Here is a 57,671-nt window from a genome sequence, read left to right on the forward strand (position 1 = left end):
TTATCCGACGCAAAACCGCTTCGCACTTTTGCTGGAAATGCTGTAATCAACAGCCTGTGAGTACCCTCACCCAATCTTGAGTTCATCACACTGCTCAACAATATTAGCTTTATTGAAAGAAACGAAATCGCAAGATTCCGGTCCCTACATATAGTTATAACCTATTGGAATAAAACAATGATTGGCTGTATTCCCCCGATTCTTCTGCTCATGCTCGGCGCCATGCTTGGCTGGCTGATCGGCGGCAATTATGGTGCGGTCTGGGGAAGCTCAATCGGCGTAATCATCGGCATCGTCCTGATGATTATCATCGTCTTTTCGCTCATCAAAGCCCGGGGCCGCTAAAGCATGTGTCGGAAAAGTTGGGACCGTCTTCGCCGGGATTTCTATACACTCGACTGGTTTTTTTTCTCGCTACGATCCGACAACGAAGCGTCAAAAACAAAGAAATGGAACGAGCTGAGTGGACACAATTAATCGCGACACACTTTAACGAAAAAAACCGTGAAACAGATGATGTTCCACGGTCTCAAATACCAAGTGTCTGACGAAATAGTATCAGCTCTGCAGACGACGGCAAATCTCGTCCAGCTGCTCGAGCGAGCTGTAGCGAATTTTGACATCGCCACCACGTTCGCGATGATTGATCTCAACCTTCATTCCAGTGACATCGGACAGCAGCTTTTCAAGCGCTTTAGTGTCAGCATCTTTCTCGATGGGCACACTCTTGCCCGGCTTCGGCTCGGCACCGTTGCGTGCCTGAGACAAGGCCTCAACCTGACGCACTGACAGCCCCTCTTTCACAACCCGCTCAGCCAGAGCGGTCGGGTCTTCCATTGTGATCAGGCTACGGGCATGACCAGCCGACAAAGCGCCATCAGAGATAAAATCCTGTACGCGTTGCGGCAGTTTCAAAAGACGCAGCGTATTAGCCACATGGCTGCGGCTCTTGCCGATAACCTGGGCCAGATCGTTCTGCGTATAATCGTGATTGTCGATAAGCTGTTGATATCCCATAGCTTCTTCGACTGCGTTGAGGTCAGCGCGCTGTACGTTTTCAACGATTGCAATCTCAAGCGCCACGCGATCATCAACATCGCGGATGATGACCGGGATGCTGTCGACGCCCGCGCGCTGCGATGCGCGCCAACGACGTTCACCAGCAATCAGCTCAAAGCGATCCGGCTCGCCTGGTGCCGGACGAACCACGATTGGCTGAACGACACCATGTTCCTTGATCGACTGCGCCAGATCTTCGAGTTCGACTTCCGAAAACATGCGACGCGGATTGCGCGGATTGCGTGTTACGAACTCAATCGGAACATTACGCTCGCTTGAAATCGGCACCTTGCGTTCTTCCGCCGGGCGGTCGATTTCACCGATCAGGGCGGCCAAGCCGCGGCCAAGGCGCTTTTTTGAAGGATCGTCGTTCATCGTCGGCAGTTCCTGCAATTGTTACGTAGTCGAATCGATAAAGTACCGTTATCCGATACTCGCTTATTATCATGCGGCCTGAAGCTGCCGCTCACGCTGAATAACTTCGGAAGCAAGCTGTAGATAGGCCTGACTGCCTGCACATTTCAGGTCATACAGAATAGCTGGCTTGCCATGCGATGGCGCTTCCGAAACACGTACATTGCGTGGAATAACAGTACGATAGACCTTCTCACCCATGAAAGCGCGAACGTCTTCAACAACCTGAGAAGCGAGGTTGTTGCGGCTATCGAACATGGTGAGCACTATGCCCTGAATGGTCAGTTCAGGATTAATCGTCGACCGAACCTGATTGACCGTCTGGAGCAACTGGCTGAGACCTTCGAGCGCGAAGAACTCACACTGCAACGGAACCATCACGGAATCTGCTGCTGCCATCGCATTGAGCGTCAGAAGATTGAGCGATGGCGGGCAATCCACCAGCACATAAGAAAACTTTTCTGCAACAGCTGAATCGAAACGCAGCGCATCACGCAAGCGGCGCGTACGATCGGGCGCCTGCGCGATTTCCATTTCGATACCGAGCAAATCGAGTGTTGACGGAACGATGTACAGATTTGGAACATCGCTCTGCATGGCGGCTTCATTCACGGAAGCTTCCTGCGTCAGCACGTCATAAGACGATAATGGACGGTTCTGCCGGTCAATACCAAGCCCGGTACTTGCGTTACCCTGCGGATCGAGATCGACAATCAGCACAGTTTCGCCAATGGCGGCCAATGCGGTAGCCAGATTAATGGCAGTCGTTGTCTTGCCAACGCCGCCCTTCTGGTTCGCAATGGTTATGATCCTGGATCTCTTGTTCATACCGTCGCCCTGCTGCTTTCTGCTCTGAGATAACGAATTAGTCTGCAATGCGTCGAAGATTGCTGATTTCGAGTATCACCGAAGCTTTATCGATAGCACTTTCATGTTGTACCAGATCGAAACGCCAGCCGACACGGCTTTCATCGATTTCTCTCTGGTAATCCCGACCTTTTTGAAAAAGAGCCTTTGAACCCGTGGTAAGCCAAGGTTCAGCGAGCTCGAAAAGATCGGTCAACGAGGCGAGTGCGCGGGCGGTTACGACATCCGGCACGTCGATTTTATCCCACATTGCTTCAATGCGGGCAGAATGAATACGTGCTGGCACAGCCAGATGGCCTGCAGCTGTACGAAGAAATGCAGCTTTTTTTCCCGCACTTTCGACCAGATCAATCGAAGCACTCTGAACTTCCTTCAGAAAGCATGCGGTTACGATACCGGGAAAGCCGCCGCCAGATCCGAGATCAAGCCATCGCTTAGCGTCAGGAGCGAGCGGAAATATCTGCGAACTGTCGAGAATATGGCGGCTCCACAGGTCCGCAAGGGTAGAAGGTGACGCCAGATTAATGGCCGAAGACCACTTGCGAAACAGCTCTTCAAAGGCAATCAGCCGCTCATTTGTTTCACGTGAAACACCCGGAACAATAGTTTTCAAGCTTGAATAACGGCTATCCACAGTCATGCTACGCTTTTCCCGGCGTTTAGTTCAGCAGCAGCACGCTCACGCGCGCTATGCTTCTTAATATGCGTGATAAGCAGAGCAAGGGCTGCAGGTGTAATACCTTCAACGCGCTGCGCTTCTGCAATTGTCTCCGGCATACGCTGTTTGAGCTTAAACTTGAGCTCGTTAGAAAGACCGGAAATCGCATCAAAGTCCAACGACGCAGGAATGAAGAGACGCTCTTCCCGCTCCATCACAGCAATATCGCTCTGCTGGCGATCCATATAGACCGAGTATTGAGCTTCGATTTCCAGCGCTTCCCGCGTGATCGAATCAATGGTGTTCAGCTCTGGCCAGATAGCCTGTAGCTTCTGTAGATCAATATCCGGATAGGACAGGAGATCATAAGCCGAGCGACGCACACCATCCTGATTAAGATGAAGCTCATAACGACTTGCCTGGTTTGGTGTAATCGTGAGTTCCTTCGTCAAATCGCGCGCTGCCGACAATGCGTCTTGACGTGCTGCAAACTTCTCGCGGCGCTCGGACCCAAGAATGCCGAGCTGATCAGCCAGAGGTGTGAGCCTTTGATCAGCATTGTCAGCACGCAAAGACAGGCGGAATTCGGCGCGTGAGGTGAACATGCGATAAGGCTCGCTTACACCACGCGATGTCAAATCGTCGACCATAACACCTATATAGGCTTCCGTGCGCTGAATAATAACTGGCTCGCTACCCCCTGCCCGCTTTGCAGCATTAAGACCAGCGAGGAGTCCTTGTGCGCCTGCTTCTTCATAACCGGTCGTGCCGTTAATCTGGCCAGCAAGGAACAGACCAGTCACGCGGCGCGTTTCCAGACTGCGTTTCAATTCGCGCGGATCGATGAAGTCATATTCAATTGCGTAGCCAGGCTGCAGCATAATTGCCTTTTCAAGACCGGGAATAGTCTTGAGATAAGCGAGCTGTACTTCTTCTGGCAGAGATGTCGAAATGCCGTTTGGATAGACGGTATCATCGTCCAGCCCTTCCGGCTCCAGAAATATCTGGTGCCCATCACGATCACCAAATTTAACGATCTTGTCTTCAACGGATGGGCAATAGCGCGGACCGACCCCTTCGATAGAACCGGAATACATTGCAGACCGATGAAGATTGGCACGAATAATTGCATGCGTTTCAGGCGTCGTGCGCGTGATACCACAATCAATCTGTGGAGTGGTGATCTTGTCGGTCATCAATGAGAATGGGACCGGGTCTTCATCTGCCGATTGCATATCGAGGCTCTGCCAGTCAATCGTTCGACCGTCGAGGCGCGGTGGCGTCCCCGTCTTCAGGCGACCGACAGCAAAACCTAAACCTCGCAAAGTATCCGACAATCCGAGCGCCGGGTTCTCACCCATACGGCCGGCCGGGATTTTCTTCTCACCAATATGAATAAGGCCGTTCAGGAATGTCCCGGTTGTCAGGACCACAGCCGCACAAGTCAGCGCGCGACCGTCACCGAGAATAACCCCGGTGATAGCTCCGTCCGTTACGCGAATATCTGAAGCGCCGCCCTCAACAACCGTCAGATCATCCTGCGCCGAAATAAGCTCCTGCATCGCAAGCCGATAAAGCTTGCGGTCAGCCTGTGTGCGCGGACCACGAACGGCTGGTCCTTTACGACGATTGAGCAAGCGGAACTGAATGCCCGCCTTATCTGCAACACGACCCATCAAGCCGTCGAGCGCGTCGATCTCGCGAACAAGATGGCCTTTGCCCAGACCACCAATCGCAGGATTGCAGGACATCACGCCAATCGTATCGAAGCGATGCGTTACGAGAGCAGTGCGCGCGCCTGCACGCGCGGACGCTGCCGCAGCTTCGCAGCCTGCATGTCCACCACCAATGACGATAACATCAAAAGCTGTCGCTTCGGCAGAACCTATGTTGTTCATACTGATGCTTCCGAATCCAATCTAGGCATTCCCAGCAAAAGTGCCATGCAGCTTTGCGTTGGATAATGCGTAAGGCAAAGAGGGAGAGCGTATCAGAAAATGTCGCCAATCGGAATCGCTCTGGAAAGCAGTCTCTTTGACATGTTTATGCTTTCAACGGAAGGGGTAACCCGACTGAGGTGCGATCAACTCTTTGATAAATTTGATACGAAACTCGACTCACGGATGCGAACGGGAGTCAATAAGCCTATGCAGATTCCACAGATGTTTCACGTGAAACATTTCTTGGGGTCGCAAACCCTGCTCCAACTGTTTCACGTGAATCACTCATTTTCCGATGCAGAATTGCGAGAAAATCACATCCAATATTTCTTCAACGTCGACATCGCCGGTAATGCGTCCGAGATATTGCGATGCGCGGCGCATGTTTTCAGCGCGCAATTCCAGCGGCAGATCATCTCGCTCTGCCGCTATTGAGATTTCGAAGATTGTTGATTGCAGCAGATTGATATGTCTCTGGCGCGTTGGTACTGCGTCATTGATCAAGCCTATCCGTTCCTCGGCAAAGGATTGCAGAGCTTTCAGTAATTGATCGAGGCCATCAGCCGTCTTGGTGGAAATTTCAAACTGCCAGTAAGCAGAACCAGCAGCATTGCCAAGGTCAGCTTTGGTTCCCACGGTCCAGATATCCGCACTACCCTCTTCCAAAGTTACTGCAATCGGATTCTGCATATCCTCAAGCATCAGAACCAGATCAGCCTCGGCCGCGCGTTCGCGGGCTCGCTCAATCCCGATACGCTCGACCTGACTGGTCGTCTCGCGCAATCCCGCTGTGTCCGTCACATAGACCGGGATGCCGCCGAGGTTGAGTTTAACTTCGAGCAGATCGCGTGTTGTACCCGCCTCTTCCGAGATAATTGCGATCTCCCGACCGGCAAGGAAGTTGAGCAGGCTCGACTTGCCGGCATTGGGTGCGCCAGCAATGACGACGTGCAAACCATCCCGCAACATCGCAGCTCGTTTGCCGCTTTCAATATGGCGGGTAATTTCACTCCACAGAGACTTGAGTTGTTCCCATACCTGCCCCGAAACGGAACCAGGCACATCACTTTCATCTGCGAAGTCGAGTTCAGCCTCAATCAATGCGCGGGAGCGAATAAGCTTCTGACGCCACTCTGTATAAAGCTGACGCTGCGCTCCGGACGCGACCTGCAATGCAAGGCGACGCTGGCCTTCTGTTTCCGCCGCAATCAGATCGGCCAGACCTTCAGCAATCGTTAGATCCATCTTGCCATTAGTGAATGCACGACGGGTAAATTCACCCGCTTCCGCAATTCGGGAATTCGGGAACGTGTTGAGTTCTTCCAGGAGCTTTTCGACCACTGCAATGCCGCCATGCAGATGAAACTCCGCGCAATCCTCGCCGGTAAAGCTGTTCGGGCCCGGGAAAAAAAGTGCCAAGCCCTTATCAATTGCGTCGCCATTGCGCGTTTGAAAAGTCTTATACGCAGCGTATCTCGGTTCAATGGCCTTTCCAAGAATCGTTTCGATAACGAATCGAACTTGTGGGCCGGATATGCGTACCACCGCCACACCGGAAGGCAGGCGTCCACTCGACAAGGCGAAAATCGTGTCCTGAAGATGTTGCGGCTCGCTCATTTGATTTCCCGTTCTATATAGATGACTACGTGATATTCATTCGTGTCAGGAAAGAAAAGGCTTATGACTGATATCAGCAGCAACAGGCTCGGCAGAGAGCCAAGCGCTTATCTTCGTCAACATGCCGATAATCCGGTTCACTGGCAGCCATGGAGCAAACAAGCGCTGGATGCTGCACGCGAACTGAACCGCCCTATCCTGCTTTCCGTCGGTTATGCGGCATGTCACTGGTGCCATGTAATGGCGCATGAGTCTTTCGAGAACCCGGAAATCGCGGAAGTCATGAACGCGCTTTTCGTAAATGTAAAAGTCGACCGCGAAGAACGACCGGATATCGACCAAATTTATATGGCCGCTTTAAGCGCCATGGGACAGCAGGGCGGCTGGCCGCTCACCATGTTCCTGCGCCCCGACGGTAAGCCTTTCTGGGGTGGAACTTATTTCCCGCCGAAGGCGCGGCATAACATGCCCGGCTTCGTTGATGTGCTCAACGCCGTCAACAATCTCTGGCAGGGAAATAAAGAAAAAATTAACCATAATGCCGAGGCTGTATTCAACCATCTGGAAGCCCAGTTGGCTGCTCAAAGCGAAGCGCGCGCCAATGAAGTGACACGCTTTAACGAAGTCGCAGACCGTATCTATGCCATGTTTGATCCGGTACGTGGCGGCATAGATAATGCGCCCAAGTTCCCCAATGCACCCTTCATGGATGCCTTATGGCTGTCCTGGCTCTATAATCGCGAGGTTTCACATCGCGACGCGTTTCTGCTTTCTCTCAGAACAATGTTGCAAGGTGGCATTTACGATCATCTGGGCGGCGGGCTTTGCCGCTATAGCGTCGATGCCGATTGGCTGGTGCCGCATTTCGAAAAGATGCTGTATGACAATGCGCAGGTCATTCGCCATGCGACCTACGCCTATGCGGAAACGCAAGATGATTTGTTCTGCATCCGAATCGAAGAGGTTATCGATTGGCTGATGCTTGAAATGCGCCTGCCCGACGGAAGTTTTGCATCCAGTCTCGATGCTGATAGCGAGGGTGAGGAAGGCAAATTTTATATCTTCACCGGTAGCGAGATTGATGCCGTCCTCGGTGATCAGGCTGAAAGCTTCAAATCCTGGTATGGCGTGAAGCCCGCAGGCAATTTCGAAGGCAGCAACATTCTCAATCGTCTTCACGCTGTCGGCGAACCGGCAATGCTCCCGCCGGATATAGAAGCTTCGAGACAGAAGTTGTTGGCTTATCGCAGCCAACGCATCCGCCCCGGACGTGACGAAAAGGCACTGACAGACTGGAACGCACTGGCAATTCGCGCACTGGCTGAAGCGGGGCGCAGTTTTCAAAGGCAGGACTGGATTGAATATGCCGTCACCGCTTATCGTTCGATAGGGTCATCTTTTCAGAATGGTCGCATGGCGCATTGCCGGATGGATGACGTGTTACTCTACCCTGCCCTCTCCACCGATTACGCAGCGATGATTAATGCTGCCCTGTCACTCTTTGAAGCGACAGGAGATCGAACATTCATCGTTGATGCTGTGGCACTTAAAGATGCACTTGATGCGGCCAATCGCGATGCATCAGGCAACTATCGGCTTTCAGCGCTCGATGCGGAAGATGTCATTCTCCATGCCTATGGCGATTATGACGAAGCAATCCCCAGTGCTACAAGCCAGATCATCGAAGCTTTCACGCGCCTGTTTCTCGTGACCGGTGATCTGCATCTTTATAATCAGAATGAGCGTCTGGTGGAACAAGCCATGGGCCGCGCTCTTGTCCAGCAATATGGTCAGATCGGCATTTTGAACGCTGCCCGCTTTGCAGCCGAACCATTGTCTTTGGTGATTGCCGAGGAAAGCTGTGAAGGCGAACTAAGCTTGATCGCTCAACACAATCCTGATCCGCGGCGGGTCGATAAGTTCGTTCCGTTTGAAGCCGGCAAAGCGATTGAACTTCCAACAGGGGGCACCGCACATGCTGATAAACCTTCAGCGTGGCTCTGTAAGGGGCAAGTGTGCCTTGCACCGGTAGAGACCCCGGCTGCACTCGAAATCCTCCTCAGAGGCCATTCTTGAGGTATTATAGCATTTCCAGCAAAAGTGCGAAGCGGTTTTGCGCCGGATAATGCGTAAAAACAGATAGTTGCAGCGGTTTCAACGATTTAATCCTAACTGGAACCGCTGTATTGATTAAGCAAAAACGCCGCGCTGATTTCTCAACGCGGCGTTTTCTATTAATTGAAATCTTTGGATTACGTGTTCATCGAGTCGAAGAACTCGCCATTGCTCTTTGTCTGCTTGAGCTTGTCGATGAGGAATTCGATCGCGTCGGTTGTTCCCATCGGTGCAAGAATACGGCGCAGAACGAAAATCTTCTGAAGATCGGCGCGTGGGACGAGCAGGTCTTCCTTACGCGTACCGGACTTGAGAATATCCATGGCCGGGAAGATACGCTTGTCTGCAACCTTGCGGTCGAGAACGATTTCCGAGTTACCCGTGCCCTTGAATTCTTCAAAGATCACTTCATCCATGCGCGAGCCGGTGTCGATCAGCGCCGTTGCGATGATGGTGAGCGAGCCACCTTCTTCGATGTTACGGGCTGCACCGAAGAAGCGCTTCGGACGCTGCAATGCGTTTGCATCCACACCACCGGTCAGAACCTTACCCGATGACGGCACAACAGTGTTGTAGGCGCGTCCCAGACGGGTGATGGAGTCGAGAAGGATCACAACGTCACGGCCATGTTCGACCAGACGCTTGGCCTTTTCAATAACCATTTCGGCAACCTGAACGTGGCGCGATGCCGGTTCATCGAAGGTCGAAGAAACAACTTCACCCTTCACCGAACGCTGCATGTCAGTCACTTCTTCCGGACGTTCGTCGATGAGAAGAACGATCAGATAGCATTCAGGATGATTTGCAGTGATCGAATGAGCGATGTTCTGCAACAGGACCGTTTTACCGGTACGTGGCGGAGCGACGATCAGACCGCGCTGGCCCTTGCCGAGTGGTGCCACGAGATCGATAACGCGCGACGACAGATCCTTCGAAGTCGGAACTTCAAGTTCCATCTTGAAGCGCTCATTCGGATAGAGCGGTGTCAGGTTATCGAAATGAACCTTGTGGCGGATCTTTTCAGGATCTTCAAAGTTGATCGTGTTGACCTTGAGAAGCGCGAAATAACGTTCGCCTTCCTTTGGACCACGGATCGGGCCTTCTACCGTATCGCCGGTCTTCAGCGAGAAGCGGCGAAGCTGGGAAGGAGAAATATAAATATCGTCAGGACCCGGGAGATAATTGGCGTCGGCAGAGCGCAGGAAGCCAAATCCGTCCTGCAGCACTTCAACAACGCCCTCGCCGATAATTTCGACGTCTTGAGCAGCAAGGCTTTTGAGGATCGCGAACATCAGTTCCTGCTTGCGCATGGCGCTCGCATTTTCGACCTCAAGCGTTTCGGCAAATGCCAGCAGCTCGACCGGGGTTTTATTTTTAAGTTCTTGTAGTTTCATTTCCTGCATGTGTGAGGAACTCTTTTGAAATTTAAGGAGAAAATGCAGTTGTTCGGAAAGGTGGGTCACTTGAGTTGTGACCGGCATCGAAGGCCTGCTGTCATGGTGGGAAGAGGACTCATCCATACCGGTTTGCAGCATGAAGAGCAAGTGTCACATAAGGTGTGTCGGTCTTTTGTTCAATAGGTAAAAGCTAGTGCGAGTCTCAGAAAATGGAAAGTGGCTCTGCTAAAAATACCCGGAGCCAAATAAAAAGCCCGGATAAATACCGGGCTTTCTTTATAAAAATTGGAAATCAGAACGGTTTCACGATCACCAGAATGACGATGAGTATCATCAGGATTGTCGGTACTTCATTGATGATTCGCCAATGCTTGGCCGATTTTGTGTTCTTATCCTGCGCAAAAAGGCGCGTGGCTTTGGAAAGATAGCCATGCAGGCCCGACAGCAGCACCACGAGCAGAAGCTTTGCGTGCAGCCAGCCACCCTGAAAACCGAAAATTTCCCAGGCCATCCAGAGACCGGCAATCCACGTTACAATCATAGCGGGATTTATGATGAAACGCAGCAACCTGCGCTCCATAACCTTGAAGGTTTCGGACGTTTCAGAGCCGGGTGTTGCGGCGCAATGATAGACGAAGAGCCGCGGCAGATAGAGCATTCCCGCCATCCAGGCGATAACGGCAATGACGTGGATCGCCTTGACCCAAAGATAAGCATCAGCTGGATTCACGTGAAACAATCCCCATAAACCGAGTACCACAACCACCAGAGCGACGATGGTGCGGATCAGAGCGGCCTTACCGCTGTTTGTTTTGTCAGAAGCCACCATCAGTAGCCTCCACGAACCCGATCAATCATGCGCTGAACATTCTCAATCGGTGCCTGTGGCGTAATTCCGTGACCCAGATTGAAGATCAGTGGACCCTGCCCGAGATTTTTGAGGATCGCATCAACGCCTTCGTCCAAAGCTTCGCCACCGGCCACAACGCGCAAGGGATCAAGATTTCCCTGGATAGCGCCTTCGGTCTGAAGTTCACGCGCAAAAGAGTTCGGCACAGACCAGTCGAGGCCCAGAACGTCAACGCCGGTTTTTTCACGATAGCCCGCGTAAAGCATTCCGGCACCTTTCGGGAAACCGATGATGCGGGCTTCTGGATAAACTGCCCTCACCTTTTGCACAATGCGGGCCATCGGACGAACACAGAAGCGTTCAAAGCAATCTTCATCCAGAACGCCGGACCAGGAATCGAAAATCTGCACGGCATCCGCACCTGCATCGAGCTGTTCGATGAGATATTCGGCTGAAACATCTGCCAGATCATTCAAAAGCTTTTCAAAGGCTTCCGGGAAGCGATAGGCAAACAGGCGGGCGGGAGCCTGATCTGGTGTGCCATGACCCGCGATCATATAGGTCGCAACGGTCCAGGGAGCGCCACAGAAGCCCAACAGCGTTGTTTCCTCGGGTAACTGCTCTCGGAGCAGCCGAACCGTCTCATAGACCGGCTCAAGGCGTTTTGCGACACCTTCTGTCTCAAGCCAGAAGATTTCATCCGCATCAATCGGTGTCATCAAAGGCCCTCTTCCTTCTTCAAAGCGAAGGTCTCGTCCAAGGGCGTGAGGGACAACCAGAATATCTGAAAACAGAATGGCTGCATCAAAGCCAAAACGGCGGATAGGCTGAAGCGTCACTTCGACTGCCAGATCGGGCGAATAGCAAAGGTCGAGAAAGCTTCCGGCTTGTTTGCGTACTTCGCGATATTCAGGAAGGTAGCGTCCTGCCTGACGCATCATCCAGATCGGTGGTGGAAAGACTGCCTCACCATCCATCACTTTCAAGACCTTGCGCTTCATTGCATTCCACCCTGTTCGATCGGTTTTCGTTATCTCGTGTGAAAGTTTTCCCGTCCGGCTTTCATAAAGAAAGGATGATTCAGGAATCTTTTGATTCTTAGAGTCTGTTGGAATCGGGGATTAAGGTTTGTCCGTCTTTTCCCCACAGTTCCTCTCGGGCCATCTCTGCCTGTGCGAACATTCACCGATAGTCTGGACAAAAGCAATGAAAACTCAAATCTTTCATTGAATATAAGGAGTTACCAATTGCCGCAGCTTTGCACAATTTGTGGATAGGCTGGGTATATCGCAAGGTTTTCCAAATGTTACGAGTCTTGTCCACAATCGCTTTTGAAAGCTTCACACATGTTGGCTCGCTGTGGATGACTTGCCAAGTTTCCCACCGCCTGCCATGGCTTGTGGATGGAGCCTCCATTTTACGCACAGTCGTCAACAGGGAGGGGAGAAAACTGTGACCAGACCGCTTTCTTACTTTCATCTTCATCTGATTTCTGATGCGACAGGAGAGACTCTCCTCGCTGCAGGGCGTGCTGCGGCGGCTCAATATGCCAATGCGCGCGCGATTGAGCACATATATCCGCTCATCCGAACCGAGAAGCAGCTGCGCAAAGTTCTGGAGAATATTGACGCTGAACCGGGCATTGTTCTCTATACAATTGTCGATCAGAAGCTCGCGGCCATCATTGATGAAACCTGCGCCGAAATGGGCGTACCGAGCGTTTCGGTGCTCGAACCGGTGCTCAATACGTTTCAATCTTACCTGGGCGCGCCAGCGCACCGCCGCGCCAGTGCGCAGCATGTGCTCAATGCAGATTATTTCCGCCGGATCGATGCGCTCAATTTCACGATGGAACATGATGATGGGCAATTGCCGCCCGATATAGAGGAAGCGGATGTCATTCTTGTCGGCATTTCGCGAACCTCGAAAACGCCCACAAGCATTTATCTCGCCAATCGCGGTATCAAGGCGACCAATGTGCCGATTGTGCTTGGCATCCCCCTCCCCGATCAGCTTTTTACCGCAAAGCGTCCGATGATCGTGGGGCTGGTTGCTACGGCTGAGCGCATTTCGCAGATCAGACAAAACCGTCCACTCGGCAATGTGCCATCGCTTGATACCGGACTTTATACAGACCGCGTTTCAATTTCCGAAGAACTGGCTTATGCCCGCAATCTCTGTAACCGGCACAGCTGGCCGATCATTGATGTGTCGCGCCGGTCAATTGAAGAAACGGCGGCTGCTATTCAATCTCTGCTGCGCGAAGGCAGGAAGGAAGACCTGACATGACGACAAAGCTTATTCTCGCATCCAAAAGTCCGTTTCGGTCGGCACTGCTGAAAAATGCCGGCATCGAATTTTTGGCCGAAAGCGCCGATATAGATGAGCGCTCGGTTGAAGCGCCGCTTTATAAGTCGGGCGCTACGCCGGAAGAAGTCGCACAGGTTCTGGCTGAAGCAAAAGCTTTGTCGGTCAGCGAAAACAATCCCGATGCGGTGGTGATCGGTTGCGATCAGACGCTTTCGCTGGGGGATGAGATTTTCCACAAGCCTGTGGATATGGAAGCAGCGCGGCGCCAGTTGCTGCAGTTTTCGGGCAAGACACACCAGCTCAACAGCGGCGTGGTTCTGGTTAAAAACGGCGAGACGCTGTGGCGTCATGTTTCAGTGGCACGAATGACGATGCGCGATCTCGATCCGGGTTTTGTCGGTCGTTATCTCGGTCGGGTTGGCGACGTTGCTCTTTCCAGTGTTGGCGCTTATCAGGTCGAAGGTCCGGGCATTCAGCTTTTCGAGAAAATCGAAGGCGATTATTTCACCATCGTCGGACTGCCGCTTCTGCCCCTGCTTGATGAATTGAGGAAGGAAAATCTGATCGATGGCTAACAAGGCATTTGTCACGGGCTTTCCAATAAAGCATTCGCGGTCGCCGCTCATTCACGGCTTCTGGCTGAAAGAGCAAGGCATCGAAGGTTCTTATGAAGCCATTGAAGTGCTTCCTGAAAATTTTGCCGAATTTGCTGCTTCGCTTGCAAAAAAAGGCTTTGCCGGCGGCAATGTCACGATCCCGCATAAGGAAGTGGCTTTCGCAGCCGTTGACAGCCGCGATGAGGCTGCGGCGGCAATTGGCGCGGTGAACACGCTCTGGTTCGAAGATGGCAGGCTTTGCGGCGGCAACACTGATGCCTATGGCTTTGCTGCCAATCTCGATGCGCTGGCTCCAGGATGGGACAATGCCGATACCGCTCTGGTGCTTGGCGCAGGTGGTGCGGGACGCGCGATTGTGCACGCTTTGCAGACACGCGGGTTTTCGCGCATCGCCATCGTCAATCGCACGTTGAGCCGCGCTGAAGAACTGGCAAGCCATTTCGGCGAAGGGGTTTCTGCTCATGGATGGGATGCGGCGCAGGCTTTGGTCAAAGATGCCGGTCTGATCGTCAACACGACATCGCTGGGCATGAGTGGACATGGTGAGCCGACAGAGTTTCCGCTTGATCTGAGCGAGGCGCAGAAATCAGCTGTTGCGACCGATATTGTCTATATTCCACTCAAGACACCGTTTCTGGCCAGCGCTGAAGCAGCGGGCCTGAAAACTGTCGATGGGCTTGGCATGTTGCTGCATCAGGCGGTTCCGGGTTTTGAACGCTGGTTTGGCAAAAGACCAGAAGTGACAGAAGCACTTCGTAATTATATTCTGGATGATATGAAAAAGGCTGGTGCTTTATGATCATCCTCGGACTGACCGGCTCTATAGGTATGGGAAAAACCACTGCGGCAAACATGTTTGCCGACAATGGTGTGCCGGTCTATAGCGCTGACGATGCCGTGCATCAGCTTTATTCGGGTCGGGCGGCCCCCCTGATCGAAGCCGCCTTCCCCGGAACGGTTGTGGATGGAACTGTTGACCGGACAAAGCTTTCGAGCGCTGTCCTCGGCAAACCAGAAGCGCTTAAAAAGCTCGAATCCATCATTCATCCACTCGTGCACGAAGAGGAAGCCGCTTTTCTTGCACGCGCTCGTGCTGATGGCGCCGATATCGCGCTGATTGATATTCCGCTGCTCTTTGAAACGGGTGGCCAAAGCCGTGTGGACAAGGTGGCTGTCGTTTCCGCCCCTGCCGACATTCAGCGTGAGCGTGTTCTTTCCCGCGCAGGCATGACGGAAGCGAAGTTCGAGGCCATTCTGGCCCGGCAGATGCCGGATGCCGAAAAGCGTGCGCGTGCTGATTTCGTCATCGATTCTTCGGGCGACTTTGAAGAAACGCGGGCGCAGATCAAAGCCATCATCGCTGAATTGCGTGGAAAGCTTGCCAATCCATCCTGAGCTTCGGCTTGGCCGTGCTATAAAACATTAAATGACTTGAGAGGTTGCCATGCGTGAGATCGTTTTCGATACGGAAACCACTGGCCTTGAACGGCTGGAGGATCGCGTCATCGAAATCGGCGGCGTGGAAATGATCAACCGCTTTCCCACGGGCCGAACCTTCCATAAATTCATCAACCCGCAAGGGCGAAAGGTTCATGTCGAAGCGCTCGCCGTGCACGGCATCACCGACGAACAGCTGCTTAAAGAGCCGACCTTTGCTGATATCGTCGATGAGTTCATGGAATTTTTCGATGGTGCGAAGCTCGTGGCGCACAATGCCATGTTCGATCTTGGCTTCATCAATGCCGAGCTGGACCGTCTTGGGAAGCCGGAAATCGCCGTTGAACGTATCGTCGATACGCTCGCTCTGGCGCGCCGAAAACATCCAATGGGGCCGAATTCGCTCGACGCGCTTTGCAAGCGCTATGGCATCGATAATTCACACCGTACATTGCACGGCGCATTGCTCGATTCTGAAATTCTGGCCGAAGTCTATATTGAGCTGATTGGCGGCAAGCAGACCGCGCTCGGCCTTAGCTCATCCGGTAGTTCCGGTAATGATGATCGCTCGGGGAATGGCGGCAATATTGTCTTGCGCCAGCGCCCGGCACCTTTGGCACCGCGTATCAGCGATAAGGAGCGCGCAGCCCATGATGCCCTTGTTGCGAAAATGGGCGACAAGGCAATCTGGAAAAAATACGTTAGCTGACATCGAAAAAAAACCCCGCGAGAGCGGGGTTTTTTTTTAGGTCGTTGTAGAGATTAGCTCTTTACAGCGCTCTTTGCCTGTTCTTCGGCCATACGGCTCTGGAACATCTGCGCGAAATCGATTGGATCGATCATCAGAGGTGGGTAGCCACCATTGCGCGTGGCATCTGCGATGATCTGACGGGCAAATGGGAACAGAAGACGTGGGCATTCGATGAACAGCAGCGGAAGCATATGCTCCTGCGCGATACCCTGAATGCGGAATACGCCGCCATAGACCAGTTCCGTATTGAACAGAACGTCCTTGCCGTCGACAGCCTTGGCTTCGAGCGTCAGAACAACGTCGAAATCCGTTTCGGAAAGCGGATTGGCGTTTACGTTGACATTGATGTTGATCGAAGGAGCCTTTTCGCGCGGGCGCAGCGACAGAGGCGCGCCTGGGCTTTCAAAGGAAAGATCCTTGATGTACTGGGCCAGAATGTTGAGGGACGGCTGGGCGGTTGCGCCATTGCCGTTCTTTACTTCGCCCGCAGCGGCCTTATCGCTCATTATCGGTATGCCTTCTCTTTAATGATTTATCTTGTTGCCCAAAAAGCAGTGATGCTTGGCTAGCATGTGTGCGTAGATGAGGCAAGAAACCGTTTTTACGTTAGCATTTGAGCGATTAGTGATCTTTGCGGTCCGGATTCCACGGCGAGTTTTCATCCGGCTTTGTCGAGTAATCTTCCGGGTCCAGATCAATCACATTATTTTCTTTCCGCTCATATGGGCGATAGGCTTCCGAATAACGTGTCGATGCCGTGGCAACCACCAGGCGATTGCGCACAAAGCGGTTCCAGACAAGATCACGGATGAAGGGCACAAAAAGCAGAAGGCCGATCGCGCTTGTGACAAAGCCGGGCACGATCAGCATGATGGCTGCGACCACGATCATCGCGCCATGCATCATTTCGCGATCTGGTACGCGTCCTGCGGCACTTTCCATGCGGATGCGCTGCAAAAGCCCGAAGCCCTGCACGCGCAGCAGAAAAAAGCCGAGCATAGCACTCAGGATGACAAGACCCAGCGTTGCCAGAACACCGATCTCACTGCCGACGATCACAAAGCCGGCAATTTCGATGAACGGCATTGCCAGCATGACGAGAGGGGCAAAAGAAGAGGACACGGCAGTTATGACCTTATGTTGGTTGATTGGTATGTGATGAAACAAACTTCATTCGCATGTTTTATTCATGTCAAAAGCAAAAAACGCTTGGCATTTTTACGCAACATGTTTTGAGGAACGAAATTGAAACTGTCTATCATGCAATATCAGATAGGTATGCGTGATCTGGATTTGAATGATCAGTCAAGCCGATCTATATGTATATGTAACGAAATTCACGACGTGAGGAGGGATTTGCAATCCCGACCCGTTAACTGGTGGCAGGCGGTATGGAATTTTTTGATTTTGGCACGATATTCTTCTTCATTGCGGCGGTGGTGATCTTTCTTCAGCTGAGGAATGTTCTTGGTCGTCGCACGGGAAATGAAAAACCGCCAATTGATCCTTATACATCCGCTCGTAATTCCGATTCCCAGACCGCAGGTGGCGAAGCCGACAATGTCGTTTCGCTTCCGCAGCGTCCCGGTGAAAAGGATTTCTCGGCAATCGACAAAGTTGCACCAGCAGGAACGCCTGTGAATGACGGCCTTCGCTCCATTCAGGCGGCTGATCCATCCTTTGATCCGGCAAGCTTCGTCGATGGTGTGAAGATCGCCTATGAAATGATCGTCATGTCTTTTGCCGATGGCGATCGCAAGGTTCTGAAAAACCTTCTGTCCAAGGAAGTCTATGAGGGCTTCGTTTCGGCAATCGATGAGCGCGAGGCACGCGGCGAAAGCGTTCGCTCGACCTTTGTTGGTATCGATAAGGCAGAGATTGCTAATGCCGAAATGAAGGGCTCGGAAGCGCATGTGACGCTGAATATCGTGAGCCAGATGATTTCTTCCACGCTCGACAAGGACGGCAACGTGGTTGAGGGCGATCAGGAAAATGTCGTCGAAATCCGTGATCTCTGGACCTTCGCGCGCGATACGCGTTCGCGCGATCCAAACTGGAAGCTTGTCGCGACCGAAGCCGAAGACTAAAGAGAGTTGACGATTCAGGGCCGCTAATTTAGCGGCCCTTTTAATTATTGACGGATGCGGCTTGTGCATAATCTGGCGAACATCATACGACCGGTCAGTTTTTCAGATTGCCCGGGCTGGGATCAGGACGATCAGGCACTCGCCTTTTCGGCCTTTCGTCGTTCAGCCGATTATGCGGAACATAATCGCTATAACAGCGGCAGCCTCGGTATCAGTTTCGAGGCGCTTATACCGGCTTTTGCCGCCGCGCGTTTGCTTGATAATCCGGATAGGGCGCAGGCCCGCGCTTTTTTTGAAGCGCATTTTGTTCCATGCCGCATCGATGCAGAAGGATTTGTGACGGCTTTTTACGAGCCGGAGGTTGAAGCATCGCGAACGCCTGATGCACATTTCACGGTGCCATTTCTGAGAAAACCTGATGATCTTGTGAAGGTCACCGATGAAAACCGTCCCCTGGGGCTCGATGCGTCTTACGCGTTCGCCCGGCAAACGCCGGACGGTGTTGTTGAATATGATGACCGCAGGACAATCGAGCAAGGCAGCCTGAAAAATCGCGGGCTGGAGCTTGCCTATGTTGCTGATCGGGTCGATGCATTTTTCGCACATGTGCAGGGCGCAGCACGGCTGAAGCTTACCGATGGCAGTTTCATGCGGATCACTTACGCAGCCAAAACCGGCCATCCATTCACCGGGATCGGGCGCATTCTGGTTGCTAGAGGCGAGATTTCTGCTGAAAGCATCTCCATGCAGACAATCCGCCAGTGGTTGAAAGATCATCCTGAAAAAGCCGATGACCTTATCTGGCAGAACCGTTCCTATATTTTCTTCCGCGAAACGGCATTTGATAGTAATGATGGGCATGACCCAAATTTAGGGCAGATCGCAGCGGCCAAGGTTCCTCTGACAGCTGGTCGCTCTATCGCAGTCGACAGGCTTCTGCATACATTCGGAACGCCTATCTTTGTCGATGCGCCAAGCGTAACGGAATTCGATCATACGCCCTTCTCCCGGTTGATGATCGCGCAGGATACCGGCACAGCGATTGTCGGCCCTGCGCGCGGTGATCTCTTTGCAGGATCGGGTGATGCAGCCGGGGAAATCGCCGGCGGTATCAAGAGCAAGGCCGATTTTTATGCGCTGGTCCCGCGCGCACTGGTCGGGAATTGATCGATGATCGATAAGAACGAAAAATCCGCAAAAGATTATCTACGGCCTGAAGATCGCATTCTCTGGGAAACGGTGGCTAAAACAGCAAAACCTCTGTCTGGAAAGAAGCCCAAGGAAGAGGAAGAGTTTCCGGATTTCAAAACGGTGATGGCGCAGGAGGCTGAGAAAAAGCCTGCGAAAAAGGCGCCCTCGTCTGCAGCTGACACGCAGACGCCGAAAAAGAAGGTCAACTCGCTCAAGGAAATGCCGATCCATGCCTTTGATCGGCCAACCCATCGCAAGATTTCCAAAGGACGTGTGGATATTGAAGCACGCATCGATCTGCACGGGCTCACACAAAACGATGCTTATGAGCTGCTCTATGGCTTCCTGCTCAGCGCACATGCGCGCGGATTGAAGCATGTGATGGTGATTACCGGCAAGGGCCGCTCTTTCGGCAGCGAAGGCGTGCTCAAGCAGGCGGTGCCACACTGGTTTTCGACGCCTTTGTTCCGGCTGCTGGTCAGCGCCTATGAAGACGCCGCGCGTCATCATGGCGGGCATGGCGCGCTTTATGTCCGCTTGCGCAGGCAGACCCAGGGCGGAGGTCTTATCCGATGACCCCCTTTGGCAAGCGGCTTCGTGATCTTCGTGAGGAACGCAACGTTACACAGAAAGAAATGGCTGCAGCGCTGCGCGTATCACCAGCCTATCTTTCGGCGCTGGAACACGGACGGCGGGGACAGCCAACCTGGGATATGCTGCAGCGCATCATCACTTATTTCAATATTATCTGGGATGAGGCAGAGGAGCTGCAAAATCTGGCAGCTGTCTCGCATCCGCGCGTGGTGATCGATACGTCCGGTCTCTCGCCGCAGGCAACCGAGCTTGCAAACCTTCTGGCACGTAATATCCGCATCATCGATCGCGAGACGATCAAACATCTGACGGAAGAAATCGAGGCGGCACGCAAGCGCCGCCGTGGCCTGAAGCCGCTTCAACGTTAAATAAAAATTATACAGGCACTGTTTATAGGCTCTCGAGCAAAGGTTGCTTAAGTGTGGGGGCGCGCTTGATGGTTGCGGAAGACGGATCCTCTGTTTCGATACACCCGGAGCCGGGTAAACATATTTACGGGCTTGATATTCTTCGTCTGGTTTCTGCTATCGCAGTGATGCTGTTTCATTTCGCTTTCAGAGGTGAAGCCGCAGGAGAGTTACCTGCGGTTGATATTCCTCACTTTATGAAGAGCGTGGCCAGTTATGGCTATCTGGGGGTCAGCATCTTTTTTATTATCAGCGGCTTTGTGATCGCCTATTCGGCGGAAGGCCAGAAGCCATTCAATTTCTTGATTTCCAGATTTTCCCGGATTTATCCCACATTTCTTATCATCATGAGCGTATCCGCCCTGGTGATCTGGCTGTCAGGAAACCCACTGTTTCAAATCAGTTCCGATCAGTATCTGGCGAACATCTTCATCTTTTCGAAGCTGTTGGGGCAATCCTTTGTGGATGGTGCCTATTGGTCAATTGTACTCGAACTTATTTTCTATGGCTGGATTTTCATCCTTATTGCGCTCGGGCAGTTCCACAATATCATCCGGATAATCCCGCTCTGGCTGGGATTCTCATTTCTGAATGAATTCTATATTGGTTCAGAGCATTTGCAGAACCTTTTTATCACTGAATATAGCGGCTTCTTTGCAATGGGGATCATCTATAGCAGGTTGAGGCGACAGCGCTCATTTTATGCGGTGCTGCTGTTTATCCTCGCTGCAATCTTTGCAATCTATACCACCCTTGCTGGTGCCGAATGGGCCGAGAAAACCTATTCCATCAAGCGTTCTCCGGTGGCGATGACAGCAATTATTCTGGCTTCGATTGCAGTTTTGCTCTTACTGACAAAGCTAAATATCGGCCAAAAACATCAGAGGATGCTAGGCATTCTTGGTGGTATGACCTATGCACTTTATCTTGTGCACCAGAATGTCGGCTATATCGCCATCACCGCTTTACTGAGTAATCTCGGGCCGGTTACCGCCATTGTCATAACAATGATCGGGCTGATCCTGTTTGCTACGCTCTTCCATGTTGTTGTAGAGCGAAGGATCAACCCGATGATCAAGAAGAAATTGCTGCTTTTGGTGGACAGATCTCTGCGTTCAGAGCGCGTTTCGATCTAATCCAATCATATCTTAACTCTAAAAAAGCGCTTTCAGTTCATCGAGCTTGGTGTTGACCAGCCAGCCATAGTAATTTTCCTGCGGCATCAAAGGCTCCTGCCCGGATGCCTTGCGCTGGGTATTTTCATTGGCAAGCGCGCGGGCGCGGGCGGTCGATCCGCCGGTATTGTACAGTGTTGCTGTCAGGCCGGGGTTTTTCGAAATATCGAAATCGGCAATCTGGCGATAATCGGTGATCGACTGCTTCAGCGTTGCCGCGATGTAAGGCAGTGTCAGATCAGGGTCCATGATGGTCTTGTAAACTGTATTGCCGTTCTCGGCATTAAGCTTCGGCAGACCCGATACGCGATTGACCATGTCCGACATCTGCAGTGCGGTCAGCGGATTGATCTGGCCGAGGCCAAAGGTCTGGCCGGCATAGAACGGCTGGAAGAACACGGCGCTGAAACGATTGTTCGGATATGTCTTGCCGCCAACCGATTTTCCGCGGAACTGCTTGTTCCAGATCGTCTCGCGGCAGCTCCACAGCGAATAGCTGTCCTTGAACTTGAGGCATTCGGAAAACTCCGGACGCTTCACGAACTGGCCGATGCTTTCGCCATTATAACCAAAGCTCACGCCCTGGTTCACATAGGACATGGCCTTGACGTAATAGGTCTGTAATCGGTCATAGACATCGACATTGTAGGTATGTTCACCAACGATCGCACCGACGATATGGATCGGATCGATGCCATAAGCCGAAGCCGTTGACTTGATCTTCGAACGCAGCGAGGCGTCCTTTTTCAGAAGATTATAAATCTTGCGATACTTGGCTTCATAGGTCGTGCTCAGCTCCTTGGTGCGCTTGGCTGAGGCGCCGGGAATGGCAGGCTGTTCTGCACTGCGGTTTCCGGGCGGAACCGTAACGGCTGCATAGGCGCTCTGGCAGGAGAAAGCGATGGCAAGGCAGATGCCTGCAATACGGTTCAGTCGACTGGTCATTGCGCGGAAACGGCCCCAATATGGTAAACGATCTATAAAAGTTGCCGCAAAATAAAAAACCCCCTCGATGAAGTCGAGGGGATTTTTGTCTTTCGGGATTATGGGACCCAAGCGTGACTTTCTGGTCACGTTCCTGGATCGCATCTCAGGTTCTTTACAGAATGAAACGCGAAAGGTCCGTGTTCTTGGCCAGATCGCCGATGGTCTTGCGGACATATTCCCCATCGACCTTGAAGTCCGAACCGGCCTTGTCAGGTGCATTGTAGGAAATATCGTCCAGAACCCGTTCCATCACCGTCTGCAAGCGACGCGCGCCAATGTTTTCGACGGTCGAGTTGAGATCGACCGCAATGTCAGCCAAAGCATCAATCGCGTCGTCCGTAATATCGAGCTTCACCTCTTCCGTCGCCATCAACGCAATATATTGCTTGATGAGGCTGACTTCGGTTTCAGTCAGAATCCGGCGGAAATCTTCACGCGTCAGCGCGTTCAATTCCACACGGATCGGCAGACGACCCTGAAGTTCCGGCAGCAGGTCGGAAGGCTTGGAAACGTGGAACGCACCCGATGCGATGAACAGGATATGATCGGTTTTCACCGGACCATATTTCGTCGCAACAGTCGTGCCTTCAACAAGCGGCAGCAGATCGCGCTGCACGCCTTCGCGTGAGACGCCTGCTCCCATTCCGCCTTCGCGTGCTGCGATCTTGTCGATTTCGTCAAGGAAGACGATGCCGTCATTTTCAGTTGAACGCAGAGCTTCCTGAATGAGCTGATCCTGATCGAGTAGCTTGTCAGACTCGTCATTGATCAGGATTGCATAGGATTCCTTGACCGTGGTTTTGCGCGTTTTGGTGCGCCCGCCCATGGCCTTGCCGAAAATATCGCCGATATTGATCATGCCGATATTGGCACCAGGCATACCCGGAATTTCGAAATTCTGGCCTGAACCTGTATCGGCGACCTCGATCTCGATTTCCTTATCGTCCAGCTCGCCGTCACGCAGCTTCTTGCGGAAGCTTTCGCGGGTGGCAGGGCTTGCAGTCTTGCCGACAAGACCGTCAAGCACGCGCTCTTCAGCATTGATGTGTGCCTTGGCCTTCACGTCTTCGCGCTTCTTTTCACGCACCAGAGCGATCGCGGCTTCAACCAGATCGCGGATGATCTGTTCAACGTCGCGGCCAACATAGCCCACTTCGGTAAATTTGGTGGCTTCAACCTTGATGAAAGGAGCGCCTGCAAGCTTGGCGAGCCGACGGGAGATTTCCGTCTTGCCAACGCCGGTCGGTCCGATCATCAGGATGTTTTTTGGCATGACCTCTTCGCGCATCTGGCCTTCCAGCTGCTGGCGGCGCCAGCGATTGCGCAGAGCGATAGCGACGGCGCGCTTGGCGTCGTTCTGGCCGATGATGAAGCGGTCAAGTTCGGAAACGATTTCACGGGGAGAAAAATTACTCATGATTATAACCCGGTTTGCCACTGCTTGATGAACTCGAACGGATGCAGCAGCATGATCACGTTGAGCGTAAGGTTGTCGCGGATGACAATGAGCGCCAGAACTTCAAAAAAGAGCGCAGTCGCGACGGTGATTTTTGTTGGCAGTTTGGCTGCGATCAGAAAGCCGATCATGGCGAAAACACTGTCGGAAACCGAATTCACGATACTATCGCCAAAATAGTCCACCGAGGACGTATTGGCGCGATAGCGCTCGATGATGAAATTCGAGTTTTCGACCAGTTCCCAGGCGGCTTCAACGCCGACTGCCACAGCAAGTCTCAAGCCCAGCGGAGCCTTTGGCGCGATGATTGTCAGAAGCCAGTAGAACAGAAAGCCATGAATGATATGCGAGAGCGTATACCAGTCGGCTATATGCTGCGAATTCTCAGACATCAGCGAACCGGACCATAATTTTATGGTGCCGCATTCGCACATGGGAATTCGTCCGTCGATATAAAGCCAGGAGGCCTGTATAACGAGAATGGCAAGGACGATCAGAGCACCTAAGCCCCAACGATGTGTCTTGGAGGTTGAGGCTTGCGCTATTGAGCTCATTCGGCGTCGAGGCTTTCAACAAGAATGCTGTGATTGGTGTAGATGCAGATATCGGCCGCAATCTCCATCGCCTTGCGGGCGATTTCCTCAGCATCCTTATCGGTATCGATCAGCGCGCGGGCTGCGGCCAGCGCATAATTGCCGCCCGATCCGATGGCCATGACGCCATGTTCGGGTTCAAGCACGTCGCCCGTACCGGTGAGTGCCAGCGTCACCTTGCTGTCGGCAACCAGCATCATGGCTTCCAGCTTGCGCAGATAGCGGTCGGTGCGCCAGTCCTTGGCGAGTTCGACGGAGGCGCGCATCAGCTGATCCGGATATTGTTCAAGCTTGGCTTCAAGGCGCTCAAGCAGGGTGAAGGCATCAGCCGTGGCACCGGCGAAACCGGCAATGACATTGCCTTTGCCGATGCGGCGCACTTTGCGCGCATTGCCCTTCATCACGGTGTTGCCGAGCGAGACCTGCCCGTCACCGGCGATAACAACCTTGTTACCCTTGCGAACGGTGACAATGGTCGTGCCGTAAATTGTCGTGGGATTATGTTCGATCATGGATCACTCCTTTGGCGGCCGATACGTTTCCATCTGGCAAACGCATAAGCCCCTTATTTGGCTCGAAGCTCGCTTCGTCGGCTCAAGAGCTAACTGAATCGGGTTTCGTTGTGAATATTTAAGAAGGGGCTGGCAAAATGCAAATGGCTAACAGCGCATTCCAAAAAGTGTGAAACGGTTTTTGGATGAAATGCGCTGCTGGGAAAGCCGCATTCCAAAAAGTGTGAAACGGCTTTTTGATAAAATGCGCGCAAACAAAAGTCAGAATGTTGGGAGCATCCCTAAAACCATTGGCAAAAGCGGCCAGCTGTTCTAGAACGCGAAAAGATTTCAACAGAGGAAATGCTATGACGGCTGAAAGCGCCCGCAAAGCAAGTATCGAACGTTCAACAAAAGAAACAAGCATTGCTGTTTCTGTGGATCTGGACGGCAACGGCAAGTTCGACATTACAACTGGTGTCGGCTTCTTCGATCACATGCTGGAGCAGCTTTCCCGACATTCGCTCATCGACATGCGCGTCATGGCCAAGGGCGATCTGCATATCGATGACCACCACACAGTCGAAGATACCGGCATTGCGTTGGGTCAGGCTGTGGCGAAAGCGCTTGGTGAGCGTCGCGGCATCGTGCGTTATGCCTCGATGGATCTCGCCATGGACGACACGCTGACGGGTGCGGCGGTCGATGTTTCGGGCCGTGCCTTTCTGGTCTGGAACGTGAATTTCACGACGGCCAAGATCGGCACCTTCGATACTGAACTGGTGCGCGAGTTCTTCCAGGCTTTTGCGATGAATGCAGGCATTACGCTGCATATCAACAATCACTATGGTGCCAACAATCACCATATTGCAGAATCGATCTTCAAGGCCGTGGCCCGGGTTTTGCGCACAGCGCTCGAAACCGATCCGCGCCAGAAGGATGCAATTCCCTCGACCAAGGGGTCGCTGAAGGGATAAGTCTTTCCCGAAAGGACGTGTCATGGCGCAATTCGTCGTTCTTGAACCAGCCGGAACTCAACGTTCCGAAAAAGCGGTTTTCGTGCGCGACGGATTTTACGCCTTAGCGCTGATCCTCCCGTTTGTCTGGCTTTTGTTGCAGCGGCTCTGGTTTGAAGCCATTGCCGTTCTCGGTGTGACGATCCTGCTGGGCGTGGCAGGTTCTGCATTGGGCATCTCCAATGCAGTGCCGCTGATCACGTTGTTGTTTTCGCTTTTTGTGGCGCTGGAAGGCGTTAACTGGAAGATCGCGAAGCTAAAGCGTCAAGGTTTCGTTGAAACAGCCGTCATTGATGCGGCTGATCTGGAGGAAGCGGAAATCCGCTACTTCTACGGTCTTAAAGAAGCGGCAGAGCCAGCGACAGAAATTAAAGACTCCCTGAAGGACACTTCTGCGCCGGAATGGGCGCAGCAGCCCCCTCGTCCCACTTATTCCTCATTTGGCTCGACGATCGGATTTGTCGGACATCGCGGAGAAAACTGAAAATGCGTGTTGCAATTATCGACTATGGTTCCGGCAATCTTCGCTCGGCCACCAAGGCCTTTGAGCGTGCCGCCCATGAGAGCGGTGTGAAAGCTGAAATCGAACTGACAGCGGATGCCGATCGCGTGGCGAGCGCGGACCGCATCGTGCTGCCGGGCGTTGGCGCTTATGCCGATTGCCGTCGCGGCCTCCATGCGGTTTCCGGCATGGTGGAAGCACTGGAAGATGTGGTTCTGAAAAAGGCGCATCCGTTTCTTGGCATCTGCGTGGGCATGCAGTTGATGTCGGAACGCGGCCTTGAAAAAGAAGTGACCGAAGGTCTCGGCTGGATCGCAGGTGATGTGCGTGAAATGACGCCGTCCGACCTGACGCTCAAGATTCCGCAGATCGGCTGGAACAGGATTCACGTGAAACATTCGCATCCGGTGTTTGACGGTATCGCTACCGGCGAGAACGGCTTGCATGCCTATTTTGTGCATTCCTATATGTTCGACGCGAAGAACAAAGCAGAAGTGCTGGCCGTCACCGAATATGGTGGCGATGTGACCGCAACGGTTGGTCGCGACAACATGATCGGCACGCAGTTCCATCCTGAAAAGAGCCAGCTGCTTGGCCTTTCGCTTATTGCCAATTTCCTGAAATGGAAGCCTTGAAGATATGATCCTTTTTCCCGCCATCGATTTGAAAGACGGTCAATGCGTGCGCCTGAAGTTTGGCGACATGGATCAGGCGACCGTTTACAATGAAGACCCTGCAGCACAGGCCAAAGCTTTTGAGGATCAGGGCTTTGAATGGCTGCATGTGGTCGATCTTAACGGTGCTTTTGCTGGCGAAAGCGTCAACGGCAAAGCTGTTGAAGCCATTTTGAAAGCGACCAAAAATCCGGTTCAGCTTGGCGGCGGTATCCGCACGCTTGCCCATATTGAAAGCTGGCTTTCCAAGGGACTGCGCCGCGTTATTCTCGGCACCGTTGCCGTGCGCGATCCGGCGCTGGTGATCGAAGCCTGCAAGGAATTTCCGGGACAGGTTGCCGTCGGCATTGATGCCAAGGGCGGCTATGTTGCCGTTGAAGGCTGGGCCGAGGCCTCAGAGCTTGGCGTGGTGGAACTCGCGAAAAAGTTTGAAGGTGCGGGCGTCGCAGCCATTATCTATACCGACATCGACCGTGACGGTGTGCTGGCTGGTATCAACTGGGATTCGACGCTCGGTCTTGCAGACAGCGTTTCCATTCCGGTGATCGCATCGGGCGGCCTCGCTTCGATGGAAGATATTAAACGTCTTGCTGCACCCGATGCGCGTAAACTGGAAGGTGCGATTTCCGGTCGCGCACTTTATGACGGCCGCATTGATCCGACAGAAGCACTGGCATTGTTAGCCGCGTCGCCCGCAGCCGCAGAGCGGCGAGGACGCGCATCTGAAGGAACTTCAGTATGACACTCAAAGCACGCGTGATTCCCTGCCTCGATGTGAAAGACGGACGTGTCGTTAAGGGCGTAAACTTCGTCGATCTGATTGATGCCGGTGATCCGGTTGAAGCAGCACGCGCCTATGATGCGGCGGGTGCAGACGAATTGTGCTTCCTCGACATCACGGCGTCTTCGGACAATCGCGAGACAATTTTCGATGTTATCGCCCGTACAGCTGAACAGTGCTTCATGCCGCTGACTGTTGGCGGTGGTGTGCGTCAGGTTTCTGATATTCGCAAGCTGTTGCTTGCCGGGGCCGACAAGGTTTCGATCAATACGGCTGCGGTCAAGAACCCGGAATTTGTTGCAGAAGCCGCCGACAAGTTTGGCGATCAGTGCATCGTTGTGGCCATCGACGCCAAGAAGGTTTCGGGAGCTGGTGAGAGCGACCGCTGGGAAATCTTTACCCATGGTGGACGCCAGACGACTGGCATTGATGCGGTGGAATTTGCACAGAAGGTGGTGAGCCTTGGTGCGGGTGAAATCCTGCTGACCTCGATGGATCGTGATGGCACCAAGGCGGGTTACGATGTGGCACTGACGCGCGCTGTTGCTGACAGCGTGCGCGTTCCGGTGATCGCATCGGGTGGCGTTGGCAATCTCGATCACATGGTCGACGGTATCCGCGAAGGTCATGCAACGGCAGTTCTCGCAGCATCCATCTTCCACTTTGGAACCTATACGATTGGCGAAGCCAAGCGCTATATGGCCGAGGCTGGTATCCCGATGCGGCTCGATCCGGTCCGTTGAGAATATAGCTTGTCGCGGAAAAGTGGGAACCGGTTTTCCGATAACGACATGCGCAAAAAGAGTTGAAGGAATTCCGATGGCTGAGTTCACCCTTTCCGACCTTGAACGCATTGTTGCAGAGCGTGCAAATTCGACGGATGGATCGTCTTATACTGCTAGTCTCTTTGCCAAGGGTCAGACGCGGGCCGCCAAAAAGCTTGGTGAAGAAGCCGTCGAAACGGTGATTGCCGCAGTTAGCGGTGATCGCGCGGAAGTGGTCACGGAAAGCGCTGATCTGCTTTATCACCTGCTGGTGGTTCTCAAGATTGCAGACGTGCCACTCAATGAAGTTCTTGCAGAGTTGCAACGCCGCACGGCGCAGACTGGCCTTGAGGAAAAGGCCGGTCGTCCGAAAGCATAAATGCAAACTAATCCAAAAGCTGTTAGTGCAGAATTGGCGTTGAGGGAGAGCAGCGACAATATGTGGGAAAAAGTGGACCAGCTAACGCCGTCGCGTTACTCGCCTTACCGTTTCTTTTCGGCGGAAGAGTGGGCAGGCTTTCGCGCCGACACCCCCCTCACCCTCACCTATGAAGAAGTGAAACGGCTGCGCTCGCTGGGCGATCCGATTGATCTTGATGAGGTGCGGCGCATTTATCTGTCGCTGTCCCGCCTGCTCTATGCGCATGTGGAAGCAAGCCAGCTCCTGTTCCGCCAGCGCCAGCAATTTCTCAATATGGAAGAGCGCTTCAAGACGCCCTTTATCATTGGCATTGCAGGCTCGGTTGCGGTGGGCAAATCCACGACCGCGCGTATTCTGAAAGAACTACTCGCTCGCTGGCCTTCCAGCCCGAAGGTCGATCTGGTGACGACGGACGGCTTCCTCTACCCCAACGCGGTTCTGCGTGATCAGAACATGATGGAGCGCAAAGGCTTTCCGGAAAGCTATGATGTGGGCGCGGTTTTGCGTTTCCTGTCAGCGATCAAGGCAGGCATGAGCCATGTGCGCGCGCCGCTCTATTCGCATCTGAGCTATGACGTGCTGCCTGGCGAATATCAGATTGTCGACAAGCCCGACATTCTGATCTTTGAAGGCATCAATGTGCTTCAGGTCCGCGATCTGCCGGAAGACGGAAAGATGGTGCCTTTCGTGTCCGACTTCTTCGACTTCTCGATCTATATCGATGCGGAATCGGAACTGATCCACAAATGGTATATCGACCGCTTCATGCGTTTGCGTGAGACGGCTTTCGTCAATCCGCAGTCGTTCTTCCACCGCTATTCGCAGCTTTCAGAAGAAGCCGCGCGTTCCATCGGCGAAGGCCTCTGGAACAATATCAACATGAAGAACCTGCGCGAAAACATTCTTCCCACCCGCCCCCGCGCCGATATTATCCTGCGCAAAGGCAGCGATCATCTGATCGAAGAAGTGGCACTCAGAAAGATTTAAATCTCAGGAAACCAGAATGCCGCAAGTGCTGGAAATGTATCAGGTGGACGCGTTCACCAAACGTGTCTTCGCCGGAAATCCTGCGGCAGTTCTGATCCTGAAAGACTGGCTGAGCGATGCGACCATGCAGGCAATCGCTGCGGAAAACAATCTCGCGGAAACGGCTTTTGCGTGCCCTGCAGAGGATGGCTGGAAGCTCAGATGGTTTACACCGACGCTTGAGGTCGATTTCTGCGGCCATGCCACTCTGGCAACGGCGCATGTTCTGGCTTGGCACCACAAGATTGATGGTGAGCTGAATTTTTACACCCGCATAGGCAAGATCAGTGTTTCGCGCGCGGGCGACGATTATGTGCTTGATGTTCCGTCCATTGCTCCCGACCAGCTTTCCGAGCTGCCCGCGTTCATAGCACCATTGTTTGAGAATGAGAGCGGAGCCACGTTCTTCAGAAATTTCGAGAATATCTATGTGCAGCTTGAGGATGAGGCTGCGGTCAGGGCTTTCGTGCCTGATCATATCCAGATTGAAAAACTGGGATCAGTCGGCCTGGTGATTACCGCACGAGGATCGTCGCACGACTTTGTTTCGCGTTATTTTGCGGCGGGATCGGGTATCCCGGAAGATCCGGTTACAGGATCTATCCATGCGACGCTTGTTCCCTATTGGGCTCAAAAGATCGGGAAAGACAAACTGTCCGCTTATCAGGCTTCGGCCCGTGGTGGACATTTGGGAGGTGAGCTGAAAGGCGACCGTGTTTTGCTCACCGGCAACGCCGTAACATTCATGAAAGCTGAGATTTATATCCCGTAAAGAATAAGGGCGCCGATTAGTTCGGCGCCCTGATCGCTTTTGGGTCGTTTTTGCAATCAAGCAAGCGGCGGAATGCGCAGCACCTGACCCGGATAGATTTTGTCCGGATGCGTCAGCATCGGCTTGTTGGCTTCAAAGATGATGTCGTTCTTTGCGCCCTTGCCTTTGCCATATTGAGCTTCGGCGATTTTCCAGAGATTGTCGCCCTTCTTGACTGTGTAGAAGACGGGTTCGGCACCGGTCGTCCCGGCTCCATCGACTTTCAGTTCCGAGGCTTCCACTTTGGAAACACCAAGCGAGTTGCCCACAGCGATAATAGCTTTTTCAAAAGCCGACTGATCCTTCACATTGCCGGTCAGGACGGCCTTGTCGCCCTGCACGCTCACCTGCACGCCATCGGTGCCTAGATTATGCGAGTCGAGTTCCTTCTTCAGATCATCGGCTTTGGGTTCATTTTCACCGAAACCAAGCTTGGTTCCGACCGACTTCACGAAATCGAAAATTCCCATGGGGCAAATCTCCCTGTTGTTGCTAAACTATTGATGCGTCGTATCAAATATCAGAACCAGAGATGAGCTAGCGCTTCTTGCAGCCAATCAATAGGCTACAAAGTACAGCTCGACGAAAATTGGTCAAGACAGGATTTTCCGGAAATTGCTCAATAAGTTCTAGCACTTAATTAGCATGCCCCTTCGATAAGACCGTTTTAACGACCAAGATTGGTACGGGCGAGTTCAACGATTTCATCACCACGACCGCTGATGATGGCTTTGAGCATATAAAGGCTGAAGCCCTTCGCCTGCTCGGCCTTGATCTTGGGCGGCATTACCAGTTCCTGTTTGGCTGTTACCACATCGACCAGAACCGGACCGTCATGCGCAAAAGCCTGCTTTAATGCCTCCGGCAGATCAGCGGATTCCTCAACGCGAAAACCTTTGATGCCGATGGCTTCCGCCATGGCTGCAAAATTCGGGTTTTCGAGGTCGGTTCCAGAGGTCAGATAGCCGCCCGCTTTCATTTCCATCGCCACGAAGCCAAGCGAGCCATTGTTATAAACAATGATCTTGGCGGGCAGATTGAGCTGCTTCAACGACAGGAAATCGCCCATCATCATGGTGAAACCGCCATCGCCGGAGAGTGAAACGACCTGTCGTTCCGGCGCTGCAGCCTTTGCGCCCAGCGCCTGAAGCATGGCATTGGCCATTGAGCCATGATTGAAAGAACCGAGCAGGCGACGCTTGCCATTCATGGTGAGATAGCGTGCAGCCCAGACGGTAGGCGTGCCGACATCGGCGGTAAAGATCGCATCTTCATCCGCAATCTCATTGACGAGGCGGGTGAGATATTGCGGGTGGATCGGCTGGCCTGGTTTTGATGGTGCTGCCAGATCATCCAATGCCTCGCGCGCTTTCGTGTAATGTGTCTTTGCAGCATCGAGGAACTTCGTGCTGCGACCAGATTTGAGCTTCGGCAGAAGAACTGCGATTGTTTCCGACACATCGCCGGTCACGCCCAATGTGAGCGGCGCACGGCGTCCGAGCTGTGAAGGATCATTGTCGATCTGAACGATCTTTGCCTTGTCGGGATAGAAGTTGCGATAAGGGAAACTGGTGCCAAGCATCAGCAGCGTGTCGCAGTTGAGCATGGCGTGATAGCCGGATGAAAAGCCGATCAGGCCGGTCATGCCAACATCAAAGGGATTGTCCCATTCGACATGTTCCTTGCCGCGCAGCGCATGAACCACAGGCGCCTCAAGCTGTTCGGCCAATGAAACGACAGCATCATGGGCGCCAGTGCAGCCGCTGCCTGCCAGAATGGTGATCTTCTCAGAACCGTTGAGAATATCTGCGAGCTTAGCGACATCCTGATCAGACGGAACCATGCGTGGAGGCGAGATCTGCGTCCAGGTCTGCTTCGCCCCTTCAGGTGCCTGCTTGAGCGCAACGTCACCCGGAATGACGATCACGGCCACGCCGCGCTTTCCGATGGCCGCGCGCATGGCGCGGTTCAGCACTTCGGGCATTTGTGCAGGGTTGGAAACCAGCTCAACAAAATGGCTGCATTCGCGGAACAGTTCCTGCGGATGGGTTTCCTGAAAATAGTCGAGACCGATTTCGGATGAAGGGATATGGGCTGCAATCGCCAGCACAGGTTCGCGGTTGCGGTGACAATCAAAAAGCCCGTTGATGAGGTGCAGATTGCCGGGACCACAGCTGCCAGCACAAACGGCCAGTTCGCCGGTGACAGCCGCTTCTGCCCCTGCGGCGAAGGCTGCGGTTTCCTCATGGCGAACATGCATCCAGTCGATCTTGCCAAGTCTTCTGAGGCTGTCATTCAGTCCGTTGAGGCTATCGCCCGTGACGCCCCAGATACGTTTAACACCTGCTTCGGCCAAGGTTTGAGCCAGAAGATCCGCAACAGTCATGCCCATGATTTCACCCTTTTCACAATCCTGAAGATCAAGTTAGGGCGCCGGGCGGATGTGGGAAGCCGTCAAACGGCATCAATCGATGCCGTTTGAATTGGAAAAGTTATTTTGTGCAACTCTCGATGAAACGAGCGAGATAAGCATCAAATTCCGCTGGCGCTTCACGAAAAGGCGCATGTCCAGCATCGTCGATAACGTGGGTTTTGCCTTCCCAAAGATTACCGAATTTTACCTTGGAGACGAAGTCGAGTTCGACGAAAGGTTCATCGCGCCCATTGACGACTGCAATGGGAAGCTTTGCTTGAGCGACGATGTCGCGCTGGTTGCCGCCGGTGCCAGCGGCAAATTTTTCAAACATGATGCGGCGTGCGCGGCCGTCGGTACGGGCAACAATATCGAGAAGCGATGCTTCGAACGGTTCGCCACAGGTGCTGCGTGCGTAAGAATCCACATCGCGCTCGGAAAAGACTTCCTGTCCGGCAAGCGCCATGTCTGGCCCGCTCTTGAACCCCTGCCCCACTTCCTCACGCGCTACGGGTGGAGTTCCGGTAATCATAAGGCCACGCATTTCAGGATAACGGGCAATCATCTCGATACCGATATGGCCACCGAGCGACCAGCCGAAAACGACAGCATCGGCAATCCCGAGCTGCTGCATGACTTCCGTCATCGCATCCGCATAGCCTTCCATCGAATAGCTGCGATCGGGATCAATCGCATCGGAAGATTTGCCATGGCCCGGAAGATCAGGTGCTATCACGCGCCATTTTTTGCCGATCTCGCCTTCGAGCTGTGGTGCGAAAATTGCGCCCGAACTTGAATTGCCATGGATCATCAGAAGAGGAGCGCCCTCGCCTTCGCTTTCACGCACAGCAATGCGGCCATGGCTGGTTTCAAGCTCGCGATAATTGATTGTCATGTTGTCTGTTCCCAAAATGCGAATGGTATATTTGTTTTTACGCGCATCTCCTTCCGAAAACCGGTTCCCACTTTTCGGGATGCGCTTAATCGTAAGAAACCTTGCCGCGGCCTTTCTTGATGTCCGAGCGTCCGGATTTAGCCTTGAGACGGCGTTCAATCGAGCCTTTTGTCGGCTTTGTTTTCCTGCGCGGTGGCGGTGGCGGAACTGCTGCCTCCTGGATCAGCGCAATCATCCGCTCACGGGCATCTTCGCGATTGCGTTCCTGTGTGCGAAAACGATTGGCCTCGATCAGTATGTCACCGTCCTTGGTGCCTTTTTGACCAGCAAGCTTGAAAAGACGGGAAAGCACATCTTCGGGAAGGCCGGAGCGTGCCGCATGAAAGCGCAACTGCACAGCGGTCGAAACCTTGTTGACGTTCTGACCACCGGGACCAGACGAGCGGATAAAGCTCTCCTCCAGATCGTCCTCGTGGATCGTCAGGCGGTTGGTGATACGGATGATAGAGCGGCTTTCTTCCATGAGGACGAGTGATACACCGCTTTGTATCTATTGCAAAAAAGAAAAACCCGGCCTTTCAGCCGGGCTTCCCCTCCTCCTCAGGATTTCAATTTTGCTTATTCAGCAGCAATTTGCGTTGCTGGCGCTGCATCGCGTACATCATGATCGACATGGCTTTCGAATTTTTCGAAATTGTTCACGAACATATCGACAAGTTTTTGCGCCTGTGCGTCGTAAGCTGCCTTGTCAGCCCAGGTCGAACGCGGATCGAGAATGGACGTATCCACGCCCGGCACTTCAACCGGCACGGCGAAGCCGAAATTCGGATCAGTACGGAATTCCGCATTATTGAGCGAACCGTCGAGCGCTGCTGCAAGAAGCGCACGGGTAGCCTTGATCGGCATACGCTTGCCAGTGCCATAAGCGCCGCCGGTCCAGCCGGTGTTGACCAGCCAGCAATCGACCTTGTGTTCGGCGATCAGCTTGCGCAGCAGATTGCCGTATTCCGATGGATGGCGCGGCATGAATGGCGCACCAAAGCAGGTCGAGAACGTTGCTTCAGGCTCGGTCACGCCCTTTTCCGTACCGGCAACCTTGGCGGTGTAGCCTGACAGGAAGTGATACATGGCCTGCGCAGGCGTAAGCTTGGCGATCGGAGGCATGACGCCGAAGGCATCAGCGGTAAGCATGATGATGTTCTTTGGCTGACCGCCCTTGCCCGTCGATGATGCATTCGGGATGAAGTCGAGCGGATAGGCGCAGCGGGTGTTTTCAGTCAGCGATACGTCATCGAAATCCGGCTGGCGGTTTGCATCCAGCACAACATTTTCCAGCACAGTGCCGAAGCGCTGCGTGGTTGCGTAGATTTCCGGCTCGGCTTCAGCTGACAAACGAATGGTCTTGGCATAGCAGCCGCCTTCGAAATTGAAGACGCCATCTTCGCCCCAGCCGTGCTCGTCATCGCCGATCAGCGTGCGGGTTGGATCAGCTGAAAGCGTGGTCTTGCCAGTGCCGGACAGACCGAAGAAGACAGCCGTGTCGCCGTTCGGGCCTTCATTGGCAGAGCAATGCATTGGCATGACGCCCTTGGCAGGCAGAAGATAGTTGAGCGCGGTGAAGACCGACTTCTTCATTTCACCAGCATAGGAAGTGCCGCCGATCAGCACAATCTTGCGGGTGAGATCGACTGCGATCACCGTTTCGGTGCGCACGCCATAGCGTGCAGGATCGGCCTTGAAGGAAGGCAGATCGATAATTGTCATTTCAGGCACGTAAGAAGCAAGCGCTGCTTCTTCCGGACGGATCAGCAAGTTGCGGATGAACAGCGAGTGCCATGCATATTCAGTGACAACACGCGCGTTGATCTTATTGTCTTCGTCAGCGCCGCCGATGAGATCCTGTACGAAAAGCTCCTTGCCCTTCGCATGTTCGATGAAATCGGCATAGAGAAGCTCGAAAGCCTCAGGCGTCATTGGCTTGTTGTTGTCCCACCAGACCTGATCTTCGGTGTTTGCATCGCGAACAACGAATTTGTCTTTTGGCGAACGGCCGGTGTGCTGGCCCGTTCTAGCAACAAGGGCTCCTTGTGCTGAAAGCTCTGCTTCGCCACGGCGAATAGTCTCTTCATAAAGCCGGGCCGGTCCAAAATTATAAAAGACTGCGGACAGTTCCTTCAATCCTGAAGTGGCAATGGAAGCGGCAGTATTGTGAATGCCGATCTCTTTCATGGTCTCTCCGCCATCTGGTTCTAAAGTTTGTTGGCCCGGTTCATTTTAATCCGGGATGGCAGTCAGAAACAGATTAATTAAATCAAATCAAATATTTAATCGATTTAAAAAAATTGAAACTTTTTTAAATCGTTTAATCTTCACGTTATCGGGTGTATTTTTGATGAAGAACAATTGTCGATTGCATTAACCAAGGAAAAGGAATCGCAGCAGGGCATGGATGGTTAGTTGAGCGGCTGCCACATTTTGTACCTAATTTGTACTGCACAAGCGGCATGACTGTTATACTATTGATTTGTCAGGCAGCAGGAACCACTTCTTAGGCGAACTGACAAAGAGAATTTGCAGACGAGACGCCAGGAGGCGTTCGGTTATTTCTGCCGCTGCCGTGATCGGGGCGGTTTAAAAAGGAGAAGGTCCGCATGAAGGAAGCTTCGGCAACGCAGACAATTGCGCTGGTCGACGATGACCGCAACATTCTGACCTCCGTTTCCATTGCTCTGGAGTCGGAAGGCTATCGCGTGGAGACCTATACCGATGGGGCTTCCGCTTTGGATGGTCTGATGGCGCGTCCACCGAACCTTGCGATCTTTGATATCAAGATGCCGCGCATGGATGGTATGGAACTTCTGCGCCGCCTGCGCCAGAAGTCTGATCTTCCCGTCATCTTCCTGACGTCCAAGGACGACGAAATCGATGAATTGTTCGGCCTCAAGATGGGCGCTGACGATTTCATCACCAAGCCGTTCTCGCAGCGTCTTCTGGTCGAACGTGTGAAGGCCGTGCTGCGCCGTGTTGCAGCGCGTGATGGCACCGCAAAGCCGGCCGGCCAGCAGGCCAAATCGCTGGAACGTGGCCAGCTGGTCATGGATCAGGAACGCCACACCTGCACCTGGAAAGGTGAGCCGGTAACGCTTACTGTGACCGAATTCCTCATCCTTCACTCGCTTGCACAGCGCCCCGGTGTTGTGAAAAGCCGTGACGCGCTGATGGATGCGGCTTATGATGAGCAGGTCTATGTGGATGACCGTACCATCGACAGCCACATCAAGCGCCTTCGCAAGAAGTTCAAATCGACCGATGACGATTTTGAGATGATCGAAACGCTCTATGGCGTCGGTTACCGCTTCCGCGAAGCGTAATATGAAGTTATGAGAGCGCCGGGCCATTAGAGGCCCGGAGGCTTATTAGAGCATTTCCAGCAAAAGTGCGAAGCGGTTTTGCGTCGGATAATGCGATAAAAACAAAGAGATCGAGCATTCCCCATGATTCATCCTGAATAGGAAATGCTCTAAGAAAGTAAGATTGAAGCGACATGGTCGCCGAAACCCGGAAAGACAGTGCCGTTACCATGAGAGAACGTAGGGCGCGGCGGCAACGTTCGCTTTTCCTGCGTCGTCTTTTTGCGCCCTTCAGCCGGTTTCTGGGTCAGTTTCTCTTCTCAAGCCTGACGCGCCGTATTCTCTTCCTCAATCTTGCAGCCCTTGCCGTGCTTGTTTCCGGCATTCTTTATATGAACCAGTTCCGCGAGGGGCTGATCGACGCCAAGATCGAAAGCTTGCTCACGCAAGGCAAGATCATTGCGGCAGCTATATCTTCATCCGCAACGGTTGATACCAATTCGCTGATGATCGACCCGGAAAAACTTCTGGAGCTTCAAGCGGGACAAAGCATTACGCCTTCGCCCGATTCACCGGATAACTGGGAATTCCCGATTAATCCGGAAAAAGTCTCCCCGATGCTGCGCCAGCTGATTTCACCGACCAGTACGCGCGCCCGCATTTACGATCATTACGCCAACCTTCTGCTGGATTCCCGCTCGCTCTATGCCCCGGCTTTCGCGTCTGGCGGTCCGGTTTTCCGTTATGATCTGCCAGCAATCGAAGAAGATGAACCGAGCGCCTGGGAGCGCTTTACCGGTTGGTTCTCACGTCTGTTTTATGGCGGCGGTCTGCCGCTTTATCAGGAACAGCCAGGCGGTAATGGTCTTGCTTATCAGGAAATCGTTCGTGCGCTGACCGGCTCTCCGCAAACAGCACAGCGGCGTAACCAGCAGGGCGAATTGGTCGTTTCGGTGGCAGTGCCCATCCAGCAGTCACGCGCTATTCTGGGCGTCCTTTTGCTTTCGACCGAAGGTGACGATATCGACAAGATCGTGCAGGGCGAACGCATGGCCGTTTTCCGGGTCTTTGGCGTTGTGGCCGCGGTCATGGTTATCCTGTCGCTGTTTTTGGCGTCGACGATTGCAAGCCCATTGCGGAAGCTGGCGGCTGCCGCCGACCGTGTGCGTCTTGGTGTTAAGAGCCGTGAGGAAATTCCGGATTTCTCCGAACGTCAGGACGAAGTGGGGCATCTTTCGACCTCTATCCGCGCAATGACCGACGCGCTTTATACGCGCATCGAGGCGATTGAGAGTTTCGCAGCTGATGTGAGCCACGAGCTGAAAAACCCCCTCACCTCGCTGCGCAGTGCCGTTGAAACGCTGCCGCTCGCCAAGAACGATGATTCGCGAAAACGCCTGCTGGATGTGATCCAGCATGATGTGCGCCGCCTGGATCGCCTGATTACCGATATTTCTGATGCCTCGCGTCTGGATGCAGAGCTCGCGCGCGAACATTCCGACCGCGTCGATATGAAGACGCTGCTCAACAGTCTGGTCAATGCTGCGCGCGAAGTTCGCCGCAACAAGGTTGGTACAGAGATTGTATTCAATACGGGCAAGTTCCCGGCGGGCAAGAAGGGCTTCTTCGTTGCCGGTCACGATCTGCGTCTGGGACAAGTCATCAGCAACCTGATCGAAAATGCGCGTTCTTTCGTGCCGGAAGATACGGGCCGCATTGAAGTTACCCTGACTGGTGAAGGTGGCCGTTTGCGTGTTCTGGTCGAAGATAACGGCCCCGGTATTCCGATTGAAAATATCGAGCGTATTTTCGAGCGCTTCTATACTGACCGCCCCGCATCGGAAGCTTTCGGCCAGAATTCGGGTCTTGGGCTGTCGATCAGCCGCCAGATCATTGAAGCTCATGGTGGTACGCTGACAGCAGAAAATATCATTGATGCGGATGATCCGGATCAGATGAAGGGCGCCCGCTTCATCGTCGATCTTCCGGCTAGCGCGTAATTTCGACATGACACCCGAACAGGAAAAAAGCGGTCTCCATGCAACAACTGTTCAGTTGCAGGGACGCGGTGTCATGCTGATGGGAAAATCCGGTGCCGGAAAGACAGAACTCGCCCTCACCCTGATTGAGCGCGCCAAGATGCGCGGCGATCAGGCTTGTCTTGTTGCCGATGATCGCACGCTTCTGCATTTGGAAGGTGAAAGACTTGTCGCGAGTGTTCCCGATGCGCTCGCCGGAGGGGTTGAGATTCGCGGTGCAGGTCTGTTCACTGTTGCTTATGTGAAACAGACGCCGCTTGATCTTGTGGTCATGCTGGTTGGACGCGATGAAGCCGAGCGTTATCCCAGCGGCGAAAAATGGCAGTTTGACGATATCGAGGTGCCGCGCCTCTTACTGCCTGCGCTGTCGTCAAATGGCGATTCCAACGCGCTTTCCCGGGCTATAGAGGCCAGTCTCTTCTACAAGACTTGGCCGTGACAATTCGAATGATTATATAATTCATAAGAATCCAAAAGACGTGCCTAACGCTGCGGCATTTTGCTTTTTTCAAGGCAGAGCTGAAATTTTTCACTTGATATCAAGATTTGCCCTGCCAAGATGCACAACTCGTCGGCTAGAGGCCGGCAGGGTTTTTGTGCCATCTGCGCCTTTGGCGGGTTCAAGCGGCGGGTACACGACAGGAGCTTTTAAAGTATGATCGGACTCGTGCTTGTTACGCACGGAAGGCTGGCCGAAGAGTTTCTCCATGCGGTTGAGCATGTGGTTGGCCCGCAAGACAATTTCGAGACCGTATGTATCGGTGCCGAAGATGACATGGAACAGCGTCGTCGCGATATTGTCGATGCCGTTGATCGTGCCGATAATGGCAGAGGTGTCATCGTTCTGACGGATATGTTCGGCGGCACACCGTCGAATCTGGCTATTTCGGTGATGGAAGAAGGCAAGATCGAGGTGATCGCTGGTGTGAACCTGCCGATGCTCATCAAGCTTTCAAGTGTTCGTATTGGTGGAGACATCAAGACGGCACTGCGCGAAGCGCAGGATGCGGGGCGTAAGTACATCAATGTTGCAAGTCAGGTTCTGACAGGAAAGTAGTCCATGCATCCAACCGTAGCCGTTACCGGCGAATACGATGCCGATAGCGCCTCGTCCCGGTCTTTCGAGATCGTCAACAAGCGCGGACTTCACGCCCGCGCATCGGCTAAATTTGTGCAGCTCGTCGACGGTTACAACGCTCATGTCCGCGTCAGCAAGGACGGAATGACTGTTGGCGGCACGTCGATCATGGGTTTGATGATGCTGGCAGCCTCCCCGGGCTGCTGCATCGACGTTCGCGCATCTGGCGAACAGGCTGACGCCGTGCTCGATGCACTTCAGACACTTATTGCCGATAAGTTCGGCGAGGAGTGCTGAGTCTCCGGGCGTTCCGCTGCTTCTCAATCAATTGATATAGACACATAAAGATTTCTTTATGTTGCGTTGTGCTGTGCGTGCTGATCTGCTAATCAGAACGCCAGCCGAAGCCCTTTCGCATCCTTTTGGGCTTCTAAACAAATTTGATTGGAGCAGATGATGACCGCAAGTCAGGATTTTGTCGTCAAGGATCTCGGTCTTGCCGATTGGGGCCGCAAGGAACTCGATATTGCTGAAACCGAAATGCCGGGCCTGATGGCCGCGCGCGAAGAATTCGGCAAGTCGCAGCCGCTCAAGGGCGCGCGCATCTCCGGTTCGCTGCATATGACGATCCAGACCGCCGTGCTGATCGAAACACTGAAGGCGCTCGGCGCCGATGTGCGCTGGGCTTCCTGCAATATTTTCTCGACGCAGGATCATGCAGCGGCAGCGATTGCAGCCACCGGCACGCCGGTTTTCGCCATCAAGGGCGAAACGCTTGAAGAATATTGGACCTATACCGACAAGATCTTCCAGTGGACGGATGGCGAACCATCCAACATGATCCTCGATGATGGTGGCGATGCTACCATGTATATCCTGATCGGCGCGCGCGCTGAGGCTGGCGAAGACGTTCTTTCCAAGCCTGAAAGTGAAGAAGAAGAAGTTCTGTTCGCTCAGATCAAGAAGCGTATGGCTGAAACCCCAGGCTTCTTCACGCGTCAGCGCGATGCGATCAAAGGTGTGACCGAAGAAACCACCACAGGCGTCAATCGTCTTTACCAGCTGCAGAAGAAGGGCCTCCTGCCCTTCCCGGCAATCAACGTCAATGACAGCGTCACCAAGTCGAAGTTCGACAACAAGTATGGCTGCAAGGAATCGCTGGTTGACGGCATCCGTCGCGGTACAGACGTCATGATGGCTGGCAAGGTTGCTGTCGTTTGCGGTTATGGCGACGTTGGCAAAGGCTCGGCTGCATCGCTCGCTGGTGCCGGTGCCCGCGTGAAGGTCACGGAAGTTGATCCTATCTGCGCGCTTCAGGCTGCAATGGACGGCTTTGAAGTCGTAACGCTCGATGACGCAGCTTCGACCGCTGATATCGTGATCTCGACGACCGGCAATAAGGACGTCATCACGCTCGATCATATGCGCAAGCTGAAGGATATGGCCATCGTCGGCAATATCGGTCACTTCGACAATGAAATTCAGGTTGCAGGACTGCGTAACCTGAAATGGACCAACGTGAAGCCACAGGTCGATCTGGTTGAATTCCCGGATGGCAAGCGCATCATCCTTCTGTCGGAAGGCCGCCTGCTCAACCTCGGCAACGCAACCGGCCATCCAAGCTTCGTTATGTCGGCTTCCTTCACCAATCAGGTTCTGGGCCAGATCGAACTCTTCACGCGTACCGACGCGTATAAGAATGAAGTCTATGTCCTGCCAAAGCACCTCGATGAGAAGGTTGCACGCCTGCATCTCGACAAGCTCGGCGCCAAGCTGACTGTGCTTTCTGAGGAACAGGCCGCATATATCGGCGTAACGCCGCAGGGCCCATTCAAGTCGGAACACTACAGGTATTAATTACCCGTTAACCATACTGCTACATCTTGTAGGTCGGGCATCTTTACGTTGCCCGGCCTTTATTTTTGCGTGCAACACGCTTCACGCGGATTCACGGTGAGGGTATTGTGAAGACGAATCAATGTGTTTTGACGGGTGTTTGCGTTGGGCGTTTTTTGCCGGTTCAGGCGAAAGACGGGCGACCTATTCATCCTCGAAACATGTCTGGCTTTCAGCATTGTGGCGATGCGAGAGAGCTGGAATGAAGAATTTTGAAATACGGGAGTCCTCTTTTTGAGAATGCTTCCGGGCGGCGGAGACAAGGGAAATATGCCAGAGACCGGCTCAACGGGGAGCTTGCGGAGCAAATCCGCATACAGCGCAGGCAGGCACCTGAAAGCATCGCTTTCATTGGCTGCAAGCCCTCTCAAACGGGTTGTTCTCAAGGCTTCAGTTTCCTTTGCCGCACTTGTTGCGGCTGTTCCGGCATTTGCACAAGGCGCTGAAAATTCGGCACGTATCGAATTGCCTTTCGGTGGCAGCGTTGGTGCTTTTGAAGTCATCCAGTTTTCGATGTTTTTGGGCGCCATGGGCGCAGCCCTGCTCTCGGCTGGCTGGCTTATCCGCGACCGCTCAAAAATTGCGCATCAGAACAATGATTTGCGCTCGCGCCTCTCGGATATGAATCTGACCGCGCAGCGCAATGAAGCGTTGCTTAATCTCAAAGATCAGCGTGCAGTTGTCTGGGATGCCCATGGCGCGCGTGCCGATGTGGTCGGGCAACTGCCGTTTGATAGCGGCGCGCCACAGGATCGCTCGCATTTCCTCGCTTTTGGTCGCTGGCTGCGTCCGCAATCGGTTGCCGAGCTTGAACGCGCGGTTTCTGCGCTGCGTGAGCAGGCCCATGCTTTCGATCTGACGGTCGAAACCAGCAATGGCACCCTGCTCGACGTCTATGGCCGCACTTCGGGTAGCTTTGCTATCGTGCGTTTCCTTGGTCTTCAGGGCGTGCAGGCCGAGCGTGCAGCGCTTCAGGCACAGAACCGCGAGCTATCAGAAAAACTGGCTTTGTTGCGTCATCTGCTCGACCGTCTTGAACAGCCGGTCTGGGTGCGTGGCACCGATGGACGCATGGAATGGGTCAATGCCGCCTATGCGCGGGCTGTGGATGCTGTAGACGGCACACAGGCAACGTCCGAGCGTCGCGAGCTTTTTGGCGCGCAGGCCCGTCAACGTCTGGAACGTGATCGGTTTGCAGAGCCTGATCTATATGAAAAACTGCCTGCCGTCGTGCGTGGCGACCGCCGCATTTTTGATGTGACGGATGTGAGTGCGGAGGCAGGTTCTGCCGGTCTGGGCTTTGATCTCAGCGAAGTCGAGCAGATCCGCGAAGAATTAAGTCGCACATTGAAGAGCCATGCCGAGACGCTCGATCAGCTTTCAACCGCTGTGGCGATCTTCGATCCAGATATGAAGCTGCAATTCTTCAATCAGGCTTTCGTTTCGCTCTGGTCGCTCGATACGGCCTGGCTTGAGACACATCCGAGCAATACGCTGCTGTTTGATCGTCTGCGTTCGGAAGGCAAGCTGCCGGAACAGCCGGAATGGCGCAAATGGAAGGATTCCATGCTTGCGGCCTACCGCGCTGTCGAGCCGGAAGAACATATGTGGCATCTGCCGGATACCCGTATCCTGCGCGTGGTTGCCAATCCGCATCCGCAAGGCGGCGTGACGTGGTTCTTTGAGAACATGACCGAGAAGTTCGAGCTTGAAGGCCGTTACAACACGCTGATCAAGGTACAGGGCGAAACGCTCGACCATCTTGGAGAAGCCGTCGCCGTGTTCGGCTCCGATGGCCGTTTGCGCCTTTCCAATCCGTCTTTTGCCGACCTCTGGTCGCTGCCTGCAGCCATCACCGTTGAAGGCACGCATATCTCAACCATTTCCAAGCTCTGCGGCCAGCGTGGCGGCGATGGCATCTGGGACGATTTCGTTTCCTCTGTCACCGGCTTCCTGGATGAGCGCAACGGGCGCATGGGGCAGGTTGAACTTGATGACGGTGTGATCCTTTCCTATGCGGTGGTGCCACTGCCGAAAGGTCAGACGATGCTCACTTTCATCGATGTCACCGATACGGTGCGCGTTGAACGGGCGCTCAAGGAAAAGAACGAAGCGCTTTCGCTTGCCGATCAGATCAAGAACGACTTCGTGCAGCATGTGTCTTACGAGCTGCGTTCGCCGCTGACAAACATCATCGGCTTTACCGAGCTGCTACAGACACCGGCCTTTGGCTCGCTCAATGAGCGCCAGCTGGAATATCTGGATCATATCGGCACATCGTCTGCCGTGCTTTTGACCATCGTCAACGATATTCTCGATCTGGCAACGGTCGATGCAGGCATCATGCAGCTCGATATCGATGATGTCGCTGTCATGGATGAAATTTCGGCTGCGGCAAAGCGTGTGAGCGAGCGTCTGCAGGAGCATGACATCGCTCTCAATGTCGATATTGCCGATGATGTGGAAACCTTCAGAGCCGACGCCAATCGCGTGCGTCAGGTGCTGTTCAATCTCCTGTCCAACGCCTCCAATTATGCACCGGAAGGTTCCACTGTTTCGCTGCAGGTTGTCCGCGAAGGCACGGATATTCTGTTTGCCGTGCATGATGACGGTCCGGGGATGCCGGGCGATGTGCTTGATACTGTGTTCAAGCGTTTCCAGGCCTATCAGAACGGCGGTCGCAGACGCGGCGTGGGGCTTGGCCTTTCCATCGTGAAAAGCTTTGTCGAACTGCATGGCGGTCGCGTGGAAATCGAAACCGGCGCAGATATCGGAACCACCGTTATTTGTCGCTTCCCGGCGGAAGCGCGCAGCTTCCGTGTTGCCGCCGAATAAGGTAAACGGGGCTTTATGAGCACCCCAATCAGTAGCCCGATAACCCGTCTTGAATTGTTCCTGCCCGATGAGGCTGCGACCAAACGCTTTGGCGAGGATTTCGCCTTGGCGCTGGTCAAAGGCGATCTCGTTACTTTATCGGGCGATCTTGGCGCCGGTAAATCCTCGCTCGCACGCGCCGTCATTCGCGCGATTGCCGATGATGAGGGGCTTGAGGTGCCAAGCCCGACATTCACGCTGGTGCAGAGCTATGAGGCGCTGCGCTTGCCCGTCGCTCACGCTGATCTTTACCGGATTTCGCATGGCGAAGAGCTGGATGAGCTGGGACTTGTCGAGTTTCTCGAAGATGGTGTTGTGCTGTCCGAATGGCCGGAACAGGCGGAAGGTTTTCTGCCAGAGCCGAGCTTTGCCGTCACATTAACCCACGAAGGGGCAGGGCGGCGCATCGCAATTAGCGGGTCGGAAGCCGCGATTTCGCGTCTTGAGCGCACGCTGAAAATCCGCACTTTCCTGGAAAACAACGACCGGGCAGGGGCCACGCGCCGCTATTTGCAGGGCGATGCTTCACCGCGCAAATATGAGATTATCGACAGTGCGCACGGCGTTGAAATTCTGATGAATGCGCCCGCGATGCCCTACGATCCGCCATTGCGCAACGGCAAGTCCTATCGCCAGCTTGCGCATATTGCAGAGAATATTCAGGCTTTCGTGGCCATTGATGATCTGCTTGCGAAAAATGGCCTGCGCGTGCCGCAAATGCGCGCTATTGATATTGATGCAGGACTGCTGATCCTCGAAAATCTCGGGCTTGAGGGCATCAGGGCTCCATCGGGTGAGCCGGTGGCTGAACGCTATGAAGCGGCTGGACGGTTTCTTGCGCATCTTCATGGGGTTCAGTGGCCCGACCATGCGCCTGTTGCAGGCTATCCAGATCACATCATTGCACCTTTTGATCGTGATGCGATGATCATGGAAGTGAGCCTTGTCGGGCAATGGTATGCGCCACGCATGATGGGCCGCAAGCTGACTGATGCAGAAGCGCAGGCTTATGAAGCGGCATGGGACAAAGTTCTCGACGCTATTGCGGATTGCGAGAAAAGCCTGCTGCTGCGTGATTATCATTCGCCAAATCTGTTCTGGTTTGAGGATGCGCAAGGCGCAAACAAGATTGGCACGATCGACTTTCAGGACGCGATGATCGGCCCTGCTGCCTATGATGTCGCGTCGCTGGCGCTTGATGCTCGCGTGACGATTACGCCGGAGCTCGAAAAGGCAGTGGTGGATGCCTATCGCGATGAACGCCGCAAGCTTGGCCATGTGTTTGACGAAGCGGCTTTCCGCATGGCTTATGCCGCCATGGGTGCGCAGCGCAACGCCAAGCTGCTGGGTCTGTTCGTGCGGCTTGATGAACGTGATGGCAAGCCGCATTATCTCGCGCATCTGCCCCGCATTCACGACTATCTTAGCCGCGTCCTAAAGCATCCGGTCATGGCGCCGGTCGCCCGCTGGTTTGATGATCTCGCATTGCTGGAGAAACAATGACACGTCCTGATACAGCGATCATGCTTGCAGCAGGTCTTGGCAAGCGTATGCGCCCGATTACCGTAACCATGCCCAAGCCGCTGGTTAAGGTTTCCGGCAAGCCGCTGATCGATTGGGGCTTGGATGCGCTGGCGGGTGCAGGCGTTGAGAATACAATCGTCAATGTTCATTATTTAGCCGACCAACTGATCGACTATCTTGGCAGTCGCTCAAAGCCGAAAATCACGATCTCCGACGAGCGTGATCTGCTGCTCGATTCTGCAGGTGGTATCGTGAATGTGCTGCCACAGCTTGGGGGTAAGCCGTTCTACGTACTCAATGCTGATACATTCTGGGTTGGTGATGAGGCGCAGCCGAATATTTCGGCGCTGGCGCATGTCTGGGACGATGCCCGGATGGATATTCTTCTCATGACGGCGAGGCTCGATCAGGCAACAGGTTTTGAAGGTAAGGGCGATTTCGTTGCGGATGAAGAAGGCCGCTTGCGCCGTCTGCGTGATGTCGCGGGAGACCCGGTCATCTATGCCGGGGCAGCAGTCATTCATCCGCGTATTTTTGCCAAAGCCGAGCCGGGTGTTTCATCGCTCAATCGCTATTTTGATGAAGCCATTGTAGCCGGACGTCTTTATGGTATGCCCATGACCGGGCATTGGCTTACGGTGGGAACACCGGAAGCAATCGGCGAGGCGGAGGCTGTGCTTTCCGCAATTGCGTAAGGAGAGCATGGCGGAATGACCATTACGAGGCCGAAGCTTTTTTCCATTCCATCCGGCACAGCTTTTCTACCAGCCTTTGCCAAGGCACTTCTGGAAGGCCGCCTGATTGAAGGCTTTCCGGGTAATGCCTCTGACCCACTGGCATTAGCGAACGCGACCATCTATGTGCCGACGCGCCGTGCAGCGCGTGCGCTTCGTTCCATCCTGGTAGATATGAATCCGGCTAAATCTGCGATCCTTCCGACCATTCGCCCGCTGGGCGATGTGGATGAGGATGCGGCTTTTTTCAACGCAGCCACAAGCGGCGTATTCGATCTTAATCCGCCAATTGGCAAGGCTGAACGGCTGTTGCTGCTGGCGCGGCTCATTCGCCCATGGCGAGAATCGCTGCCTGCGCATGTGCGGGCGCTGTTTGGCGTCGATGATGTTTCGGTTCCCGCAACAACCTCTGACGCGATTTGGCTTGCGCGTGATCTGGCTGGCCTGATGGATCAGGTCGAAACCGACAATGCCAAATGGAGTGAGCTTGCCAGCATTGCGCCCGATGATCTTGCCGACTGGTGGCAGGTCACGCTCGGCTTTCTCGATATTGTCACGAAACTCTGGCCGGAAATTCTGGAAGAGCGCAAGCTGTCCAATCCGGCAGCGCACCGCAATGAACTGATCTGGGGTGAGGTGCGGCGACTGCGTGATCATCCGCCGCAAGGGCCTGTGATTGCGGCTGGTTCCACAGGCTCTATTCCCGCGACTGCCGAGCTCGTTTCAGTCATTGCCCGACTGCCGCAAGGTGCTGTGGTTCTGCCGGGACTTGATCGTGATCTTGATGAAGGCGCTTGGAACCTGCTGGGGGCTTCGGATGATAATCCATCCACCTTCGGCCACCCGCAATATGGTCTCCACAAGCTGTTGCAGGCTATTGGGGTATTACGCAAAGATGTCGAACATATCGAAGATATGCCGGTTAACAAACGTGTGCTGGAGCGTGTGGTCAGCGAAGCGCTGCGCCCGGCAGAAACCACGGATGCATGGAGCCTGCTCAACCGCGATGCGGATATGCAGCCCCACAGATTGCTGCAATCGGCTCAAAAGATCGATCTGATTGAAACCGCCAATGAGCGTGAGGAAGCGCTGGCAGTGGCCCTGGCGCTTCGCGATGCGATCAGCGATGAAAACAAGACCGCAGCATTGGTTACTGCCGATAGAAATCTCGCGCGCCGCGTGGTGGGCGAACTCGCCCGCTTTGGCATCGACGCCGATGATTCCGGCGGTCGCCATTTGCGCGATATCGAAACCGCGACGTTGATGCGTCTCATGGTCGAAACCGTGTTCAACCCCGGCGATCCTGTGGCCCTTTTAGCGCTGGTCAAGCACCCGATGCTACGGCTTGGTGGCAAGCGCATTGACCGGCGACTGGCTGCGGAAACACTTGAACTGGTGGCGTTCCGGGGCGGTACGGGCAGGGCATCGATCATCGATCTTCCTGCCTTTTTCGATCGCCGCATGGAAGAAAGCGCCAGCCAGTCATGGCAACCGGCATGGCACGCGACTGTTACGCCTGACATGATCGAAGCGGCGCGCGCGCTTTGCGTGAGCTTGTCGGAAGCTGTTGCGCCGCTGGCACCTTTTGCCACCTTTAACCGGCGAACGGATATTGGTGAGATTACACGGGCAACTGTGGAAGCGCTGGAGAATCTGGCGCGTGATGAAAGCGAAAGCGTCACGCGTTATTATTCCGGCGAGCATGGCGAGAAGCTGGCTTCATTTCTGCGTCAGCTTGTGGCGAGCGAAGCGGGTCTGGATTTCGAGGCTATTGAATGGCCCGCAATTCTTGAAGCTCTGATGTCGGGCGAAACCGTCAAGCCGCATCCGGGTGGCCATCCGCGCGTTTTCATCTGGGGTGCGCTGGAAGCGCGTTTGCAGACCATGGATACGTTGGTGATCGGTGGTCTCAACGAAGGCACATGGCCCGCTAAGACGCGCAACGACCCGTTCATGTCGCGTCCTATGAAGGCGATGATCGCGCTTGATCCACCTGAGCGCCGTACCGGCCTTGCAGCACATGATTTTCAAATGGCGCTTGGCATGGATCATGTCGTGCTTTCGCGTTCGCAGCGTTCTGATAATGCGCCGACGATTCCGTCGCGCTGGTTGCAGCGGCTTGAAACGGTTCTGGGTTCAGATGTGACCAAGGATATGCGCTCGCGTGGGCAACGTTTTATTCATTGGGCGCGTGAAATCGATCAGGCGCCTGATGTGCCTTTTGTCAAACGCCCGGAACCGACACCACCTGTAAGCGCGCGGCCCAAGCATTTTTCAGTCACGGAAATTGAAACGCTGCGTCGCGATCCTTATGCGATTTTCGCTCGAAAAATTCTGAAGTTGCGTCCGCTGGAGCCGCTGGTCCGCGATCCGGCAGCCGCAGAACGTGGAACGCTTTTTCACGACATTCTTGGACATTTCACAGAAGAGGGCATCGATCCGCTGGCGCCAGATGCGAGCGCGCAACTTGAAGAATTTGGCCGGCATTTCTTTGGCGAAATGGATCTGCCCATTGAGATCGAAGCAGTCTGGTGGCCGCGTTTTACCGCACTTATTCCGCAATTCCTCGAATGGGAGCGGGAGCGTGCTTATAATGTTCAGACCCGCTTTGCCGAAATTTCGTCGGATAAGCGCGAGGTTGAAAGTCTTGGCATCACCCTGTCGGGCCGCGCCGATCGTATCGATCTGATGCGCGACGGAACTGCGGAAGTGATCGACTATAAGACCGGCTCCACGCCATCGCCAAGACAGGCGCATGTCCTCTTGTCGCCACAGCTGGCGCTTGAAGCTGCTCTTCTCGTGCGCGGTGCGTTCCGCGAACTGGGTTCTGTTCGAGCGTCTGATCTGACCTATGTGCGATTACGGGCAGGCGGAGAGGTGAAGCCGGAATCGATTTTGAAGATCGGTCGGCCACCATCTGAAAAGACCGCGCCCGCCCTTGGCGAAGAGGCTTGGCAACGATTGACGCAGCTGCTTGCTGAATATCAGAATCCGGCTAAGGGTTATCTTTCCCGCGCGCTTCCTTTTCGTGAGACAGATTTGACTGGCGATTATGATCATCTGGCTCGTGTGCTGGAATGGTCCGCTGGTGGTGATGCTGGCGGGGAGGGCGGCGAATGAAAAAACAACGTGTCATTCCAAAGGAAACAATCGACGCGCAGGCCAGTGCCGCCAATCCGCTGGCCTCTGTCTGGGTGTCGGCGAATGCCGGTTCGGGTAAGACTCACGTTCTGACCGAGCGCGTTATCCGGCTGCTGCTCGAAGGCACTGATCCGTCAAAAATCCTTTGTCTCACCTATACCAAGGCGGCGGCAGCCGTCATGCAGAACCGCGTCTTTGCGCGATTGTCCGAATGGGCAATGTTGCCGGATGAGGATCTGGCTGACAGGCTTATCAAGCTCGAAGGCAGGCGCCCGGGAGCGACACGGCTTGCGGTGGCACGCAGGCTTTTTGCGCGCGCGCTTGAAACGCCGGGCGGGTTGAAAATCCAGACCATCCACGCATTTTGCGAAGCCATCCTGCATCAGTTCCCGCTTGAGGCGAATATTGCAGGCCACTTCGAGATGATGGACGATCTTATGCAGGTCGCCCTTGTCGGCGAAGCGCGACGCACCCTGCTTGAGACTGCACATGGCGGCGGCGATCCGGAACTGGCAAACGCCTTTGCCGATGTCATGCAGGCAGCGGGCGAGATGGGTTTGCAGGCACTGCTTGATGAGGCTGTTGGTCGCCGCAACGGCTTGCAGCAATACATTACGGCGCTTGGTAATGCGGATGAGCGCAGCGAGACTTTGCATAGGCATTTCCGTTTCCGGCCAGACACGCGCGAATCCGATTTGCTGGATGATATGTGGCCGGTGCCGGAATTTTCCGACGATGCACTCGATCTCATTTTGTCGATCCAGAAGGGTGCGGCACGCGCACATGATTTTGCGTTACAGCTCAAGCAATATGACAAGGTTAAAAGCAGCTTCGACAAGGAATCCGTTCTGCGCGCTTCCTTCCTTAAAGCGACCGGCGAAGCAAAATCCGGTTCCTATGTCGGCTCGGCTGCGGTCAAAAAGCTGCTGCCGGATTTCGAGGAAGATTTTAACGCCGCAGCAATGCGTGTTGAAATTGGTCTCGACAAGATCAAGGAGCTACGGCTTATCCGGCTAAATCTGGCCGGGCTCACACTCATTGATAATCTCCTGCAGCGCTATCATGATTTGAAGCGCAAGCGCGGTCTGCTCGACTTTGAAGACCTGATTACCCGCACAGTGGCGCTTCTGGCGCGTGATGGGGCAGGGCAATGGGTGCAGTATAAGCTTGATCGCGGCATTGATCATATTCTTGTCGATGAAGCACAGGATACCAGCCCCGATCAGTGGCAGGTTATCCGTATGTTGTCGGAAGAGTTTTTCTCAGGCCTCGGTCAGCGTAATGTGCAGCGCACGCTGTTTGCCGTTGGCGATGAAAAACAGTCGATCTACTCGTTTCAGGGTGCAGTGCCGGAAGACTTTGCTGCACAGGGCAGGGCGGTTAGCCTCAGAGCACAGGATGCAGAGCTTAAATTCGAGCGCGTAAGCCTCAACTTCTCGTTCCGGTCGGCCCCTGATGTTTTGCAAGCCGTGGACGAGGTTTTTGCACGTCCCGAGGCTAATCGCGGCTTGTCAGGTGCCACTGTTCACTCCGCCATTCGTGATAATGAGCCGGGCGAGGTGGAAATCTGGGATATGCTGACGCCGGAAGAGGTGGAGGAGCCCGACGACTGGCGCGTGCCGGTCGATCATTTGCAAGCTCCAGCTATCAAACTCGCCGAACAGATTGCAGCAACCATTCGCTACTGGCTTGATCGTGGCGAAACCATTCCGGGCCAGAACCGCAAACTTGCGCCGAAAGATATTATGGTGCTGGTTCGTAAGCGCGATCAGTTCATGCCAGCGCTTTCGCGCGCACTCAAAGAGCGCCATGTGCCGGTGGCTGGTGCCGACCGGCTCAAGCTTACAAGCCACATCGCCATTCAGGATCTGATGGCGCTGGGGCGTTTCGTGTTGCAGCCGTCAGATGATTTGTCATTGGCCTCTCTCCTCAAAAGCCCGCTGTTTGGCTGGGATGATGACAGGCTGTTTGCGCTCGCCAATCCGCGCAAGAGCGGCGAAACGCTGTTTGAGCGCCTTTATCATGCATCCCTTGAAGACCCGGCACTGATCGGCGATCATAAGACGCTGAGCCGTTGGCGCAATATGGCCGACACCATGCCGATCTTCGAGTTCTATGCGCGGATTCTCAGCGCAGATGGCGCAAGGCGTAAGCTTCTGGCGCGGCTTGGACCGGAAGCAGGCGATATTATCGACGAATTCCAGAACTACGCGCTTTCGGCTGAACGCGCTGGTCTGCCGGGTATGCAGGCTTTTCTGGAAACGCTTGATGCGGCCTCACCGCAGATCAAGCGCGAACTTGATCAGGGCCGCAACGAAGTGCGTATCATGACGGTTCATGCCGCCAAGGGGCTTGAAGGTGCTGTGGTGTTTCTGGTTGATCCAGGCAATGCCGTCTGGAGCGGAACACGCGCGCCCAAGCTGATCCCGTTTGATCTCAGCAATGACGGGCCACAGGTGAAAGGCTATCTCTGGCAGCCCAATGCTGGCTATCAGACCGGCTTTTTGGCGTCACAGATTGAAGGCTTGAAGGCTCGTGCGGAAGAAGAATATCGCCGCCTGCTCTATGTAGGCATGACGCGTGCTGAAGATAAGCTGATTGTCTGTGGCTATCGTGGTTCGCGTGAAAGCGGCGAGACATGGCACAGGCTGGTTGAAGATGCTTTGACCACAAAGGCCGAAACCTTTGTACATCCGGTATCGGGTGTTGCCGCCCGACGCTACCGCAACACGCCGCGCGGTCTCACTGAGATTGCAGAGCCTGAAGTGGCGAAAGCAGCAGAGCTGCCACCACTGCCGCTCGACTATCGCAAGCCCATAAAGCCGGAACCGGGTCTGCCGCGTCCGTTGGCGCCATCAGGTGCATCAGCATTGATTGAAGCGGAAGAAGAACCACCGCTTGATACGCTGTCGCCGGTTCTGGGACAGGGAGGCGAGACGTCTGCATTTGCTCTTCGTCGCGGTACGGCGATCCATATGCTGCTGCAATATCTGCCAGAAGTGGCCACGAATGAGCGCGAGAAGCTTGCACAGGATTATCTGGAACGCATTGCTGCCGACTGGCCGGAAGCTGAACGCGCGAAAGCCTGGGCGAGTGTTGCAACAATTCTGGCCGATCCAAAGTTTGCGCCGGTTTTTGCCCGCGGATCCCGTGGTGAGGTGGCGGTCATGGGTACGATCAATCTCGGCGGAAAAGACCATGCCGTCTCGGGCCAGATCGACCGCATCAGCGTTGATGAAAACCGTGTGCTGATTGTGGATTATAAAACCAATCGACCTCCACCAAAGACCCTTGAAGCCGTGCCTTTTGCCTATCGGGCGCAGCTCGCGCTTTATCGGGAATTGCTTGCGCCTCTTTATCCGGGAAGGGTTGTTGAGGTGGCTTTGCTCTTCACGGAAGGCCCGTATTTGCTGCCATTGCCGGAAAACGTGCTCAATGAAGCATTGAAGGCTCTCAGTGACTCTCAAGGAAAGGTGAGCAACCAGAGCTTGACGAATGCGGGCTGACACGCCACATGATATGGTCAAATGAGCAGTTTCTCGATGAGTCTTATGCTCTCAAACAGATATGAGGATAGCCCTATGGCAACCGTAAAGGTCGATAACAGCAATTTTCAGTCGGACGTTCTTCAGTCGAGCGAGCCTGTGGTCGTTGATTTCTGGGCTGAATGGTGTGGTCCTTGCAAGATGATCGCTCCGGCTCTTGACGAAATCGCCGCTGAAATGGCTGGACAGGTCAAGATCGCCAAGGTCAATATCGACGAAAACCCAGAACTCGCAGCACAGTTCGGCGTGCGTTCGATCCCGACGCTGCTGATGTTCAAGGACGGCGAACTTGCCGCCAACATGGTTGGCGCTGCTCCAAAGAGCCGCCTTGCTGACTGGATCAAGGCTTCTGCTGCTTAATCAGCTGAACTTATAAAATAAGAAAAACCCGGCCTTTGAGCCGGGTTTTTTGTTGCGCTCATGCAGCATCAAAAGCGCGTGCATTCAAGAAAGCTTCAATGAACTGAGAAAATCCTGTTACAAAGGAGGCCTATTTCCCCGTGCAGTCTCACAGCTGGTCATCGTTGATGCGGTGGTCGCCATCGTTCGGGGTAAAGAATGCTTATTAATCGTCGTCACGCATTAGGTCTGATGGGAGCCACCGCCGGCACCCTTATCCTTCCAAGCATCGGTCGCGCCAATCAGCGCCGTTCGATCACGATTGCCGTGCAGAAGATCACCAACAACAACACGCTCGATATCTGGAACGAGCAGTCGAATGTTGGCGAGCGCGTCTTCTTCCCGAATTTGTGGGAAGGTCTCATCCTGCGTGACTGGATGGGCAATCAGGGCCCTGTTCCGGGTCTTGCGACCGAATGGAAGCGTCTGGACGACAAGACCATTGAACTCAAGCTGCGTCAGGGCGTCAAGTTCCATAATGGTGATGAACTGACGGCTGAAGACGTCGTCTTCTCGTTCTCGGACGAACGCCTTTTTGCAGGCACTGAGCCTGCCGGTGGCAAGACGCTTTATGAGGCAAACTTCAAGCCGCAAACTGAAAAAGAACTGCCGGCTGCAATTCCAGGCATTTCGCGCCGTCTTTGGCCAGCTCTTCGCGGCGTTGAAGCTGTCGACAAATACACCGTGCGTTTCCACAACGCGACACCTGACGTCACCCTTGAAGGCCGTCTCTACGCCTTTGGTTCGCAGATCGCCAACAAGCGCGCCTGGAATGAAGCGAAATCCTATACTGATTGGGCACGCAAGCCGGTCACGACCGGCCCTTACAAGGTTGCCGATTATAAGCCTGACGTAGAACTCGTTCTTGAGGCCCACGACGAATATTGGGGTGGTCGTCCACCGCTTCAGCAGATCCGCTTCGTGGAAGTGCCAGAAGTAGCAAGCCGCGTAAACGGCCTCATTTCGGGTCAGTACGACTTCGCCTGTGATCTTCCACCTGACCAGATTGGCAATGTTGCCAACAATCCAGGCCTTGAAGTTCAAAGCTCGACCATCTGGAACCATCGTACAACGATCTTCAACACGCAGAACGAAGTCCTGCGCGATCCGCTCGTTCGCCGCGCGATGACCCATTCGATCGACCGTCAGGCAATCGTGGATTCGCTCTGGGCTGGCCAGACCGTTGTTCCGGCAGGTCTGCAGTTTGAAAGCTTCAGCACCTCCGACATGTTTATCGAGGGTTGGGAGCCACCGAAGTTTGATCCTGAACTGGCACGCGATCTGCTCAAGCAGGCCAACTACAAAGGCGATGCGATTCCTTATCGTCTGCTCAACAACTACTATACCAACCAGACGCCAACCGCTCAGGTTCTGGTAGAAATGTGGAAGCAGGTTGGTCTCAATGTCGAGATCGAGATGAAGGAAAACTGGGCGCAGATTCACGATCCAGCAGGCACAAAGGGTGTCCGTGACTGGTCGGCATCCAACAACATCAATGATCCGATCACACCAATGGTGGTTCAGTTTGGCCCGAACGGCGAAGTCCAGCAGAAGAAGGACTGGTCGAACGAAGAGGTCAACAAGCTGTCGGTCATCATGGAAACTTCGACCGATCGCGGAGAGCGCAAGAAGGCGATCAAGCGTATGCTTGAAATCTGCGAGCGCGAAGATCCGGTTTACAACATCCTGCATCAGAATGCCGTGTTTACCGGCATGAAGAAGGAACTGAAGTGGAAGGCTGCTCCGGCATTCGCCATGGATTTCCGTTCGAACAACTGGAACGTCTGATCCTGATGAATGGCTGACGCGTTTACGCGTCAGCCATTTTCCTCTTCATGAAATGCATCTGAAAAATCGCCAGTAACCGCGATTGACCGAGCGAAAGGAGAAGACGGTGGCATTCGTCTCCATTCGGGATTTAAAGGTTTCTTTCAGCGGTGTGCAGGTTCTGCACGGTATCAATCTCGACATCGACCGGGGTGAAACTCTGGGTCTGGTTGGGGAATCGGGGTGCGGAAAATCCGTAACCTGGCTGGCAGCTCTTGGGCTTTTGCCGGGAAAAACATCGGTTTCCGGTTCAGTGGTTGTTGATGGTCAACAGCTGATTGGTGCTCCCCGCCATGCGCAGGAAAGCGTTCGTGGCGGTCGCGTTGCAATGATTTTTCAAGATCCAAGTTCGTCGCTTAATCCGGTCAAGAAAGTTGGCCCGCAGATTGTGGAATCATTGTCTCTTCATCGCGGATTGAAGGGCAGTGCAGCGCGGCTTGAAGCAGTCAAACTTATGGAGCGGGTCGGCATTCCAGATGCTGCACGACGCTTTGATCTTTTCCCGCATGAATTTTCAGGTGGCCAGTGTCAGCGGATCATGATCGCTATCGCATTGGCCGGTGAGCCGGATGTGCTCATTGCCGATGAGCCAACCACTGCACTCGATGTCACCATTCAGGCGCAGATACTCGATCTTCTGAATGAAATCAGGCAGGAAACCGGCATGGCAATCGTGTTCATCAGCCATGACCTTGGCGCGGTGAGTCAGATTTGCGAGCGCGTGTCAGTGATGTATGCGGGCCGGATTGTTGAAAGCGGACAAACTGCAGAACTGTTCGAGACGCCAAAACATCCATACACACTCGGTCTGTTCGATGCCATTCCAAGGCTCGATGGTGGTCGCGAAAGACTACGAGCCATTCCGGGTACGGTTCCCGATCCGCGAAACCTGCCACAGGGCTGCGCCTTTGCTCCGCGCTGCCCGCAAGTCAGTGAGCAATGTGAAAA

53 protein-coding genes (1 of these 53 running past the window's edge) are annotated in these 57,671 nt (G+C 54.0%); 34 read left to right on the forward strand and 19 right to left on the reverse strand.

All coding sequences use genetic code 11. The features are described 5' to 3' along the window. Positions 1-177 precede the first annotated feature (177 nt). Positions 178-345 (forward strand): hypothetical protein, encoded by a 168-nt coding sequence (locus CEV34_RS26960; RefSeq protein WP_153223073.1) that lies wholly within the window; start codon positions 178-180, stop codon positions 343-345. Between the two features lie 213 nt (positions 346-558). Here CEV34_RS26960 and CEV34_RS06610 read toward each other — a convergent pair whose 3' ends face one another. The 5 genes from CEV34_RS06610 to mnmE all read right to left on the reverse strand — a co-directional run bounded on the left by CEV34_RS06610 (position 559) and on the right by mnmE (position 6,555). Beyond that, positions 559-1,434 carry a ParB/RepB/Spo0J family partition protein gene (locus CEV34_RS06610; RefSeq protein WP_007872398.1) on the reverse strand — a complete coding sequence of 292 codons (876 nt, stop codon included), beginning with the start codon at positions 1,432-1,434 and terminating at the stop codon, positions 559-561. A 69-nt stretch (positions 1,435-1,503) separates the two neighbouring features. After that, entirely contained in the window at positions 1,504-2,301 is a 798-nt protein-coding gene (locus tag CEV34_RS06615; RefSeq protein ID WP_007872399.1) for a ParA family protein, read from the reverse strand. Between the two features lie 37 nt (positions 2,302-2,338). Beyond that, positions 2,339-2,980 (reverse strand): 16S rRNA (guanine(527)-N(7))-methyltransferase RsmG, encoded by a 642-nt coding sequence (gene rsmG / locus CEV34_RS06620; protein WP_007872400.1) that lies wholly within the window; start codon positions 2,978-2,980, stop codon positions 2,339-2,341. Continuing rightward, a complete protein-coding gene (mnmG, locus tag CEV34_RS06625; RefSeq protein ID WP_039859366.1) occupies positions 2,977-4,887 on the reverse strand; it encodes a tRNA uridine-5-carboxymethylaminomethyl(34) synthesis enzyme MnmG in 1,911 nt (636 codons plus the stop codon). Before mnmG ends, rsmG begins: the two co-directional genes overlap by 4 nt. Positions 4,888-5,223: 336 nt before the next feature. Beyond that, positions 5,224-6,555, reverse strand: a complete 1,332-nt coding sequence (gene mnmE, locus CEV34_RS06630) for a tRNA uridine-5-carboxymethylaminomethyl(34) synthesis GTPase MnmE (RefSeq protein ID WP_007872402.1) — start codon at positions 6,553-6,555, stop codon at positions 5,224-5,226. A gap of 63 nt (positions 6,556-6,618) precedes the next feature. Between mnmE and CEV34_RS06635 the strand changes: the two genes are divergently transcribed. After that, the gene (locus tag CEV34_RS06635) at positions 6,619-8,631 is read left to right on the forward strand and encodes a thioredoxin domain-containing protein (protein WP_094543479.1); all 2,013 of its coding nucleotides are present in this window, start codon (positions 6,619-6,621) and stop codon (positions 8,629-8,631) included. Between the two features lie 176 nt (positions 8,632-8,807). On the opposite strand, the gene rho is transcribed toward CEV34_RS06635, so the two are convergent. The 3 genes from rho to hemE form a co-directional block, all read right to left on the reverse strand. Continuing rightward, on the reverse strand, positions 8,808-10,073 hold the full coding sequence (rho, locus tag CEV34_RS06640) for a transcription termination factor Rho (RefSeq protein WP_024898458.1): 1,266 nt from the start codon (positions 10,071-10,073) through the stop codon (positions 8,808-8,810). A 286-nt stretch (positions 10,074-10,359) separates the two neighbouring features. Beyond that, positions 10,360-10,896, reverse strand: a complete 537-nt coding sequence (hemJ, locus tag CEV34_RS06645; protein WP_007872418.1) for a protoporphyrinogen oxidase HemJ — start codon at positions 10,894-10,896, stop codon at positions 10,360-10,362. After that, positions 10,896-11,918 carry a uroporphyrinogen decarboxylase gene (hemE, locus tag CEV34_RS06650; protein ID WP_007872419.1) on the reverse strand — a complete coding sequence of 341 codons (1,023 nt, stop codon included), beginning with the start codon at positions 11,916-11,918 and terminating at the stop codon, positions 10,896-10,898. Before hemE ends, hemJ begins: the two co-directional genes overlap by 1 nt. Before the next feature lie 451 nt (positions 11,919-12,369). Between hemE and CEV34_RS06655 the strand changes: the two genes are divergently transcribed. From CEV34_RS06655 to dnaQ, 5 genes are read left to right on the forward strand one after another with little or no spacing between them, the layout of a single operon-like run. Beyond that, positions 12,370-13,206, forward strand: a complete 837-nt coding sequence (locus CEV34_RS06655) for a pyruvate, water dikinase regulatory protein (RefSeq protein ID WP_007872421.1) — start codon at positions 12,370-12,372, stop codon at positions 13,204-13,206. Next, positions 13,203-13,802: a Maf-like protein gene (locus tag CEV34_RS06660; protein WP_007872423.1), complete on the forward strand. Its 600-nt coding sequence runs from the start codon at positions 13,203-13,205 to the stop codon at positions 13,800-13,802. The genes CEV34_RS06655 and CEV34_RS06660 overlap by 4 nt, the downstream gene beginning before the upstream one ends. Next, on the forward strand, positions 13,795-14,643 hold the full coding sequence (locus tag CEV34_RS06665; protein ID WP_007872424.1) for a shikimate dehydrogenase: 849 nt from the start codon (positions 13,795-13,797) through the stop codon (positions 14,641-14,643). Before CEV34_RS06660 ends, CEV34_RS06665 begins: the two co-directional genes overlap by 8 nt. After that, entirely contained in the window at positions 14,640-15,239 is a 600-nt protein-coding gene (gene coaE, locus CEV34_RS06670; RefSeq protein ID WP_007872425.1) for a dephospho-CoA kinase, read from the forward strand. The genes CEV34_RS06665 and coaE overlap by 4 nt, the downstream gene beginning before the upstream one ends. Positions 15,240-15,288: 49 nt before the next feature. Next, complete coding sequence (dnaQ, locus tag CEV34_RS06675) at positions 15,289-15,990, forward strand: DNA polymerase III subunit epsilon (RefSeq protein WP_079212465.1); 702 nt, start codon at positions 15,289-15,291, stop codon at positions 15,988-15,990. Positions 15,991-16,043: 53 nt separating this feature from the next. Here the strand turns inward: dnaQ and secB are convergent, their stop codons facing one another. Next, positions 16,044-16,538, reverse strand: a complete 495-nt coding sequence (secB, locus tag CEV34_RS06680; RefSeq protein ID WP_007872432.1) for a protein-export chaperone SecB — start codon at positions 16,536-16,538, stop codon at positions 16,044-16,046. A 115-nt stretch (positions 16,539-16,653) separates the two neighbouring features. Next, a complete protein-coding gene (locus tag CEV34_RS06685) occupies positions 16,654-17,154 on the reverse strand; it encodes an FxsA family protein (RefSeq protein ID WP_007872434.1) in 501 nt (166 codons plus the stop codon). A 269-nt stretch (positions 17,155-17,423) separates the two neighbouring features. Between CEV34_RS06685 and CEV34_RS06690 the strand changes: the two genes are divergently transcribed. From CEV34_RS06690 to CEV34_RS06710, 5 genes are all read left to right on the forward strand, one after another. After that, positions 17,424-18,119 carry a Tim44/TimA family putative adaptor protein gene (locus tag CEV34_RS06690; protein WP_007872435.1) on the forward strand — a complete coding sequence of 232 codons (696 nt, stop codon included), beginning with the start codon at positions 17,424-17,426 and terminating at the stop codon, positions 18,117-18,119. 54 nt (positions 18,120-18,173) lie between these two features. Then, positions 18,174-19,286 carry a murein transglycosylase A gene (gene mltA / locus CEV34_RS06695; protein ID WP_007872437.1) on the forward strand — a complete coding sequence of 371 codons (1,113 nt, stop codon included), beginning with the start codon at positions 18,174-18,176 and terminating at the stop codon, positions 19,284-19,286. Between the two features lie 3 nt (positions 19,287-19,289). Further along, positions 19,290-19,886, forward strand: coding sequence for a Smr/MutS family protein (locus CEV34_RS06700; RefSeq protein WP_007872439.1), 597 nt, complete (start codon positions 19,290-19,292; stop codon positions 19,884-19,886). Beyond that, positions 19,883-20,272: a helix-turn-helix domain-containing protein gene (locus CEV34_RS06705; RefSeq protein WP_007872441.1), complete on the forward strand. Its 390-nt coding sequence runs from the start codon at positions 19,883-19,885 to the stop codon at positions 20,270-20,272. The genes CEV34_RS06700 and CEV34_RS06705 overlap by 4 nt, the downstream gene beginning before the upstream one ends. 68 nt (positions 20,273-20,340) lie before the next feature. Then, on the forward strand, positions 20,341-21,447 hold the full coding sequence (locus CEV34_RS06710) for an acyltransferase family protein (RefSeq protein WP_007872445.1): 1,107 nt from the start codon (positions 20,341-20,343) through the stop codon (positions 21,445-21,447). 18 nt (positions 21,448-21,465) lie between these two features. Here CEV34_RS06710 and CEV34_RS06715 read toward each other — a convergent pair whose 3' ends face one another. The 4 genes from CEV34_RS06715 to hslV form a co-directional block, all read right to left on the reverse strand. After that, positions 21,466-22,431, reverse strand: coding sequence for a DUF1402 family protein (locus CEV34_RS06715; protein ID WP_039859377.1), 966 nt, complete (start codon positions 22,429-22,431; stop codon positions 21,466-21,468). A 154-nt stretch (positions 22,432-22,585) separates the two neighbouring features. Next, positions 22,586-23,890, reverse strand: a complete 1,305-nt coding sequence (gene hslU / locus CEV34_RS06720) for an ATP-dependent protease ATPase subunit HslU (RefSeq protein WP_007872448.1) — start codon at positions 23,888-23,890, stop codon at positions 22,586-22,588. A 2-nt stretch (positions 23,891-23,892) separates the two neighbouring features. Then, positions 23,893-24,483, reverse strand: a complete 591-nt coding sequence (locus CEV34_RS06725) for a DUF2585 domain-containing protein (RefSeq protein ID WP_007872450.1) — start codon at positions 24,481-24,483, stop codon at positions 23,893-23,895. Continuing rightward, positions 24,480-25,034 (reverse strand): ATP-dependent protease subunit HslV, encoded by a 555-nt coding sequence (hslV, locus tag CEV34_RS06730; RefSeq protein WP_007872451.1) that lies wholly within the window; start codon positions 25,032-25,034, stop codon positions 24,480-24,482. The genes CEV34_RS06725 and hslV overlap by 4 nt, the downstream gene beginning before the upstream one ends. Before the next feature lie 347 nt (positions 25,035-25,381). Between hslV and hisB the strand changes: the two genes are divergently transcribed. From hisB to CEV34_RS06770, 8 genes are all read left to right on the forward strand, one after another. Next, positions 25,382-25,990, forward strand: a complete 609-nt coding sequence (gene hisB, locus CEV34_RS06735) for an imidazoleglycerol-phosphate dehydratase HisB (RefSeq protein WP_007872453.1) — start codon at positions 25,382-25,384, stop codon at positions 25,988-25,990. 22 nt (positions 25,991-26,012) lie between these two features. After that, entirely contained in the window at positions 26,013-26,513 is a 501-nt protein-coding gene (locus CEV34_RS06740; protein WP_007872455.1) for a DUF2628 domain-containing protein, read from the forward strand. Between the two features lie 2 nt (positions 26,514-26,515). Then, a complete protein-coding gene (hisH, locus tag CEV34_RS06745) occupies positions 26,516-27,166 on the forward strand; it encodes an imidazole glycerol phosphate synthase subunit HisH (protein ID WP_007872457.1) in 651 nt (216 codons plus the stop codon). A gap of 4 nt (positions 27,167-27,170) precedes the next feature. After that, entirely contained in the window at positions 27,171-27,947 is a 777-nt protein-coding gene (gene hisA / locus CEV34_RS06750; RefSeq protein WP_007872459.1) for a 1-(5-phosphoribosyl)-5-[(5-phosphoribosylamino)methylideneamino]imidazole-4-carboxamide isomerase, read from the forward strand. After that, the gene (gene hisF, locus CEV34_RS06755; RefSeq protein WP_007872463.1) at positions 27,944-28,729 is read left to right on the forward strand and encodes an imidazole glycerol phosphate synthase subunit HisF; all 786 of its coding nucleotides are present in this window, start codon (positions 27,944-27,946) and stop codon (positions 28,727-28,729) included. The genes hisA and hisF overlap by 4 nt, the downstream gene beginning before the upstream one ends. Before the next feature lie 76 nt (positions 28,730-28,805). After that, entirely contained in the window at positions 28,806-29,129 is a 324-nt protein-coding gene (locus CEV34_RS06760) for a phosphoribosyl-ATP diphosphatase (RefSeq protein WP_007872465.1), read from the forward strand. 60 nt (positions 29,130-29,189) lie between these two features. Beyond that, positions 29,190-30,158 carry a type I pantothenate kinase gene (coaA, locus tag CEV34_RS06765; RefSeq protein ID WP_007872468.1) on the forward strand — a complete coding sequence of 323 codons (969 nt, stop codon included), beginning with the start codon at positions 29,190-29,192 and terminating at the stop codon, positions 30,156-30,158. 16 nt (positions 30,159-30,174) lie between these two features. Further along, a complete protein-coding gene (locus CEV34_RS06770) occupies positions 30,175-30,969 on the forward strand; it encodes a PhzF family phenazine biosynthesis protein (RefSeq protein ID WP_007872471.1) in 795 nt (264 codons plus the stop codon). A gap of 56 nt (positions 30,970-31,025) precedes the next feature. On the opposite strand, the gene lysM is transcribed toward CEV34_RS06770, so the two are convergent. From lysM to CEV34_RS06795, 5 genes are all read right to left on the reverse strand, one after another. After that, positions 31,026-31,478, reverse strand: a complete 453-nt coding sequence (lysM, locus tag CEV34_RS06775) for a peptidoglycan-binding protein LysM (protein WP_007872476.1) — start codon at positions 31,476-31,478, stop codon at positions 31,026-31,028. A 197-nt stretch (positions 31,479-31,675) separates the two neighbouring features. Next, positions 31,676-33,400, reverse strand: a complete 1,725-nt coding sequence (gene poxB / locus CEV34_RS06780; protein ID WP_007872478.1) for a ubiquinone-dependent pyruvate dehydrogenase — start codon at positions 33,398-33,400, stop codon at positions 31,676-31,678. A gap of 100 nt (positions 33,401-33,500) precedes the next feature. Next, on the reverse strand, positions 33,501-34,316 hold the full coding sequence (locus CEV34_RS06785) for an alpha/beta fold hydrolase (RefSeq protein WP_007872481.1): 816 nt from the start codon (positions 34,314-34,316) through the stop codon (positions 33,501-33,503). Between the two features lie 85 nt (positions 34,317-34,401). After that, entirely contained in the window at positions 34,402-34,839 is a 438-nt protein-coding gene (arfB, locus tag CEV34_RS06790) for an alternative ribosome rescue aminoacyl-tRNA hydrolase ArfB (RefSeq protein ID WP_007872484.1), read from the reverse strand. Between the two features lie 95 nt (positions 34,840-34,934). After that, a complete protein-coding gene (locus CEV34_RS06795; RefSeq protein WP_007872487.1) occupies positions 34,935-36,545 on the reverse strand; it encodes a phosphoenolpyruvate carboxykinase in 1,611 nt (536 codons plus the stop codon). A 422-nt stretch (positions 36,546-36,967) separates the two neighbouring features. On the opposite strand from CEV34_RS06795, the gene CEV34_RS06800 reads away from it, so the two are divergent. The 14 genes from CEV34_RS06800 to CEV34_RS06870 form a co-directional block, all read left to right on the forward strand. Next, the gene (locus CEV34_RS06800) at positions 36,968-37,687 is read left to right on the forward strand and encodes a response regulator transcription factor (protein WP_094543481.1); all 720 of its coding nucleotides are present in this window, start codon (positions 36,968-36,970) and stop codon (positions 37,685-37,687) included. A 173-nt stretch (positions 37,688-37,860) separates the two neighbouring features. Then, positions 37,861-39,666 carry a stimulus-sensing domain-containing protein gene (locus tag CEV34_RS06805; RefSeq protein ID WP_064322243.1) on the forward strand — a complete coding sequence of 602 codons (1,806 nt, stop codon included), beginning with the start codon at positions 37,861-37,863 and terminating at the stop codon, positions 39,664-39,666. A 7-nt stretch (positions 39,667-39,673) separates the two neighbouring features. Further along, positions 39,674-40,144, forward strand: a complete 471-nt coding sequence (locus CEV34_RS06810) for an HPr kinase/phosphorylase (protein ID WP_007872509.1) — start codon at positions 39,674-39,676, stop codon at positions 40,142-40,144. Between the two features lie 216 nt (positions 40,145-40,360). Beyond that, positions 40,361-40,762, forward strand: a complete 402-nt coding sequence (locus CEV34_RS06820; RefSeq protein WP_007872512.1) for a PTS sugar transporter subunit IIA — start codon at positions 40,361-40,363, stop codon at positions 40,760-40,762. Positions 40,763-40,765: 3 nt separating this feature from the next. Next, the gene (locus CEV34_RS06825) at positions 40,766-41,080 is read left to right on the forward strand and encodes an HPr family phosphocarrier protein (RefSeq protein ID WP_007872515.1); all 315 of its coding nucleotides are present in this window, start codon (positions 40,766-40,768) and stop codon (positions 41,078-41,080) included. A gap of 159 nt (positions 41,081-41,239) precedes the next feature. Further along, on the forward strand, positions 41,240-42,640 hold the full coding sequence (gene ahcY / locus CEV34_RS06830; RefSeq protein ID WP_007872530.1) for an adenosylhomocysteinase: 1,401 nt from the start codon (positions 41,240-41,242) through the stop codon (positions 42,638-42,640). Between the two features lie 309 nt (positions 42,641-42,949). After that, a complete protein-coding gene (locus CEV34_RS06835) occupies positions 42,950-45,514 on the forward strand; it encodes a sensor histidine kinase (RefSeq protein ID WP_007872535.1) in 2,565 nt (854 codons plus the stop codon). A 15-nt stretch (positions 45,515-45,529) separates the two neighbouring features. After that, positions 45,530-47,056, forward strand: a complete 1,527-nt coding sequence (gene tsaE, locus CEV34_RS06840) for a tRNA (adenosine(37)-N6)-threonylcarbamoyltransferase complex ATPase subunit type 1 TsaE (RefSeq protein WP_007872538.1) — start codon at positions 45,530-45,532, stop codon at positions 47,054-47,056. Further along, positions 47,053-47,772: a nucleotidyltransferase family protein gene (locus CEV34_RS06845; protein WP_007872540.1), complete on the forward strand. Its 720-nt coding sequence runs from the start codon at positions 47,053-47,055 to the stop codon at positions 47,770-47,772. The genes tsaE and CEV34_RS06845 overlap by 4 nt, the downstream gene beginning before the upstream one ends. Before the next feature lie 15 nt (positions 47,773-47,787). Continuing rightward, entirely contained in the window at positions 47,788-50,931 is a 3,144-nt protein-coding gene (gene addB / locus CEV34_RS06850) for a double-strand break repair protein AddB (RefSeq protein ID WP_007872542.1), read from the forward strand. Further along, the gene (addA, locus tag CEV34_RS06855; protein WP_007872544.1) at positions 50,928-54,458 is read left to right on the forward strand and encodes a double-strand break repair helicase AddA; all 3,531 of its coding nucleotides are present in this window, start codon (positions 50,928-50,930) and stop codon (positions 54,456-54,458) included. Before addB ends, addA begins: the two co-directional genes overlap by 4 nt. Positions 54,459-54,533: 75 nt before the next feature. Then, complete coding sequence (gene trxA / locus CEV34_RS06860) at positions 54,534-54,857, forward strand: thioredoxin (RefSeq protein WP_007872546.1); 324 nt, start codon at positions 54,534-54,536, stop codon at positions 54,855-54,857. Between the two features lie 198 nt (positions 54,858-55,055). Next, on the forward strand, positions 55,056-56,684 hold the full coding sequence (locus CEV34_RS06865; protein WP_007872550.1) for an ABC transporter substrate-binding protein: 1,629 nt from the start codon (positions 55,056-55,058) through the stop codon (positions 56,682-56,684). A 106-nt stretch (positions 56,685-56,790) separates the two neighbouring features. After that, positions 56,791-57,671 carry the 5' portion of an ABC transporter ATP-binding protein gene (locus CEV34_RS06870; RefSeq protein ID WP_007872561.1) on the forward strand. It continues 133 nt past the right edge of the window, so only the first 881 of its 1,014 coding nucleotides appear in the window; the start codon lies at positions 56,791-56,793; its stop codon lies beyond the right edge, outside the window.

The sequence above is a fragment of the Brucella pseudogrignonensis genome (assembly GCF_002252525.1).
GTDB lineage: Bacteria > Pseudomonadota > Alphaproteobacteria > Rhizobiales > Rhizobiaceae > Brucella > Brucella pseudogrignonensis.

What these genes read in the sequence shown, in the direction of transcription:
- CEV34_RS26960 (WP_153223073.1), top strand. Translation starts at nt 178, where the DNA reads ATGATTGGCTGTATTCCCCCGATTCTTCTGCTCATGCTCGGCGCCATG.
- CEV34_RS06610 (WP_007872398.1), bottom strand. Translation starts at nt 1,434, where the DNA reads ATGAACGACGATCCTTCAAAAAAGCGCCTTGGCCGCGGCTTGGCCGCC.
- CEV34_RS06615 (WP_007872399.1), bottom strand. Translation starts at nt 2,301, where the DNA reads ATGAACAAGAGATCCAGGATCATAACCATTGCGAACCAGAAGGGCGGC.
- rsmG (WP_007872400.1), bottom strand. Translation starts at nt 2,980, where the DNA reads ATGACTGTGGATAGCCGTTATTCAAGCTTGAAAACTATTGTTCCGGGT.
- mnmE (WP_007872402.1), bottom strand. Translation starts at nt 6,555, where the DNA reads ATGAGCGAGCCGCAACATCTTCAGGACACGATTTTCGCCTTGTCGAGT.
- CEV34_RS06635 (WP_094543479.1), top strand. Translation starts at nt 6,619, where the DNA reads ATGACTGATATCAGCAGCAACAGGCTCGGCAGAGAGCCAAGCGCTTAT.
- rho (WP_024898458.1), bottom strand. Translation starts at nt 10,073, where the DNA reads ATGCAGGAAATGAAACTACAAGAACTTAAAAATAAAACCCCGGTCGAG.
- hemJ (WP_007872418.1), bottom strand. Translation starts at nt 10,896, where the DNA reads ATGGTGGCTTCTGACAAAACAAACAGCGGTAAGGCCGCTCTGATCCGC.
- hemE (WP_007872419.1), bottom strand. Translation starts at nt 11,918, where the DNA reads ATGAAGCGCAAGGTCTTGAAAGTGATGGATGGTGAGGCAGTCTTTCCA.
- CEV34_RS06660 (WP_007872423.1), top strand. Translation starts at nt 13,203, where the DNA reads ATGACGACAAAGCTTATTCTCGCATCCAAAAGTCCGTTTCGGTCGGCA.
- CEV34_RS06665 (WP_007872424.1), top strand. Translation starts at nt 13,795, where the DNA reads ATGGCTAACAAGGCATTTGTCACGGGCTTTCCAATAAAGCATTCGCGG.
- coaE (WP_007872425.1), top strand. Translation starts at nt 14,640, where the DNA reads ATGATCATCCTCGGACTGACCGGCTCTATAGGTATGGGAAAAACCACT.
- dnaQ (WP_079212465.1), top strand. Translation starts at nt 15,289, where the DNA reads ATGCGTGAGATCGTTTTCGATACGGAAACCACTGGCCTTGAACGGCTG.
- secB (WP_007872432.1), bottom strand. Translation starts at nt 16,538, where the DNA reads ATGAGCGATAAGGCCGCTGCGGGCGAAGTAAAGAACGGCAATGGCGCA.
- CEV34_RS06690 (WP_007872435.1), top strand. Translation starts at nt 17,424, where the DNA reads ATGGAATTTTTTGATTTTGGCACGATATTCTTCTTCATTGCGGCGGTG.
- mltA (WP_007872437.1), top strand. Translation starts at nt 18,174, where the DNA reads ATGCGGCTTGTGCATAATCTGGCGAACATCATACGACCGGTCAGTTTT.
- CEV34_RS06700 (WP_007872439.1), top strand. Translation starts at nt 19,290, where the DNA reads ATGATCGATAAGAACGAAAAATCCGCAAAAGATTATCTACGGCCTGAA.
- CEV34_RS06705 (WP_007872441.1), top strand. Translation starts at nt 19,883, where the DNA reads ATGACCCCCTTTGGCAAGCGGCTTCGTGATCTTCGTGAGGAACGCAAC.
- CEV34_RS06710 (WP_007872445.1), top strand. Translation starts at nt 20,341, where the DNA reads ATGGTTGCGGAAGACGGATCCTCTGTTTCGATACACCCGGAGCCGGGT.
- CEV34_RS06715 (WP_039859377.1), bottom strand. Translation starts at nt 22,431, where the DNA reads ATGACCAGTCGACTGAACCGTATTGCAGGCATCTGCCTTGCCATCGCT.
- hslU (WP_007872448.1), bottom strand. Translation starts at nt 23,890, where the DNA reads ATGAGTAATTTTTCTCCCCGTGAAATCGTTTCCGAACTTGACCGCTTC.
- CEV34_RS06725 (WP_007872450.1), bottom strand. Translation starts at nt 24,483, where the DNA reads ATGAGCTCAATAGCGCAAGCCTCAACCTCCAAGACACATCGTTGGGGC.
- hslV (WP_007872451.1), bottom strand. Translation starts at nt 25,034, where the DNA reads ATGATCGAACATAATCCCACGACAATTTACGGCACGACCATTGTCACC.
- hisB (WP_007872453.1), top strand. Translation starts at nt 25,382, where the DNA reads ATGACGGCTGAAAGCGCCCGCAAAGCAAGTATCGAACGTTCAACAAAA.
- CEV34_RS06740 (WP_007872455.1), top strand. Translation starts at nt 26,013, where the DNA reads ATGGCGCAATTCGTCGTTCTTGAACCAGCCGGAACTCAACGTTCCGAA.
- hisH (WP_007872457.1), top strand. Translation starts at nt 26,516, where the DNA reads ATGCGTGTTGCAATTATCGACTATGGTTCCGGCAATCTTCGCTCGGCC.
- hisA (WP_007872459.1), top strand. Translation starts at nt 27,171, where the DNA reads ATGATCCTTTTTCCCGCCATCGATTTGAAAGACGGTCAATGCGTGCGC.
- hisF (WP_007872463.1), top strand. Translation starts at nt 27,944, where the DNA reads ATGACACTCAAAGCACGCGTGATTCCCTGCCTCGATGTGAAAGACGGA.
- CEV34_RS06760 (WP_007872465.1), top strand. Translation starts at nt 28,806, where the DNA reads ATGGCTGAGTTCACCCTTTCCGACCTTGAACGCATTGTTGCAGAGCGT.
- coaA (WP_007872468.1), top strand. Translation starts at nt 29,190, where the DNA reads ATGTGGGAAAAAGTGGACCAGCTAACGCCGTCGCGTTACTCGCCTTAC.
- CEV34_RS06770 (WP_007872471.1), top strand. Translation starts at nt 30,175, where the DNA reads ATGCCGCAAGTGCTGGAAATGTATCAGGTGGACGCGTTCACCAAACGT.
- lysM (WP_007872476.1), bottom strand. Translation starts at nt 31,478, where the DNA reads ATGGGAATTTTCGATTTCGTGAAGTCGGTCGGAACCAAGCTTGGTTTC.
- poxB (WP_007872478.1), bottom strand. Translation starts at nt 33,400, where the DNA reads ATGGGCATGACTGTTGCGGATCTTCTGGCTCAAACCTTGGCCGAAGCA.
- CEV34_RS06785 (WP_007872481.1), bottom strand. Translation starts at nt 34,316, where the DNA reads ATGACAATCAATTATCGCGAGCTTGAAACCAGCCATGGCCGCATTGCT.
- arfB (WP_007872484.1), bottom strand. Translation starts at nt 34,839, where the DNA reads ATGGAAGAAAGCCGCTCTATCATCCGTATCACCAACCGCCTGACGATC.
- CEV34_RS06795 (WP_007872487.1), bottom strand. Translation starts at nt 36,545, where the DNA reads ATGAAAGAGATCGGCATTCACAATACTGCCGCTTCCATTGCCACTTCA.
- CEV34_RS06800 (WP_094543481.1), top strand. Translation starts at nt 36,968, where the DNA reads ATGAAGGAAGCTTCGGCAACGCAGACAATTGCGCTGGTCGACGATGAC.
- CEV34_RS06805 (WP_064322243.1), top strand. Translation starts at nt 37,861, where the DNA reads ATGGTCGCCGAAACCCGGAAAGACAGTGCCGTTACCATGAGAGAACGT.
- CEV34_RS06810 (WP_007872509.1), top strand. Translation starts at nt 39,674, where the DNA reads ATGACACCCGAACAGGAAAAAAGCGGTCTCCATGCAACAACTGTTCAG.
- CEV34_RS06820 (WP_007872512.1), top strand. Translation starts at nt 40,361, where the DNA reads ATGATCGGACTCGTGCTTGTTACGCACGGAAGGCTGGCCGAAGAGTTT.
- CEV34_RS06825 (WP_007872515.1), top strand. Translation starts at nt 40,766, where the DNA reads ATGCATCCAACCGTAGCCGTTACCGGCGAATACGATGCCGATAGCGCC.
- ahcY (WP_007872530.1), top strand. Translation starts at nt 41,240, where the DNA reads ATGACCGCAAGTCAGGATTTTGTCGTCAAGGATCTCGGTCTTGCCGAT.
- CEV34_RS06835 (WP_007872535.1), top strand. Translation starts at nt 42,950, where the DNA reads ATGCCAGAGACCGGCTCAACGGGGAGCTTGCGGAGCAAATCCGCATAC.
- tsaE (WP_007872538.1), top strand. Translation starts at nt 45,530, where the DNA reads ATGAGCACCCCAATCAGTAGCCCGATAACCCGTCTTGAATTGTTCCTG.
- CEV34_RS06845 (WP_007872540.1), top strand. Translation starts at nt 47,053, where the DNA reads ATGACACGTCCTGATACAGCGATCATGCTTGCAGCAGGTCTTGGCAAG.
- addB (WP_007872542.1), top strand. Translation starts at nt 47,788, where the DNA reads ATGACCATTACGAGGCCGAAGCTTTTTTCCATTCCATCCGGCACAGCT.
- addA (WP_007872544.1), top strand. Translation starts at nt 50,928, where the DNA reads ATGAAAAAACAACGTGTCATTCCAAAGGAAACAATCGACGCGCAGGCC.
- trxA (WP_007872546.1), top strand. Translation starts at nt 54,534, where the DNA reads ATGGCAACCGTAAAGGTCGATAACAGCAATTTTCAGTCGGACGTTCTT.
- CEV34_RS06865 (WP_007872550.1), top strand. Translation starts at nt 55,056, where the DNA reads ATGCTTATTAATCGTCGTCACGCATTAGGTCTGATGGGAGCCACCGCC.